Origin of the sequence: Psychrobacillus sp. BL-248-WT-3, assembly GCF_012843435.1 — a bacterium.
GTDB lineage: Bacteria > Bacillota > Bacilli > Bacillales_A > Planococcaceae > Psychrobacillus.
In genome coordinates this window covers 1-57671 of sequence record NZ_JABAFC010000016.1, presented here as the reverse complement: position 1 = coordinate 57671, position 57671 = coordinate 1, and the positions used below count along the sequence as shown (strand labels likewise).

Below are 57671 nucleotides of genomic sequence, written 5' to 3'. Positions count from 1 at the left end.
TCATACATATATTAATGATTATTTTTTTCATCACTATAATAAATGTTATCTCGTCAAAGAAAAGTATTATCGGCTGTCTGTTATTGATGCCTATAGATATGAAGTACGGTTACAAGAAATTGATGAGCATGGAGAACTATTACTTAATGAACGTGGCAAGGTGAATAAATTAAAAATGAATATAGATAAATTTGAAGAAATCGCAGAGGTAAGATAGCTTATTAAGATATATTTGGAAACTTAAAACATAATCATATTTTGGATAGTTGTAAATGGAGGGTAATTATTGGGCAATTTTAATAGTGATTTAAAGGCAGAGGAAGAGCTGGGTAAATATTTGGATAAGTATTTCTATACAAGATATAAACAATTAAAAAATGTCGTCAGAATCAATGATGGTAATGAGCAGTATTCAGGGATTGATGTAAAAGCAAGATTGAAAGAAGAAAATATATTTATTGATGAGAAAGGTTATCTAAGTATTAATATGGTTGGTTCTACTTTTGCATTAGAATTAAGTTATTTAAAAGAAAAAAAACGCAAAAACGGCTGGTTATTTGACAAATCTAAAATCACAACTCATTATTTATTTTGTTGGAACAAGCGTAATGATAATATTAAACATCAAGATGTTAAAGAAAAAGATTTTCATTATATTATTGCGATGTTAGTTGATAGAGAAAAACTGTTAAGGTACTTGCAGGATACTTATCAAATAAATAAGATAACAGCTGCTTCAAAAGTAGAAGAGATTTTAGAAAATGATAAATCAGGTTCATTAGATACGCTAAATGAAGAAACAAAATCAAAATATTTCTTTTCAACGCACCTATCAGAAGAACCCATTAATATAGTAATGAATAAAAAAGAATTAGAATCTATTTGTGAAAGCTATTTTCTAGTAAAACGAACAGAACTTAAAGCACTTTAATTTTTTTAAGGTTAAGGGGATTAGTTTTAGATTAGCGAAAGTGTTCAATGTTATTTACCAGAAACTGTACTTTTTATATTAGTGTTTACAAAAATTCTTATTCAACTAAAATATAAGTTAATGTAATGTAATATATTCAAATAAGGAGGTTTAATATGGCTTATAAGATATTTATGAAAAATAAATATGATGGAAGTCTTGAAGAGGCTGATGATGAAATATATCACAGTAAAGAGGATGCTGAATATGCTTTAGACGAAGCAATAAATAATTTTATGACTGGGGCCGAAGTTCTTGAACTGTCTGGAGAAAGCTATGATGAACCAAATAATTATGAATTTATAATAAAGAAAATTTAATTTTAGGTAAAAATGTTAAAGTCACAACCAGGAGCGTTGATCCAGTATAGGGATTAACGCTCTTTTTGTTAAATTCTAAGGGGGTTCATTGTCATTTTTAATAAAGCTTAACTTAATATTTTCAAACCTTATTAACGGGAGCAAAATAGTTATCTTATTTCCGTTTATTTTAGTTGTTGGAATTTAATTAGTGAGAAGGAAATTTAACAATTTAGAACATAATTAAATATATTGAAGCATGCAGATTAATTACTGCCTAGCTCTAGTACCAAGTGTACTAGAGCTTTTATAATTCTAAAATTATTTGATTTGATGACATTTTAATGTCTTATATAAATGGTATAATATTTATAATAATTAGTCTAAAAGGAGGTGTCGTTATGCTTAAAAAAGGTCAAACAGTTAAAATTATCTCGAGTGGGAAAATAGCTGCCGTAATTGACGTACGCTCAGTGCAGCAAGAGACTCGTTATAAAATGCTTGTTGATGGACAAGTTAAATGGATTCATGAAAATCTAGTAGAGCAATATGTTGATTTGGAAAATCAAATAATAGATAGTGGTTCTTTTTTTATAGATAGTTCGTTACGAGATTTTGAACAATTTAAAACATGGTTGAAATTACATAAGCCCTTTAATGGGCAAATATATAGTTATTTAGGATCGAAAACAATTTTTAATCCGTTTCAGTTTAAGCCGTTATTAAAATTTCTTGCACCATATTCGATGGAGCGGCTACTCATTGCTGATGAGGTAGGTGTCGGCAAAACAATCGAAAGTGGCATTATTATGACAGAGCTTATGGCACGTCAAAAACTTAGCTACAACGCGCCGATTTTAATCGTTTGTCCAAGTATTTTAATGCAAAAATGGCAATATGAAATGTCAGAACGCTTTCAATTGGAATTTACGATACATAATCGACATTCGTTTTTACAATTTATAAAAGGTGTCTATCAAAATGCGACAAAACGTAATGATATGATTGGGATTGTATCGTTTCAAACGATACGTTCAGAAGAATTTATTGAGCTATTTGAAAAGCTTGAAGTAGATTTTCTAGAGCCGATTTGGTCGCTAGTTATTATCGATGAAGCTCACCATATGCGAAATAGTGGAACCAACAGTAATCGCATTGGAGAAAAGCTATCGATTTTAACAGAACGACTAATTATGTTAACAGCAACACCACTTAATTTGAAAAATGAAGATCTCTTTCAATTAATGAAAATACTAAATCCATTAGAATTCGATGATTTTGCTTCGTTTGAAGGATTATTACCAATCGTTTCGTTAACTAATAAATTACGTAAGCAACTCACAGCTAAAGAAATAGAATTTGATGAAGCGCTCAAAACGATTACAGAGCTAAAAAATCATTTCCAAGGAACAATTGATAATCATGAGGGCATTCGAAAGCTTGAAATGGCTTTATTGAACAAACAACCCCTCTCAACAGAACAAATAGTACGCTATGAACGACTTATTGCGACACTTAACCCGCTAGACACATCATTCACACGAACGTTAAAGCGAGAGGCGATAAAGGATACGGTTATCCGTGATGTACAAAAGTTACCTGTCTATTTAAGTGATACAGAAAAAGCACTTTATGAAGAAGTACATGAGCTTGCAACAGAACTCTATTTAACACTTGGCGGAGATGCCCGTGCTATTGGTTTTATTAGCAATATGCCAAAGCGAATGGCAGCAAGCTGCTTACCAGGAGTGAAACGCTATGTAGAAAGCGTATTACAGAAGAAAATGTTCGAAATCGAGCAGCCATTAGAGGATTTAGAAGATGAATTAGAACAATTACAGGATAGTGGTCAACTGAAACAGTTACCACTGACAATTCAATTAGAGAAACGACTTCAACAGTTAAGCAATTCATTACAACACTTAACGGAAGATACGAAATTTACTTTACTATCGCAGTATATTGAAAAACTATTTTCGACAATCGATAACAAGCGCATCATTATTTTCTCCTTTTTCATTCAAACCGTTCACTATTTACAGCAGCAATTTGAGAACTTAGGCTATAAAACAGCCATTATTACTGGACAAACACCATTATATACAAGTAAACAAGCATTAGGCCGTTACGATATTATTGAACGATTTAAAAAAGGTGAGATTGAAATATTAATTGCGAGCGATGTGGGGGGAGAAGGGCTAGACTTCCAATTTTGCCAAGCGCTTATTAACTATGATTTACCATACAATCCAATGAAAATTGAACAACGCATTGGACGAATCGACCGTTTTGGACAAAAGGCAAATAAAATATATATCGCCAATATGTATTTAGCTGACACAGTAGATGAACGCATTTATGAGTTGTTATATGAACGGTTAGATATTATTCACCAACATATTGGAACATTTGAGCCAATTGTCGGTCAGCAACTGTATGACTTACAGCAACAGCTGTCATTCGGTACGCTTTCTGAGCAGGAAGCAATTGACCGACTGCATCTAATCGAACTTGCTATTGAAAAGGAAAAGGTTGAAAAGGAGCAGTTTGATCAGCAACGCCATCATTTTTTAGGAGATGAAGAGCTATCGTCGATGATTATTGGTATAAGTTCTAATGACCGACTCATTCAACCGATTAATGCGCTGAATTTTACCAAATACTTTTTACAGCTAGAACAAGTTCCATATAGGTCTAAGCCTAATAAAAGTATTGAATTTAAATTGACCGAGAAATTACGAGAACAGATGCAGCAATTTATGAAGCTACCAACGATGGTTGGCGCTACCAATGAATTTCATGCCTTATTAAAGCAAGACAAGATTCAGCTACAATTTAATATTGAAACATTATTTGAAAATGAAATTTTTGTTCCACCGACAGGCTATTGGACACGTTTTGTAAAGCAACAGCTTGATCAAGCAGATAATATGTATAAATTATTTTCAATCAAAATACAAAATACAGCACCAATTGAGCCTGGGACTTATATATGCTTTATTCATCAAATTGAATGGCTGGATTTGAATGAACATTATGAACTAAAGGCAGTATTATACAATTTGTCGACGGAAGAAATCACGCTTCAAGATGATACGATTTTATTTGAGCGACAAATAACTGGCTCGGGTGAGGAGTTTTATGAAATTGAAGATATTCATGCCATTATGATGACGTGTAACGATTTTTTAGACGATAAACTACAGCACTTGCAAAATGAACGTAACATTGAGTTGAGAAGTATTCAGTTTACGAGAGAAAATGCCTATAAAGAACGAGAGAAACAAAAAACTGCGATGCTTCAAAATCGTTTAAAACAACAATCGTTAAATCCCGTGTATAAGCGCTTAATTGAAGGACAAATAGCTTCTGAATTAAAAAGAACAGAGTTGAAAATTGCTAAGTTGTATGAGCGCATGTCAATTGCTTATACGAGTGAGCTGGTGGGTGTGTTACTAATACAAGCAGGAGAGTGACGATGTGAATATTAAAGAGCAAATTCAACAGCTACAAGTGCAATTTTTTGAAGCTGAAACAGAACAAGAGGCGCTACATCACTTATATAGGTGGCGAAAAGATTTTGATAGCCAAATTGAAGGGTACATGAATTCGTTAAAGGTACTTGGTGATACAACTTACGAAGACCGTAAGCACTTTTTGATGGAACTTATTCAAAATGCTGATGATGCGCAGTATGACGAGCAACCGGAAATTTTCTTTGAAATATATGATGATAGCTTACAAATTTCATATAATGAGCTCGGTTTCCGTAAAGAAGACGTGCTAGCGATCACCGATACGGGCGGATCTACAAAGACAGCAAGTAAGTTAAATGCAAATTCTTTCATTGGGGAAAAAGGGATTGGCTTTAAATCTGTATTTGCTTTAGCGCAATATGTAGAAATTCATAGTCGCAATTGGCATTTTCGTTTGAATCGTGGTGAGTATATTATTCCACATCTTTTGCTAGATGCGCCATATGAAAATGGGACGAAACTAAAAGTCGTATTTTCTGATCAAAATTCAATTAAGATAATTGCGAATACGTTAAAAGAATTACTAGAAACGAATATTGAGTCATTTATCTTCCTACAACAGCTACGTAAATTCCACTTTACCGACTATCGTGATGGTCAGGAAACGAAGAGTGAATTAGAAATTGTGCAGACGAGTAATCAGCATTTTGAATTACGCTCAAATGTCAAACCTCAGCCGCTTACTTATTTGAAATATGAAGAACATATGATTTTTCCTGGGCATTTAGTTGGTAAACGGTGGGAGAGGCTTGGTTCTGAACATGATTTAAAAAGAACGGTGCAAATAGTTGTTCAAACAAATGCGTCTTTAATGAATAAGCGAGGTCGCTTATATAGCTTCTTACCGACCGAAGTGTATTTTGATATGCCAGTATTTATTCAAGTGGACGGCCATTTAACTGCAGATCGTGCAAAATTACATGATCCAAATTTAAATGAGTGGAATCGCCATTTACTACAAAACTTGCCGAAAATATTACGTAATTTCATTTTGTATTTAAAAGAAGATGATCAAATGGCACAGCAATTGCCATATGTAGTACCGACAACCATTTTACCCAATCAGTTAGAGCGGGTATTAAAAAATTTAAAGCAAGAACTTTTTAATATTAATTGGATTCGTACGAATGCCGGCTGGTCTTCGCCACGTGTTGTAAAACGTACTGAGTTATATATTTTACAAACATTTCAGCGGGAGCCTGCATTTAAAAAACTTTGCGAGTCTTTTTACGTTCATTTTCAGATGCATGATGATTGGCAAATCCAAGGTGATTGGCAAAAAACATGGGCTAGTTATGAAATTGGGTTGTTAAGAACTTTAGATTTATTAAGAATGTTTGAAGAACAAAAGTTACCAATTTTTTTGTTACAAGATGATCAATTTCTAGCAAACTTTTATATGGAGTGTAAAGACATAACTTATAATCGTAATTTAACAAATTATCAACGAGTACAGCTATTTTCGAATGCTAAAATATACCCGTTTGATAATGGGCAAATTGAGAGCTTAAAGAACCCAGAACATGTGCTATGGATGAGTGGACGGACAAGTCGTGATTTCCAAGGTGTGAAAAACAATTCATTTAAATTTATAGATTTTGAGTTTACGCGAAGCATTTCATCTAGCGATCAAGTTACAACAAGTGCTGAATTAAAACGTCAACGTAACGAGGCGTTTAAAATGATTTTACAATTTTTGAATTGCCAAGAAATGACCGACGAAAAGCTAATATCTGACTTCCAAATACCTTATATATTATCAGATGAAGATGTAAACAATCGCTACAATATGTTACACATCCTATTTAAGCAGTATGTTAACAAACGTACGTATGCGGATGATTATATTCAACAACTTGCTCGATTACGTTTTGCTAAGTTTAAATCAATAGATGGCAAATTATATACGATAAATGAATTGATTCTGCCGGATGTTTGTCATTTTGAACCAGAAGATGATATTTATGCGACAGTTGGATTACAACAATTGTATATTGACCACCAACTTTTTGAACTAAAACTTGACGATGAAATTCAGCTAAAAAAATTGCGTCAATTTCTGATATATATGGGTATTGCATATAAGCCGCAATTTTTATATCCCCAAAAAACGTATCAAAGTGTATCAGTACTCAAGCAAGATAATAGAGCTTTGTATAATTACTTTATAAATGTAGTGAACAATGATTATACGTCTGGGAATAGGATTACGTTTACATATGTAGTATTAGATAAAGCTACACGTCTTATATTAATGCAGGGTGAAGTACCTACTGTTATTGCAGACTCATTGTATGAGGCATGGAAGCTACAATATGAGGGACGTATTAGAAGTTTTAATGTTGACAATTATAGAGAAAATCCGCCACCAGGTAGTGTATTAGCGAGCTATTTACGCCGCCAACAGTTGAAAAAAATTATTCCAGTGAACGAATGGGCAGGTATACCGAAATCTATAGTACCACTTCGTACAATAATAGGTAACGTAGCTAAAAGTACTGAAGTAAGATGCATAAAATCAAAAAAGCATTTCCAAAAAATGAAGCAATTTGTTCCACTTGTTTATGCAGAAAACTATCATGAGCATTTTTTACAAAGCTTAAACGTCAAAGAACTTTCTGTACAGGATGTTAATGAACGATGGCAACAAGTCGGAACATCAATTTCTAAAAATGAGCTAGTAGAGCTACTAATTGAATTGCATAAAAATGGTCTCTCTATTATTGACGCATTACTATTTGATGAACAAACAAATAGTCTACGCCCAATTACAGATTTCAGACTTGGTGATTCCATTAATGAAGATATTCCATATATTACGGCACAATATGGTGATCTTGGGATGGAGCTTGGAAAAGCAGTTAACTTAATAGAGGACTCTGCCATGCAACCACTCATTGACAAAATTGAGCAAGCATACTATGAAATGGTGGATAATGGTATTTTTTACGAGTTATTTAAGGCGTTTAACCATTTAAATGATAAAAATCAAAACTACATTCGTTCAGAGCTATATATTATAAATAATCGTGCAATTCGAAAGCCGATTGTTATTTTAAGTAATGAAGCACTTTATAATGAACTGAAATTACATGAAAAATTCGTCGTACACATTCCTAGTAAGCAAGTTGAAATGAAGTATTATACTCAGCTAGCCAGCTCATTTAATTTTATTATAGCTTCGACTTTAGGGGAAACAAAAATTGTCGGTAAGGAAAGTTATCCGAATGAGTTAGCTAATGTAGTCGTTTCAATTTTTGAACAGTTACAAATCGAATTAGAAGAAGATGAAACATATAATTTACAGCAAAAGTTACAACGTTTTGGTGGCTTAAATAACATTCGCAACAAAATTTTTACGGTCAAGGGTGTTGAAAAGCATATTTACGGTTATAGAGAAAAAGTACAAGTTCCGTATTTTGACGAAACTACATATAACTTATATGTGCAGCAGGCAACACCAGTTCAATGTGCTATTGAAATAAACCGTGCAATTCAATTTATGCCTCAAAAATTTGCAGTAAGGGAATTTAACAGTATTTTTAAAGCACTCGAAGCGGAAAAGAAAAAGGTACAAGTAGCTGTCGCGACAAAAAAAGTAGAGAGTACAGGAACAGGACAAGTACCTAATGAAGTATTCGGAAAAAACGAAATAACTGAATCGCATATTTTAGAGCAGCAAATAGGAATTGAGGAATGTCATCCAGACGATAAGGGGTTAGTCACGGAACCAATAGAAAAAGCTTCATTTAAAGAACAATGGTCTGATATGTTATTTGTAGGTCAACAGCAACAAGAAGTAGCGGCTACTCTTTGGGAAGAGGAATACGTAAACGAAAATGCACAAGGCGAGGTAGCTGCATTAAACGAAGCGATCCCTCAAGTCAGTACTTTAAAAGTTGTCGAAAAAGTACAAAAGGTGAAAAAACAAGAAGCGCTTCAAGAAACAGCAGAAGTACGAGCATTTTTAAAGCAGCAATATGACGGTCATTGCCAAATCTGTTTGACGAAGCTCCGTATCAAATCAAAAGAAGCATATTTCGAAACATATCGCATTGTTGAAAGCTCCAAAAGTGGTGTCTATCAAAATGAAAACTATAACGTTCTTTGTTTATGTCCGAACTGTCATGCTCTAGCAAAACACGGTGGTGTTCTTAACATTCAAGGTATTTTAGAACAGGCAGAGCTTTACTTAACTGGCAACGCATGGTCTTATGAGGTAGTAGAACTGTTTAAAGAAATGTATAAGGCAACAGTTATTCACAATGATGATCCAAAAACGCTATATTTAACTGGTCAACATTTGAAGTTTTTTGCGCAGTTGGTGGAGTAGTATTTGGCAACATCCGAATCTTTTTCCCTGCACAATCCATTTCAAATATCCAGATAAAAATTAAGCAGAATAAATCCCCCAAAAATATAGAAAGAGGACTGATTTAGTTCTACTTATACAAAATTTAATATGTATAAATTTATAAAAAAGCATATCGATTTAGATTCGTTACTAAGAAAGAACGAGTAAGTAGAGATTTTTTATATAAGCAATTAAAAGAATTAGCTAGTAAAGCAGAGAATTTCCCGCGATTATATCCAAGTAAACAAATTTAATAATTATGGTTCGTTTTCAAATTAATATACCTAAAAATTTAAAGACAATAATTTATAAATTAATAGCCCATTATTTAGTTAGTAAATAACGGGCTGTTATTGTTAAAATCTTTGCTCAACAGGAATCCTATAAGTCATTGCTTTATATAATGGCATAATTAGATCAAAGGTTTCTTCTACTTCTTTTAAAATATTTATATATGTTTTGATTCGTACATCATTGGTTTCATAAAAGCGCATACAAAAACTTTCGTAGCCTGCCATATCGTATTTTCGGTAAAATTTGATAAATTGCTCGGCTGAATGTAAGTCAATTTCAAATTTATTTACAGTACGATCTTCACGGTTACTATAAAATGTCCAAACGAAGTCATAGCCTTTAATACTTTCATATACATTTAATATCTCTTGTTTTACTTCATCCCAGTGCTCATCTACATAGTGACAATCCACCCCCTCATTAGCTGTGCTATGGAACATCCCGATATTAAGACCTTCCGAACCGATTGAAAGTTGTAAGCAGGCATGCTTATGAAATTGTTCAATGGGCGAAGATTTTCTTCCAAATCCAGTAGTGCCAAATGGGTTGAGTTCAGATTTGTGCTTCCCGTAGCGCATCCATATCCCCGTTACACGTTCAAAATTGTAAATAGAGGGGACTATGCCGCTTGTTAAATGTTCTTTCTTATAATGTGGATATAAGTCATTACGAGAAGTGAATGTTTCGATAGCTTCATTTAGTTCGTAAAGCTTTTGTTGAGTAGCTTTACGTCGCTCTTTCACTTCTGCTGTACCACTACGCCAATATTCCTCGTTAAATACTCGATAATCATCCACATTGAAATAAAATTCGGATAGGTCAGGATAGTGACTTTCGATACATTGTTTTTCATAGGCAACTTGCAGCTTTTTATTGAGTTTAACTTGTGCTTGATTGATTTCTTGTGAAGGTTCTACTCTAGGTAATTCACGATAGAAATTATTAATTTCATCATTTACAGAAACACAGTTTTGCCATAGGTAATCCCAAAATGATTCTAAGGGTGGTTCGCTACCTACTGATTTTGTCATTAGCTCACTATTATTAAACAAGCCGCCCTCTGTTAAGTTAGCAGAGCCAGTATACGTTGTAATTATATTCTTTGTACGTACTTCGTAAGCTTTGCTGTGTAAAAATGGCTCGTGCACAATATGGACTGTTGCAAATGTTAAAAGAAATTCTAGAATTTCAGCAGGCTCTTGCTCATTGAATTTAGAACTACAGTAGATTTGAATATGCTCTTTCTCTAATTCAAGCCTTTTAGATAAGGTTTGCAAATGCTTAGCACCGTTTAAAGAAATATAGGCACTAGCAATATTGATCAAATAGATATTTGAATCTAATAATGTTTGTTTCAACTCTTCATAAAATGCGTTCTTTTCCCACATATATTGTGTCATTAAATTTACCTCCGTTAATTATTAGTTTTATAAGTTCGTTGCAGCATTCCCATTCGTTTAGCTTTATAGGCACAGTTGTATGTACTATTTTTTAGGCTTTCCTGATAAGCCTGTCTTCTTTCCACTGCGCTTTTTCCCGTTGTTCTGTTTTTAATTGTTCTTTAAGTGCTTTTAGCTGACGTTTTAGCTCAGTTTTTTCTTGATTTTCTAAATAGAGAATTTTAGCTTGTTTTAGTTTTTCAGCAAACCTATCTTGATTTTCCATCTCTATCTAGCTCATCAAACATCATAGGAATAATTTGTGGGTGACGAGGCGCATCATTTTTTTAGTTGTTCATAATTTTTTGAGCGTGCTTCACTTTTTTGGTGGTTCACAGCCTTCTCCGTGCGATCTAGAACAGATCCACACTTTGAGTTTTGCCTGACAATAAGGGTGAATAAATATACCAGTATTGGCATTTTACTTGTGATTTTTTAGGATAAGTCTTGTGGGATGTAGTCTATCCGTTGGTTGTTTACGTTTGGCTACTCTTACTAGTAACCCCCTATAAAATGAAATTAATAAGTTATACGAATTGTTTAAGTAGAAGTTTCAAAATTTCATTGGGCACATGAAAGATGAGATGGAATATAAACATTTAAAAACCTATGATGCATTAAAACAACCAGTTGATATTACAATGATTTTTTATAACGAGTAGAAGACAAAGGAATCTAAAAAATGACTCCGGTATAATACCGAAGCCATCTGATAGCTACTTAAGTAGAGTTGCCTTTATTATACTGTACAGATTTAGGACGGAGTTCATTATTACTAAATTAACTGTTATTTATTTTGTATTTTTATCTTCGTCATTTCAATTCCGATAGATTGGAGTACAAACATTCCAGAAATATTGTTTTGAAACATTTCATATAAGAATGATACTCAAAAATAAAAAAACTATTTTAGCTTACCTCATATGACATTTCAATAAATTGTTTGGCCTTTTGATAAACATCATATAATCAATCGACAATTTTTTCATTTTAGAAGTGGCATTCTTTTCTATAAATAAATTTTGTTCATTAATTTTGAGTCAAACTCTGTAATTATTTTTGTGTTTTCATTGTATGTAAATAAGCCAAGAGAGGCTCGTGCTCGAGTCATGGCAACATATAGAAGACGGCGTTCAACGTTCCAGTCAAATTCTTCGCCCAATTTTTCTGCTTGTATAGGGTCTACTAGATCTACAACAAAAACATAATCAAATTCTAAGCCCTTTGCGGTATGGAATGATGTGATATGGATGCCTGGCTTTAAATGGGATCCATTTTCACGGTTTTTAATAAGGTCATGGCTAAAGCCAATGTCATTAAACTTTTGACGTAGCCCTTTTTTAAAAGTCGTTGATATGCGGCTTCCCCAGTATCTGTCCCAGTTACGGATTAAAACACCTACTGATGCTTGGGGATCCTCCGATTGAATTAGTTTCAGGGAACTTATTAAAGCTTCGTCATGAGCGTCCTTAGATTTTAAGATGTAAAGCTTTGGTACGTCGCCTTCGATGTCTGGAATTGAAAGTGCAGTATATTCCTCGTCCTTTCGTATCTCATCATGGGCTTGTATGCTTTCTGCTAAAAGCACGATTTGCTTTGTGGAACGGAACGAAGTACCTAACACCTTTGTGCGTCCACCTAAAATGTTTAAACCAACTTCGCTCCAAGTGAAAGAAGTTGAATAAATTTTTTGTCCTAAATCGGCACCGACAGTACTTGTCTTTTGAGCGGCATTAATTAAAACTGTTAATGCTGTTTTTGGTAAATCCTGTGCTTCATCGATAAATATATGATCCATTTTTTGAGAAGTTGGCAAGTCATTTAAATTATTGTAAACATATAAAGCATCATCATCGTAGTCATGTCTACCGTTCTTTTCTATCTCATACATTGTGTAAATATCAAATAAAACTTCCCGGTCCGTTTTTGAAACATTGACTTTGCCTCCGCGTCCCCGTCTAGATGCACCTATATATTTCTCTTTTGTTGTATTTGCAGAACCTTTAATCCAACTAATCTCTTCTAATACGAATTCTATAAAGCGCTCATCTTTAATAAAGCGATGATTTGGATAAACAACTTCTAACTGCTCAAAAGCCTTATCTAAAATAACCTTGCTAGGATTTTTATTATTCTTTGCTGTTAGGTATCTTACACTTGTCATACTGCGGCAAACTGCAGAAATCCACTTATTAAAATTTATAACTTTAATATTGTCGAAACCTGCTTCGTTTAGTTGTTCACTAATAGCCTTTGATAAAGGTTCACCATAGCAAATGAATACAATTTTATCATTTGGATACTTCCTTGCTACTTTAACTGCCTTCCCCATAAGAACGAGTGTTTTGCCACTGCCTGCGATACCCCTTAATAGCAATTGTTTGCCTTCGTAGTTAACGGCTTCTGTTTGACGTTTTGTAAATTCTACCTTGTCTAAAATAAATGGTTGTTGTTTCATTAATTTTCCACCTTAATATATATCATCTTCGTCATCATCATCTGCATATGCTAAAAAACCATCACTGCGATAATAATTATTACGTATTTCTTTGGCATTTGAAATTTGTGCATGAATTGCCTTCGCTAACAGTTCAGAATTAAATTTAGTATTAGTTGCTTGCCCCTGTAACTTAGACCAGCCGGTTGAAAGGGAGGTCCAAAAATGTTGATTAGTCATCAATATCCTCCTTCAGATCTATACCATGTGTTACTGCTGGGCAGAGGTCGTTGTGAGGGCAGAAACGGCAATGGTAGCCTGAGATAGCATCAAAGGATACTTGCTGCTCAGCCATTAATGATTCCTCGATGGCTTGTCGCTGCATAACTGCCTTTTCAAAGAGAGTATCTCGACTTTCATTTTTCAGGCCAGGGAATTGGAAGTTTTTACGGATTTCTGACACGTAAATCTCTTCATCGACCTGATTTTGTTGAAGTGTTCGCTTATAGGCATAATTTAAAGCATTCTCTAATTCTAGTCTTTTCTTTAATGAAATCCACTGAGGGAAGAAAGCATCGAGCTCGTTGTATAGTATATTGGCATCATACTTTGCAGATTTACCACTAATTTTAATTAACTCTGTAAATAAAAATATTTGTATATATTCGCTACGGAACACTGGATACTCCTGCATTAAATAGCTATAGTAAAAACGTTTTGGGCATTGAACGTACTCGGCAAAGAAATCATTATAGAGTAATGTTTGATATCCGCTTTCAAGCTCGTCTTGTGAATAGACCACATCAGTTAACTGGCGAGTTTGCACATCCATTTTCTCATGGATTGGAGGCGTATAATTTCTAGTAGGTAATTCTAATTGTCGTATATACAAAGCACTCTTTCGTTCATCTCGTCCGATAAAATAACGAATCCAAGATAAATGTAGGCGGTCCTTAGGAATAAAGCGCAGCATAATATAAAATAAATATCTTGAAATATATTTTTTCGCATCCGTACGCATATAATCATAGGAAATACGTGGTACACGATCACCTAAAGCTATCCACGTTTCCTTTTGTAATGGCCAATGGAAAGCCTCCACAGTTAATGGAAGAGAATGTTCGTCTAAGCCACTTACATATACTTTGTAATCATAATCTACGTTTCGTTGTTTAAATGCTTCCCCATCAATCTCCATAAAAGGTCGAATAAGCTTTTCATCTTTTTCATCGAATTTTCCACTTAAATAAAGGGAAACAGCTTCGTGTAAATCGCTATAAAGAAGGTCCGATTCGGATTTTATATAGGAAAGGCGAGTTCGTAAATCTTCAACAAGCTTTTGTTCCACATCGTTAAAGTTTTGTCGAACATGTCCTATACGTTTATTCATCAAGAGTTCTAACTTCTTGAAATGACGGTTAATTTTTGTTCCAGTCTGCCCACTTTCAAATAGCTCATTACAAATATCTTTAATCTCAAATAAAAACTTTATGATGTCATTTAAACGATCGGTCTCCATCGAGAAGTGGCTATTTTTTGTAAAAGGACTACGTGTGCTTTTTTGTATTCGGGATGCATCTACGGGTAGTGGGAATTGCTTCTCTATAAATAAAATCTGCTTCTTCAAATTTTTAAGTAAGGCAATCCACTGATTTAAGGTTTCTGCTCGTTCTACATATGCCTCTATATCTTTTAAATCCTGTGTATAGTTACGTGCATTTTGTCTAGTTTCACTGTTATAGAGCCATCCTGAAGTGAAAAGTTCATGTAGTTGATCATACGTTAGACGATATTGTCCATCTTGATAAATTTCATGGATGGTAGAGAAGAAACGTCCTACTGGGTATGTTAAAAAGTTTCTATTTTTTTGATCCAGTTCAGGGTAGTGATTCAATAAAAGCTCATTCATCTCACTTGCATTTGGTGAAAATATATTAATTACCTTTCGCCTAGAATCCTTCTCTACGGCTGGATAATTTGGATGAATAACATCTTGCGTAAAATCAAAAAAGTTCGCATAGCTTAAGACTTCATGGGAACCCTTTTTAAAAGTATCATTCCCATTCTCATAAACTCTCAAAAATAAGTCTGAGATATGGTTTGTCATGGCAGATGAATCCTTTGTATAAGGAATAGCCTCCCATCCATATTTGGGCTGTATAAATAGTCGCATGAAGCTAAATGTACGTTCATATTTAGGCTCATAGTATAAAAACATAACAACTTTAAATGATTTCTTGAGTTGCTCTAAGAAAAACTGCTGCTCAGGTGTAATGAAGTAAAAACCGTGTAAAAAAATTATCGGATTTTCAAGTAGAGAAACACGTTTAGGATCTGATATAGAATTAAGTGCATTATATAACTCATTAATAGTCAGTTGTCTTTTGTTTAAATGATTACGGTAGTTTGCATAGCTGTATTTACTTCCTGCAGTGCCATTATCAACTGCAGTCCAAATTTTCAGAAACATCAATTCTTTTTCAGATACATTTTGTCCACGTAAATCCATATCAGTAAAGGTATCTTTTAAATCATCTGGTTTAACTCCAGATTCAGCTAGCTTACGCATAAGCATTACAAGTCCCTTTGTGTTTAAATGAAATGAATCGAATAGCTTTTCTGAAGGAAAAAGCTGTTTATTTTCTTGCAACCAACTAGAAAGCTCTAAATATTGCTCAAGCTGTAACTCACTTGAGTTCCAAGTTGGGTATAGTTTTTTCATTAAGTCGTTAAGAGAGCACAAGTTATTGTAACGTGGATAAGCTGTACTAATACCTGCACACAAATTAGACGAGGCACATATATGTATGCCACTTTCTAAATGTTTGCTTAGAGGGTGACTATCCCAATCTTGCGGGTTAGAATATGTGTGAGTTTGTGTAGTCATCTTCTAATCCCTCCTAAAATATCAGCTTCTTTTAACAATTCCGACCAGCTATTATTTATGTTATTTGATGGAAGTGTAATAATTACCTTCTGCTCAGCTCGTGTTAACGCTACATAAAGTAGGCGAACTTCTTCTTTTCGAGCCTCATTATTTTCTGTATCTTTTAATAAATTGAAATAATTGTTCTGGAAATTTTCGATACGCCAACCAAACTGGCGTTTTATTCCTTCTTTTAGGTCAATCCCATCTTGGATAAAGTATTTTGGCTTGATTGTATTGTAAGGTTTATTTGTAATAGGCAAAAATATCGTATGATACTGTAACCCTTTTGAACGGTGGACAGTTGAAATAACAACCTGTGCTGTATCGGATTCAAAAGTAGGTTCATTTTCTGTACGGTTTGTCTTCATTTGAATTTCTAGCCAATTACTAATTATCGGAATTGTCACTGTATTTGTAGCAAATTGTTGTTCTATAATGGTTAATAAGTGTTGCATATTTAGTTTATAGCGCTGAACTTGTAGGTGTACTTCTTGTTCCGAATGTTGTTGCTGCTTATAGTAATTTTCTATACGGACGTAGAAATTTTCTTCACGCATAATCATTTGTATTAAAGTAAGTGGCGAATAATCACGAACTAACTCTGCATATTTTGAAAAATTTTGTTTAACATGCTCATTTAAAAACTGTTTCAAACGATTTTTATTTCCTTGGGTTGCAATAAAGTTTTTATTGTTCAGTTCATAGCCGAAGTATGGTGTTTGTAATGCTTCGATTACATACATAGGTTGATCTGCATACTGTAATGCTAATAATAATATATGTAAATGTTTTACTGCATCACATAAGTAAAATTGGCCGTCTAAATTTTGTATCGTTGGTATATCTAAAGTAGTACACAATATTTTCATTGTACGTGCTTGATTATTTGTACGAACCAAAATCGCAAGCTTTTCTTTTCCTTTTAGTTGTCTTACATGTTCTTGCAATAGCGAGCTATTAACAGCATCCATATTGCTATAGCTATACTCCTTTATATGCCACTCGTTCGTGTAAGAGTGGATATTACTAGTCAAGCAATCTTTTTCATTGTATGTTAAATCTTGATTTTCTGAGCGACCCCAATTGGTAAAAAGTCCATGCATGCGTTTTAGTAGTGTTTCTGATGTACGATAATTGTGATGTAACGTGTAGGGGAGGAAGGTTTTTTTTGAACGCTTAATTAGTTCCGAAAACGCACGGTAATCTGAACCTCTAAAACGATAAATAGCTTGTTTTATATCCCCAACCACAAAAATTTTATAGTCTAAAATTTCTTGAAGCTTTGCGATGAACTCAATTTGCACATCATCACTGTCTTGAAACTCGTCAACGAATAAGTACTTTCCAGGCGCTAATTGCTTTAATACCTTATCATTCTCAGTAAAGGTTTTTAATTTACGAATTAAATCACCCATCGTAATAGATTGGTGTGCTTTCTTTACTTTTTCTAATTTACACTCACATTTCCTAAAAACTTCTATTATTAAGTTCTGTAATAACGTATGGTTCGCTTGTCCAAAATCTAAATCTTTAATCTCCTCTAGTGACAAACCCTTTTTCTCCATCTCTTCCCACATATTAAGTAGGATGGTGACAAAATTGTAGTAGCGAATCTTTGTATTTAAAAAATCGGTTATGGCGATAGATGAAAAATACTCATCTAAAATCTCAAAAATAATTTTTTGTTTCTCGTATTTAAAAGAACGTATTGATATATCTGTACCGTAGCCAAGTTCATGAGCTAATGATTGTAGCACACCTTTAGCAAAGGAATGAATCGTACTAATTTCTACGCTTGAAACATCCTCTGCAAAATTTAAAAACACAGCCTGATTTGTCAATTTATAAAGAGTCAATAAGCGATTCTCTAAACGCAGTTTCATTTCACTTGTTGAGTCATTTGTGAAGGTAATCATACTTATCTCACTTAGCGGTATTTGCTCATTTAAAAGGAGGAATAAAATTCGATCAACCATTACATGTGTTTTCCCGGTCCCAGCTCCAGCAGATACCATAATGTTTCGGTCGTAGGGTGCATGAATAATGGCAAATTGACCTGTATTAAAGTTTAGGAAAATATCTTCGAGTTCTTTCAATCTGTCATCTGTAATATCACCATCTAAAATAAATTCATTTCTATCAGTGAATGTCTTAGTAGATTCTTCATATATTAAAAGTTGGAAGTTATCTATAAATTGACAAAATGTTTCTTTAAACTCCACTTTAAAGGTTTGTTGAGATAGTACATATATCTTTAAACCCTGTGAGAGCTTTGTCTGAATCACGTCAGCATAACCTTCAGGAATAGTATTTAGTAAGTGTAACTCTGAAAAACGGGCCTGTGCGTATGAGTTACTTTCATGCTTTGAAGGAATCATAAAGTAGTCTAAGACGTCCTGCCATTTTAAGTCGTCTAAAGGGCGTAGCTTTAGACGGTTAGCAAATGTTTGAATAGTCTCATAAAATACGACTTCATTTAATAGGTCGTCCTTTAAAATAGGTCGTTTAATATACTCCTTCTGCAGATCCTCACGAGCATCCCATTCTGCATAACTAATATTTGGTAATACGACAAAAGCATGTGTATTGAAAAGGTTATGTAGCATGCATCGTTGATTTAATATATTCCGTGTATGAAACATTTGATTTTCAACCTGCTTTTGCGGACTGACTGTAAAAGAACCTTGTTTTCCTTCACATAGCCAGTTTGTCCCACGAACACCTTTAATTTGGTTGATTTTGTAGGATTTTACTTCAAAAATAAACATGCCTAATTGTTGATGAAAAAATAAAATATCAGGTTCATATCTAAACGCTTCATTGAATGTATTTATAGGGAGTTGCTGAAAAGTAAAGGCATTTTCCTTTTCAAATGTGGATTTTAATAATGAAAATAAAAGCTCTTCTTCTGAGTAACCATACCCATTTGATTTAACTGGAAAAAACATAAGTAGCACCATCAATCTCAAGAAAATTTAACTAAACTATGAAAAAATTAGTTATACGATTATACTATATTATACTATAATGCAGAGAACTATGGTATTAGTTTGTTGGGAAATTCAACCTAAAATATTAATATGCATTGCATATCTAAAATAAATTTCTAATTATTTACAAAAAAATAATTGATTAGTATTGCGTAATTTGATCTGTTGTCATTCTAATATCTTCTTTTCGGTATAACTAGGAAAATAAAAATGATAGAATTAATATATACTGCACTATGTGTTTTCATTAACTACAAATACAGGAGAATATATCTATGAATGAGAGTGAAGAGTTAATCATTTTTTCTCAAATTGAGATTGATGATAAGATATCTAAATATAAAGGAATGAAGGTTTCGGATCTCAAAGAGAGTTTGGCTATGCCATTAAAGGATAATAAAGCCTCTTTTGTACAGTTAGCTCGAAAGATGATGGATATAACAAATAGTCAATTTAGTTTATGTGATAATAGAGTTGATGCTGTTTTAAAGACAGTTCGCTTAACAGGTATGGAAACACCAGCAGAAGCCATGTCATTTATGCCAGTGAACTTTAAAGAATGGTCCGAAGCATTATGTTGGGAAAGTAGTTCACTATATAGATACTTTAATAAAAAGATATTAGTATTATTTATTTTTCAACAATATCCCAATGGTCAGCGTGTTGACGATAGTGAAATGACTTTTTTAGATGCGAAGGTTTGGAAGATGTCAGAATATGATTTAAACCATGGTCTTAAAGAAGTTTGGGAAAGAGTTCGATATTTAATCAATGCTGAGAAATTAGAAATCACTCCAGTGAAACAAAAAAATGGGAAAATTATTAATAAGAATAATTTACCTTCTGGTCAATTCAACTCACTAGGACACTTGAGACCAGGTGCTATAAACGGTGATGATAAGATATTGTTGCCGAACGGGCAAAGAATTGTAAAACAGAGGTTTTGGTTTAATACTCAATACGTTAAAGAAATAATAGATTTATAGGAGATGCAAAAACATGGAGAATATCAACTTATTTGATTTGTATAAGAAGGGCTTTGTTAAAGAAGGCGGCCATAACGTTAATGTTCCAATCAAAAAGGCAAGTGGAGAGAAATATGATGGAAGAACGTATGCGATTCCACTCAAATATCTATATTATAATGAGCAGAATGGTAGAATAGGAGTCTCGCTTTCTGATTATGAAAGTACCAGCGGTAAATTAGTGCCAGGGCATGATAAAGAATATAACATGGTTATTCAAAAGATGTTAGCAGATGATACCGATGAAATGACACGGAAAGAAATGGAAAGGTTGAAGAGAGACATTGCCATTAAAGGTCAAGATGAGCCAGGCTATGTTTTAAGTGATGGACGAGTAATTGATGGGAATCGTCGATTTACTGCAAAACGATTACTAGAACAAGACCCTTCCATTACAGAGCAGCAATATTTTGAAGCAGTTATCTTAGATGATTTATCAGTACATAATCATGATGATCAAAAGAAAATTAAGTCACTTGAGTTACAAATCCAATTCGGTAAACTTGGTAAAGTTGATTATAATCCAATTGATAGAGCTATTGATGCGTATAAAACGATTGTTAAAAATAATATAATGAGTGTCGCAGAATATACTGAATTTGCCGGATTGAATTCAAACGAAGTTAACAAACGTATTCTGGAAGCTGAACTAATTATTAAATTTTTGGAGTTTGCTAACACAAATCCGGACAACTATGCTCTAGCAAAACAATTAGACTTAGATGGACCGCTACAAGATATGATTCCCCAGTATAAAAAAATTAAAAACTCGGAAAATCTAGATCAACTATTAAATAGTTTGTTTGCGAAAATAATACAAATAAGATCATCCAAAGAAGATTTTAAAGCCGAGTTTAGACAAATAGTGAAAAATGTTGTTGGTACAAAAAATGAAGAAATATTTATTGAAGAGATGGAAGATGCAACAGACACTATAGTAGAAGCATTAAATAAAGAAGAGGTCATAAAAAATAACGTTGATTTATTTACCACATTACAAAATAATCAGGAAGCTATACAGGCTTTAGCAAAAGTTCAAACAATCTCAACCAATCATTCTGAAAAAGCGAAAAACTACAAAGAACAAAATAAACCAGTCAAACTCGCTGAAAAGGCAATTAGTAGTATTGAGGCTATTGATAAGAGAATTGTTGAAGGATTACCTAAAAGTGAAAAGGTTAAATTAAAGAAAAGTTTTGAGGAGTTAAAATTAAAAATTGATAGTCTTTTGTCTGAGGAGGGCTAAATTTTGTTGAAAAATTTGCAAGGCCGTCTCAAATCTAGTTATAATTCAATGATTCAAAATGTGGCAGAGGAGTTCTATAATCCAGTATTGGCAGAATCTATCAGCTATAAAAGAGTAAGTGGATATTTTTCAAGTAAGGCACTTTCTATATACGCTGAGGGATTAGATAGGATTGCAGAAAATGATGGATATGTACAATTCATTATATCTCAAAATATTTCAAAAAATGATTTTGAAGACATTAAGTTGGGTTACCATGAGCGTTCGAAAGCAGAATCCCTATCGCAAAGTGATAAACAACGATTAGGGAACTTGGCTTATTTAATTTCGCAAGGCAAAGCAGACGTGAAGTTTGGCTTAGTAAAGAACGGATTGTTCCATACTAAATGGGGCTTGTTCGAAGATGGGCAAAGAGATGTAGTTTATTTTAATGGCTCTCTAAATGAGACAGCTAATGCTATAGAAAATAATTTTGACTCATTTGATGTTGATATCTCGTGGGATGTAAGCGGCAATGTACGTCAACGTATTGAACAAAAAAAAGAAGAGTTTTCCCGTTTATGGAATAATAATTATCCTGGTGTTGAAGTAGTTGATGCAACAGAGATTATATATCCTTTACTACAAGAATTTGATATGGGACGGATACAAAAGATACCAAATCCGAAGCATAATTCAGTCATCTTTGATATGGATGAGAAGCATTTCTTTTTTATCGATAAAAGTGATGAGGAAGTTACCTTGCTAAAGACGTATAAAAGCAAATTTACTTTTTATGTAGATGAAGATAAAGGCTACCCTTTTTTTAGAAGAGATTTAACATATAGAGAGATTGAAAAAATTATTGAGTTAGCTAATAAGCAAGCGATTAAACGGCAATTTAACTTTATAGTATCATCACGAGTCGATAATTTTATTAATGCTCAGAAGTATTCAATTGAAGAATATAGGAAATCGGGATTGACATTAAAGGAGCAAGATAGTCGCTGGCAAGAAGAATTTATAGAGTTTATGAAAGTTGTTGAAGGAGAAGTTGAACGTCCGCTTAAACCATTACAACTACGATCTGCCATGTACATGCTCACTCAAAAAAGGGCTGCTAACTTTTCTGTACCTGGTGCTGGAAAAACAGCTATGTTATTGGGGGTCTTTGCTTATCTAAACAGTAAGCAAAAAGGAGAGGTAATAAAGCGAATTTTAGTAGTGAGTCCTATTAATGCATTTTTGTCCTGGAAAGATGAGTTTCAGTCAGTGTTTCAAGGTAAAAAAGAACTTAGGTTACTTAGTATTCATGATCAGTCTATAAACGGTAATAAATATGCCTTTGAAGCACAATGGTCAGCAGCTAATTTGATATTAATAAACTATGAATCGCTACCTAAGTATAAAGAGTCAATAATTAAATGCCTATCGAGTAATTCAGATACAATGCTTGTTTATGATGAAGTACACCGTATCAAAGGAGTGCAGGCAAAGCGTGCAATTGCTGCTTTAGAGATAGCAGATAAAGTAGATTATCGTTATGTATTAACGGGTACACCTATTCCAAATGGATATATAGATATTTATAATTTCTTGAATATTTTATTTAAAAAAGAATACAGTGCTTATTTTGGGTTTGAGCAAAACATGTTAAAGAATCCAGATGGATGGCAAGTAGAAGAGATTAATGAAAAATTGAGTCCATATTTTTGGAGGACTAGCAAAGAAGATTTAGGGGTCCCACCAGCCGACTTAGACTATATTATAAAGGTTGTTCCTTCTGCAGAACAACTCCGACTAGCAGAAATAATTTATACGACAGCCCAAAATCCATTAGCAACTTTAATAAGAATGATTCAATTATCGACTAATCCAGAAATTATAAATCAAGCGATAAACTATAGCGATTTGGGGTTTAGTGAATTTGACAGTGATTATCAAAATTCTTATGACCAGATTAGTGGAAAGGTAAGAAAAGAGTTAGAAGATAGTATTCATGCCGCAGCCATTGGTGAAGTAAGCGAATGGGATCTAGCTAATGTGAACTCCCCTAAGTTTGATACAGGAATTAAACTTGTAATTGATATAGTGAAAAAACATGGAAAAGTTGTTGTCTGGGGATTATTTGTTAACACTTTAAATAAGATTACTAATACATTAAATGAAAAAGGAATTAATGCAAAAGTTATCTATGGGGCTACACCTCGTGATGAAAGAGAGGATATCATTAATACATTCAAAGAGAATACTGATGAAATACAGGTATTAGTATCTAATCCCAATACTCTAGGAGAGTCAGTATCCCTACATACAATTGCACATGATGCCATTTATTTTGAATATAATTATAATCTAACTTTTATGCTACAGTCTCGAGACAGAATTCATCGACTTGGTTTACAAGAAAGACAAGGTACCAGGTATTATTATTTAATGACGGTCAGTGACAGAGAGATTTATAATTTTATTGATAAAAAAATTTATGATAAATTAGCAGAAAAAGAGAAGAGAATGAAGGAAGCTATTGATGGTGATTACCTTGTTCCTGAGTTTGTAGATGATGAGATTGAGGAAATGAAGCGAATAATTGAATCGGAACGTACATTTTAATAGTTGAGGCTTATAAACGGAAGAAATTATACTTTCTTTGAATATTCCTAATTTCCATTTAGCGTTTATGGTTTCGTAAACAAAGAACCTTCTTAATCCATTAAGGATTAGGAAGTTTTTTTTATGACTAATACTACAAAAAGTAGTTGTAAGAGGATGAAAGTATAAATTAACTACAGAAATTGGAAAATTAAATTTTCAATGAAGAAAAGAGACAAATTACCTAAAAATAATTTCGATTTACCTATAATTTAATCTCTCCTTTACTTCGAAATGTAGCATAAAGACTCATTAGATTGAAGTCTTTTAGCCTATATTTTTTCTTTTAAATACTATATAATTAATTAGTATTACTTGATTGGTAGGATTCAAATTTTGTTGGATTTTAAAGTGCCACGGAATGCTGCAGACATAAGTACATTTAGCAATTTGAAAAGTATGCGAACAGAGCATCTACAGCTTTCAACGGCTATTCGTAATGTAGTTGCCGATTGCTGCAAGTCGTACAACGCTTGCAGCAATCGGTCAAACAGTCGTGGGTGCTGCTGGAGCAATTCTGAATTTCTATTATTTGGTGCATATGAAGGTGTTACTCAGGCAGGGAAAGTGTCGATTTAATCAAAAAACAGCTAGCAAAAAGCGAATATGTTGAGTTATGCCAAGCACTAAATGCATCACTAGAAAAGATGATAACGTACCTAAATAATAAGTGCGCTATTAAAGAACGTAAATGGGCCAATCTTTCGGGCTACTTACCTGATCAAGTAGAATTTGTCTATTCTAAATACCAGGCTCAGCGATTTACACTGATTGACAATGTAAAGAATGAGCTAGTAACAATACAGAGGGATATTACTAAAAATCCATCCATTAGATGCTTTTGAGAATATTATTTCTGTTCTTGGAAAAGCAGACATTCACCTTGATTCCTTGATGGATGAATTAAAATTGGTAGAAATAGCTCTAAAAGTTATCATCGTAAACTTTAGATGTATCAAATCTTTAATTAGATTAACGAAAAGCGGTATAAAAATAATAAAAAACAAGAATAGGAGTTATAAATATAATGGCTAATTTTATGCAGCAACAGTTGAGGAGTCAAGAACGTATCGAGAACTTATTCAACTATGAACATGAGGATTGGTTTGGTGACTTAACCAATTTAGAAATAGCTTTTTTAGCCGGTTACATAGAACTCTATGAAAAAAAGCCACAAGAGTTTTTAGAAAGGTTAGCTAATATAAAAGAGCAGCGTACCTATTTTAACTTTTTACAGAAGACCGCAAAAAAAGCTAAAAATAAACGTGAATTAGTTGAAAAGTTTTTTTCACAAGTCTCAATAAATGAGATGATACAAGATGTAAATTTAATTGCACAAACTTTTGAATATGTAGTGGATAACCAAGTAGCACAATATGTGATAGGTAATCGCAATGAAGCTGAAATTACTGCATATAGTGAAAAAATTATACAACAGGGTAAGTTCTATATACCTTGGAAAGAAGAAAAAATTACTATTACAGTTCAATCAGTTATTTATTTTATATTTGCGAATGTCATTTTGTATGAAGTGGATGATAGTCGTATTATCGGGTGTGAATGTGACTACGAAGAAGCGTTATTTGCTTATGCTTATGCAGAGGCTTTACAAAAGGAAAATCTGACGAGCTTTTTTATTTTGCCGAATAGTAACTTTGTAAAATCTACTTTATTTGCAACAATTGCTTTTTCGAAATCGCTTCGGTTTTTAGGTGATGTACTTGAAATACAAGAATTAAGGGATAATGAAGATTTTATAGCCAATACAGTAGACCAAATTGCTAGAATATCAACGAGAAGACAGAATGTATTTTATGTATGTTACACGAATTATCTGAAAAATAAAATCGGAAAGTTGGAGCGAAATGGAAAACAACAAATAATCAAGCACAATGATTTACAAATAAAATTGGAAAAGCAAAAGGAAAAGTATGAGCAACAAGTTGAAAAATTTCAAAAATTAAAGCAAGAATTGAACGAAAAGACAACTGCAACTGCTCAAAATCAGCAATTAGAAAAAAGTTTAAACGAGGAAATTATCTTTTTAAAGAAACAAATAAAAACCGCTAAAGATGAGTTAAAGGCTGAACAAAAAAAAATATTAAAAGAGCAAGGAGTCATTCAAAAAGAATACGAGAAACAATTAGTGGAAAACCAAAGTTTAATTAATAATATTAGTGCTTTACAAAAGCAGTTAACAAATGAAAAACGTCAAAAGCTTCCATTTGATGAGTTAACTTTTGAAAAGTGGTTACAAAAAGGACAGGAGCTACTGCAGGGATTGTCTGCGACAGAAGAAGTAGAGTTAAAAGGATTTATAGATCTGGCTGAAAATATTTTGCTGGAACGTAGCATGTCTCAATCGAAAAGTGAACTTGCTACAAATCGAATAGGATATTGCCGTGTAGATGAGGAAGGACACTTCATCAATTTTGGTGACGATAAGTGGATGAAAGTAAATTCTATTCCTTCTTCTATTTATATTAGTAATGGGCAATTTGCGGAAGTTACGAAAGATATAGAGCTGGTGGATACATTTGATTACTACCATTCGGAAGGACCTGCTGATACTACCATTGCTCACTTTGCTATTGTTGAAAATCGTCATAATGAGGCATTTGCAAAAGTTAATGGTACAACAAAGCAAATTAAGTATCGTGAGGGTATGTTCATTATTGATAAACAAGTAATTAGTATTAATCAGCATAATGAATTCGTAAGCTATTATCAAAATAGGAAAATTACTTTGGATGATTTACTCCCCTCTATTCAGCTAAAAAATCACGAACCGATTTATGTATTAATGGCTTTAGCGAACGGTTATGTCGTCCGTAGCCTAGACGATTCGGAACGTTTCATTCAAATAGAAGAACCATTACTTGCTCATAGCTCAATTATTCTGGATGAAAAGGAAAACGTCCAATATAAGGACGCAACCGGCCTGATTTGGAAAAGTTCTAGTATATATAAGAAAAAATTATTAGCATCAGTATCAGAAATAGATTCTGAAATATATGTACTAAAATCAAACCAAGAATATGTGCAATTACATGATGTCCCTCGAGGATTAATATTAGAACTAGGAGATATGATTTGGATTGATGAGTTTAATCGTTTTATTGAAATCGTGCAAGTAGAAGAGAATTACGTATCTATCGATACGATTGAAAAACAATTTATTGATAATGGTAGGAGAGTTACGAGAAGAATAAATCGAACGACAGAAGTGAAGGACAAAGAGTTGCTGATTATCGGAAATGTGCGTCTTTCTGAACGCTACAAAAAGTATTTTGGCGAGTTTGGCTATGGAGTTGAAGTAGTGGACGGTGCAGGGCCATTCGAAAAAATTCGACAAGCATGTTCTAAATACAATACTATTTTGTATTCTACAGCATTCACTAGCCATAAAAACTCTGGAAAGATGAAAAAAGAAGTATCTAAACCTTTCGTATTATGCCATTCCACAGCACCTAGAGTGATGCATTCGACGTTGGAAATGATTGGTTGAACAATGTTTTGAGTTACGGTAGTTATAATGTAAAGACATTTTAGTAAAAAGAGTAAAAATGATTTACGGCTTGAGTTCTAAATTTCATGGAATTCAAGTCGTTTTTAAATTTGAATATTAGTATCAATCTATATTAGAAAAAGTCTTTGGAGGTAACAGCTAAATGGATCGTAAGATAAAAAGACCAACGAAGAGAGATCTTGAAGAGCTAGAGAAGTTAAAACTACAGTTGGTCGAACTCAGAAAAGGAAATAACGGTGTGCGTGTGGAAAATAAACAAAAGGAAATTGATAAATTGAAATTCAGAGCAAATATATTTAATGATAATGAAAAGGTTGAATATATTAGAGAACTAATGGAAAACGCATTTCATGCAAAATCAGATATTGTTCAAGATAGAAATGTAGCAGGATTACAATATAAATATATTTTAGAATATGACAAAGAAAACCCTGAGGCCAATTACAGATATGCATTTATAAAGTATCAAAAGAAATGCTGGATAGAAGCAATTAACTATTTTCAAAAGGCGCGAGAAATACATAGAAGAGGAGTTTTGAACTTCCCTCTAACCGAAGATCAATATATTAAATCAAAACTTTTTATTGGTTATTGTGCAGCACAATTAGCTAAAGAAGCAATAAAAGAAGCCGCTACACTTGAAGAAGGTATCTTAAGTATGGAAGTAAAAGGAATTAGCATCGAGGATCTTTTAGACAATTTGAAAGATGCAATTAGTCGAACAAGTATTAGTATTATAACAAAAGATAGTCAGACTGGAATCTCTCAGGAAGAATATGAAGAAATCATATTTAGTTTAGAAAATCATCAATTATTACTTAGTTTTATAGGGGACACTCCTTTTATAAAAAAAGGATATAGTGAAAAAATAGAACTTGGAGGAAAACTAAGCAACACGCTAAAAAGACTTCTTTTAAATAGCAGAAATGATTTGCCTCTTACTCTACAAGAATTGAATGAATGGGTGGAAGGGGAAGAAGGCGAGGATAATTTAAAGTGGGACAACTACCGCAGTCGGGTTCGCTTACTGAATGAAGCGCTAGTAAAAATCGGTTATAACGAAAATCAAATTTATGCTATACGAGGAAAACAGAGATATGCCATAAAGCATCACGATTTTATTATTGCGCTTGGTGAAGAACATCATATATAAATAACAGTCATTTTATCAAATCATCGATAGAATGGCTTTTTTATATTCTGTGACAAGCGTATCACAGACGTTTATATATACTACTAACATAAACCAAAAGGAGAGATGCAGCATGCAAAATACACAATGGGAAATACTATTCACACGATACGGAATCCAGATTACAGCAGCAGATGGAGGATTCGACCTATCCCAACTTAGCGAAGAAAATAAAAATTTTGTTAGACTACTATTACAACAATTAGAAGTAGATTTCTATATGAATCACTTCATTCTTTTCATCGAGTCATCCCCTGTTTCTGAAACAAGTTTCGTAGGCAAATTAGAAGAAATGACTAATGGAGTAACAGAAATGCTTTATCCTGTGAATAACTTACCATTTGCAAAACTAGACACGTACATTGCCGCAATGGTAGCTCAGTTAAATCGCTTAGGATGTTTGACAACTATATCCTGCGATGGTCATGATAAACGTTCTGCAAATATAGGCTTTCAAACTGTAGAAGGACGTAAAAAAGCTCATATTTTATTTGATGCAATAGACTTGCCGTTTCGTCACCACAATCGACAAACTCAATTCCGTGTAAATCGCAAAGAGCTACCAACATTTGCAGAAAAACTTTCAGCGATTACGTTGGAACATGCAACACAGATATTTGAAGAATCTAATGCAATTATGGATGTGAAAGAATTTGAAGCCCAACTGGAAACAATATTGTCTATTCCAGGGGCTAGTGGCAATGAAGGAAAAATTCGCAAACATGTTGTCAGTGAAATCAAACCTTATGTAGATAGACTAGCAATAGATCATTATGGAAACGTGTTAGCAACAAAAAGATTCGGGAATGGACCAACCGTGCTATTAAATGCCCATCTGGACACAGTAGAAGAAATTAGAAGTAATAGAAAAATAATAAAGGAAGAGAACATTTGGAAGTCTAGTGAAGGTATTTTAGGTGGAGACGACCGTGCTGGGATAAACGTAATATTAGCGATAGCCAAAACTATAACAGAGAAGAACTTTAATGGAACAATCAAATACGTCTTTACTGTAGAAGAAGAGATTGGATTAGTAGGAGCTTCTGAAGTAACTGAAACATTCCTATGGGACGTAGATATGGCCTTCGTCATTGATCGCAGAGGAACTAATGACATCGTTACATCTAAAGCAGGCTATGTCCCATTTTGCACAGAACGATTTGGTCGAAAAATTGAACGAATTGCAAGGAATGCAGGTTTATCTTGGTGGAAAACAACAGCCGGTGGTTCCAGTGACACAGCAGTGTGGGCAAAGAACGGAATCCAAAGTGTCAATCTATCAGCAGGTTACAAATTTGAACACACTGAAATGGAGCAACTAGATGTTAAGGCTAATTATGAAGTGTATAGATTGCTTTTAGAGATATTGGAGAATAGCAATAGATTGATGGATACAGTGAGAGAGGCTCGGGTTGTTAAGCAAGAACAATTAAATGCTTAGTATATGAAGTAGTTGATGCTGGTTTAAATCAGAGTGGTATAAGAATTGGATTCCTGAAATGGATTGCTACTCAGTCGTTATTGAAGCAAATTTTTTAATAAAGTTATATTATTAAAGTATGATAACAGATAATATCATTAATGAGATGAGGAAAATAATCATGAAAGTAGAAGATTTATACGAATTGGTTGATGCAGTACCTGAGAGTAAATGGGCTGATGTTCAAAGATATCTTAAAGTTAAAGCAATAACTTCTAAAGCTCCAACTGATGAGGAGATTGAAATAATCAGAAAAGCTGGAGAAAAGTATGGAAATGGTGAATATTATAGAAATGCAACTATTGACGAGTTGCGAGCTGGATTTAAAAGAGTGAACGAAATGATTATGAATAGAGAAGAATTCAATGCGATATTTGAAGTGAATGTATCAGAAAAAAGATGGGTAGCTTTAAAAACGTATTTGAGAGACTTGAATCAACCAGATGAAATGCCGACTGCAGATGAAGTAGAACTTCTCAGATTGTTTGAATTAGAGAAGAACAGCCCAGACTTCGTAACGTACACACTTGAAGAGGTCATGGAAGGTTATATTGACGACTGTGAAGAACTTAGTGTTATAAAAGTGATGAAAGAAGACTTACTTCAGTCGATAGATAGTATGTCGGAAGAACATATAGTACTTGTCAGCAAGTATGTGGAAGGACTATACAATGATTCAAAAATGAATAAATAAAATAGATATTCCTACTATTTTTCTATTCATTTAAAATTTGATGTAAGAATATAATTTTGAAAAATACCTTAGAAGATAGTATTTAATAAGAATTCAAAATAATGACGATGCTTGATAGGCAAACAACCTATCAAGCATCGTCTCTTTTTGTATGGTGATTACTTTGATAGAAAAAATAAAAGGAGCCGATAAAACGGCTCCTTTATTATTTGTTCTTCATAGGAAGTTTTCATTTCAGCAAACCAATTTCATCGTACCTTCTGCTTCCTCATCCACTGAGTAGCAACCCACTTCTCACCAGTAATCACTGGTGCGCCCCCATGCAAAGTCAATTCATTTAAAGCTTGATCATTATAGAAGTACTCGAAATAAACGGCCATCCCTTTTTTAGGCGTTACGGTAAAGTTTAGCTTAGGGAAAAAGGTTTCTCCTCCTTCTTCTACATCATTTAAGTACATGACAAGGGTACTGATTCTATTATTGTTTGCTGCCTTGCTTGTTGATGAAAAGAAATCAAAATGAGCTTTATACTCCTGACCAGGGGTATACTGAAGGATTTGAAGGCCTTCTCCGTGTTCGATCGGTATATTCATAACAGCTGAGATTCTTTTTTCTACTCTAGCGACAATCGCATTTTCATTTTCTTCAATGAACGTACCACTGCTTGTTCTCTGCTCATTTACTTCGCGTGCTGCGCCAATTTTGGATCGTTTCATTCGGTCCATCGATAATCTGATCAGCTCATCGCATTCCTCGTGGCTTAACATATTTCCTAATACCACTACTAATGGTTCCTCTAATCTAGCGACTATATCAATCTCTCTATCTGTCATTATTTTATGTCCCATGTGATCAAAAATCGTTTGCTCTTTCTTTTCCGTTATTAACATCACAACACCTCTTCATCTATTTATTTTTGTACATATTTCATTTATATAACTAGGATAAAAATGTAATTTTATTACTTTTTATGGAATTAATTTTATTCAATTTTATCATATAATTTATATGAATCTAAACTTTCAGAATATTTTATTGGGATTATTTTTTTACATATATTAATGGTAATGGGAGAGGAAATATTTACTGTAAGGAACAATTTGTTTGTGCCAAAGGGTCTAAATAAATTTGAAAATTACATAAACCTCTGAATAGGGAAAACCCGTTTATAATAGAAAATGATATTTTAGACGGAGGTACATGTATGCAGAAGTGGATAGGAAATCGACCAACAATAGGTCAGAAAGCCTTAGTGACAATGTATGGAAAAGTTTTAGAGCAAGCACGACATACCGTTATAAATTCAACGGATACTGTCTTAAAAGTGATAGAGGCGGAATTTGATAAGAAAAGTGGCAGGGATGTAAATGGAGTATTGGTATTAACAACGACATCTATCCTGTTTCTTTCCAAAAGTGAAAATATGGTTTATACACATGACCAGGTCAGTGATGTCCGTGTTCAGAAAGAGAACAAGGATAAAAATGAGTGGCAGCTAACAATGAGTATTGGATACATACCACGTAAATTTGATGACATTAAAATTAACGATGACAGCAAAGAGTTTATTGAAATCCTTAAACATATCGTCCATCATAAATCAGCCAATGTACTCACAACGGTTACCCATGATTTCGAAAATTTCTTACACGCAGATAGATTAAATGACTTACGGTCTAATAACGTGAAAATAACAGCATTTGTTATGAAGAGAGATAATCTTGGTCATGCAAAAAATGGAGAGAGACTGCTAAGGGAAAAACATAGAGATGCGAAGCTAATTGCAGAAGGCTACTATCAAAGTGCAAAGAAAAAGGGCAACTTTGTTTTAGTGGAAGATACGGATATTTTAGTTTATGAATATGACGACAAGGAACGAACAGCAACATTAATGAACAAATGGCCATTTACGTTCTTTTCTCATGCAGTCATAGACCAGTTCGCGATGAAAACTGTAATAAGCAGAGAAGAAGGAGATCTAGTTTTAACTAGCTCGGGTAAAAAGTTTGTCGCTCTTTTAGTGGATGCTAAAATTGCATTCGTGTCAAAAGAGAGAAAATGGTATCAGAAGGTGCTTGGCTTCCGCAGTGGGAAGTGGTGGAAAAGAGCAGTTGCCTCGCTTATGTATGTATTCGGCTTTATAATCATTCTTGCGTTAATTTTTGGAGAAGACACTACTGAAACAGACGCTATTACTCCAGATACGAAGACAGCTGATGAGGAATCTAAAAAAACAGATGCTGAAGCAGACCGTTTAGCAGAGGAGCAGCAAAAACAAGAAGAGGCAGACCGACTAGCTGAGGAGCAGCGCAAGCAGGAAGAGGCTGCTCGTTTAGCAGAGGAAAAGGCTAAGCAAGAAGAAGCAGACCGCTTAGCTGAAGAGCAACGCAAACAGGAAGAGGCACGTTTAGCTGAAGAGCAACGCAAACAAGAAGAGGCTGCACGAGCGGAAAAAGAACAAACAACTAATGTATATTATAAAAACTGTACACAAGCTCGAGAAGCTGGTGCAGCGCCAGTTCATCAAGGAGAACCAGGGTATGGTAAGCATCTTGATCGTGACGGCGATGGCATTGGCTGTGATAGATAAATTTTAGGAAGTAATTTCTATAATATATTAGAAGAGAGTATTTAAACGATTGTCGTTTGAATACTCTCTTTTTATTTGCGTCCCTGTGTTAGAAACATTCACGTTAGTTCAAACAAACTTGAATGTTGTGAAATTCATGTTTGTTTCTGACACAGGGAACATACAAATGCAAAACTATTAACATTCCTCAGTATTCATATAATAAAAAAATGATTAATGTTAGAAAGTGTATGTTATTGATACAATTTGTAGAATTTTAATATATTTTGTAAAGGAGAGAAATGATGAAAAGAAAAATTGGTAAAGAAGTTATGGTTGTGATTTTATTGGTTTCCACTATTTTGTCATTTGCACCGATTGCACAAGGAAAAACGACTTCCGTTCAACAATCGATACATTCATTAGAAATAGAAATGAAGAAAGCGGCTCTGTCTTATGTACAACCTGCTTTAAAAGGAGAGCTTGCCACTAGTGCTTCTCTTGACCCAGTGCTCAATAATGTTAAGAAAAACTATCAAACAACTCGAAATGTCATTCTCACATCTAATCTTTCAGCAAAAGAAAAACAAGAGAAGCTAAAAGAAATAGAGGCATTGTATCAGGAGAAAATAGGGAAGGGCCTAATCCCTTACGTCGATGCCTATAACTACGCTACGAAGTACTTAGATCCCTTATTAAAAGAAATAAAAGAAGCAGAGGCAAAAAAGGACTTTCTTGCAGTTGAAAAAGCCTATCACAAGCTATCAGTGCAACTTAAGTCAAGAACGTCTATTTTGTATCGTGTAACAGGAAAAGCACCTCGTGACCTTTTGTTAGAAAAATATAAAAAGCCAGCAGATCAAAAACGTGACGAGCTGGTAGTTCCTGTGACAATTATTATGAAGCTAACAAGCGCCCAACAATTATATCAGGGTGGAAAAAAAGAAGAAGCAGTAAAAGTGATTAACGATGTTCCTACCCTCGTAGCCAAATTATCTAGTAAGCAAGCATTTCATCAAGCATTGATAAAAGAGCTGGAGAGGCTTCAAGCCATCTACTCCCCAGTCGTTGTAACTTCGGTATACCCAGCAGTTACGTCTGAAGGGGGCATGTTACGTTTGCCTACAAATCTAGCAATCCTGCCAGACGATTCCCTTGTTATTTCTGATCAAGGAAATCATTTAATTCGTCGACTTAGTAGTGGAAATCTTTCTACCTATGCAGGAATGATTTTGACAGTAGATAAAGATGGTTCTGCGCATGGGGGCTTGCATAACGATGTAAAGGATAAAGCCATTTTTTCTACTCCCTCTGGACTTGTAAGTGATTCCAAGGGAAATGTGTATGTAGCAGATACAGCAAATCATGTGATTCGTAAGATAACAAATGAAGGACAAGTGATTACCTTGGCAGGAAATGGCCGTCCAGGGTTAATGGATGGAAAGTCGACTGCTGCTAGTTTTTATTTCCCGCAGGATCTTGCTGTTACAACAGATGGCATAGTATATGTGGCTGATACTTTGAATCATGTGATTCGTAAAATCGATACAAACGGTAACGTTACGACGCTTAATGCACCTTCCCTGCGTCCAGTAGAAATTGCTGATGGAGTAATTGAGAGTGCGGGAGATTATCTGGATGGAACACTAAGCCAAGCAAAGTTTAATGAGCCTTCTAGTCTTGCATTAGACGAGAAAGGAAATCTATATTTGAGTGATACAGGAAACCAAGTAATAAGATATATCGATTTCTTAACAAACAAAGTGACTACTGTTGCAGGAAATGTATCCTCATCAAATGGATTATATGGAGACAGTGGATTTAAAGATGGTGATGCTTTAGCTTCTCAATTCTCCATACCAAAAGGAATAGCGGTTACTCCAGAAGGTGGTCTATTAATCGCGGATTATGGAAATCATGCTATTCGTTACTACTATAAAGGTACAGTAAGTACTATCGTTAAAGACTTGCAGTTCCCGTCAGATCTTGTAGTGACTAAAGAAGGAACAATCTTTGTTACCAATAGCCATACCAATCAAATTATTAAAATAACCAAATAACGAGAGGAGGAGAAGACTTGCTTAGAGAAATTAAGAAATTTAGTTATATGTTTTTGATGAGCTTACTTGTAATGATAGCAGTGTTACCTAATGTGACCGCAAGTGCTAAGGAGAATAGATTCTTTGTTGTTCAAGAGATAACAGGTGTTGCGTATATTCAAAAGGCAGGAAGCATGAAGTCTATTCGAGCAGCTATCGGAATGAAGCTTCACCAAGGGGATCGGATTCGGACAGAGGAAATGTCTAGCATTCTATTACAGGCAGAAGATACGAAGGATAACGTAACGATTGGGGAGAATTCGGATATTTCCCTAGTACATTTACATGAAAATGAAGGCTTTAAAATGACTAGTTTAAAAGCTTGGAAAGGTACTGTCTATGCAGATGTTACCCCTGTTAAAAATAAGAAGGACCGTTTTCAAATAATGTCGAGTGATGCAACTTTTCATGCAAAGGGTACTCATTTTGTTGTATACATCAATCCGGCAACAGGATTGCCATCCATGTTTGTAAGTGCAGGAACGGTGGGAGTAGAGCAGGGAAGCAGCCCGAATAATGGAACGGTTCCAATATTCCCTACTCAGCAAATCTCACCAGGACTGACTCCTAATTTACCAGACGGGGTACATGTAGTGGATCTGGATAGTTTCCTTCAATCCGCTGGGCCAACCATTATAGAGGAACTGATAAGAAATAAAGCACAAATAGATGAAGAGAATAGAGCATTTATTAATAACATGAACAAAGGTGAGATGAATTTAGATTCGGATATTGATTTCCAAAGGTATCAACAAAACGTAGATAATTTACTAGCCGGTCTATTGAAAAGCGCAATTACTAGTGGGCAGGTTTCTCCGGAAGAAGCTAAACGTCTAATAGAACTTTATAATAACAATAAGTCACCTGGCTCCGTTGATTTCGATCGAGCTCCAGTTTTACAAATGAGTGATGAAGAAAAAAAGAAACAACAAGCAATTAAGCAGCTAGAAGAACAGAGAAAACAACAACAAGAGGAGTTAGCACGAAAACAAAGAGAACTGGAAAATCAAAATCAAGCGCTAAAACAACGACTAGAAGAAGAGAGAAAAAGAAAAGAAGAGGCAAATCGTTTAGCGGCTGAAAAAGCAAAGAAAGAAGCAGAAGAAAGATACCTCGCAACTTTAGCTGAGCAACAAAGAAAAAAAATGGAGGACCAATTAAAGCAACGAGAACAAGAGAAAAAAGAGCAAGAGGAGCGACGTAATTCACATATACCGACGCCACCAACCCCTCCACCAGCTCCGACTCCACAGCCACCTTCGGACGGTGGTGGAGAAAACGGCAATACTCCAGTTAATCCAGACGTGGAAGCTGCTAATCGTATAATGGTTAGAATAAACAGCATTCCCACTCCATTAACACTTGCATCAAGAGATTTAGTTGACCATGCAAGAGAGGGGTATAATGCATTAACAGATGCTCAGAGAAAGCTAGTGACAAATCTTGAAAAGTTAATCGCTTATGAGCTGGAAATAGAAAGATTACTTAAGAATCAAGAAATCATGCCTCGAATTGTTTCAGAGATTGAAAGAAATATTCATCAAATTCAAGAGATAGATAATGTAACAGAAGCAAGTTATTTAATGGAAGAGACAAGGCTAATGATCAACAGCTTGTACGGAGATAGAGCACTTATCTCAGAAGAATTATTTAGCTATTTTGAAGAGACAGAGGTTAACTTGGTTGAAGCATTAATATCTAATTTGGTTGGCTTCAATGATGAATATCAATTGGCTGAAGCCAGAGAAAAATGGGACCAATTAACTTCGGAACAAAGAAACTCTGTTACGAATAAAGGTGTTTTGTTTGAAATGGAAGTCCAGCATTTAACTAGAATGGTGATAGAATTAGCTGAAATGGACGCGATTTCAATAGATCACCTTGAGCAAATAGATTATATGAGGCATCTTTTTGATCGATTGGAAGAGAGCCATAGAGGAAATATAGAAGAGCATGTTAAAGAGAAAATAGAACAACTGGTAGCGGAGAAAGTAAATGTACTTTCACAAGAAGGAAATTTAGATGAGTATATATCTCGATTGTCCCATGGACAAAACCAGCAAAATATACACTTCTTACTAAGTATTTATCAGCAAGAAAATCTAACTGAAGCACAGCTGGAAAATATATTAAGTGCATTGGATATGTATATTAGAGAAAGAAGTATTTATCATTTCCAGACGGAGTCCCTAGATTATTCAAAGAATTATCAGGTTGTATTTTTGTCTGATGGGAATCATGCCGTTTATATTCCTCTAAATACTCATTTTGATAATATTAATGAACTAAGGGAATATGTTAAGAGTTACACAGAAGGAAGAATTTCAGTAAATATTATTCTGGATGAAGAAAATTATTTGTATGCAAAGGCAAGCTTACCAAATGTTTATTTATCGAAGAAGTCTCTAGAATTATCGGTGGAATTCTAAGAGGGCTTTAACTCTTCTATGGTTATATCTAAAAGAAATGTAAATTTCAATAAAGTTAATTAACGAGTATATGAACAGAAACGTTCATATACTCGCTTTTTTATGTAGTTAATTTAATTAACAAAATAACTAAAATGGTAATACGTTATCTTTAATCTTTAATTGTGCTATTTCACCAAAATGTGTTCTGTGTTATTAATGTTGTTTTCTATATGATTAAGAAGTAAAAGCACATTTTAATGAAGATGTACTTTTTATGATTAATAAAAGGGATAGGAATAGATTTATTCCATGCCATTCCTCTATTTTAGATAAAATACAATCAGCAATATCGATTATGTTAAATCGCCCAGTCTTTTTTTCTTACAAAACCTTGACTTCTCAATCTAATGTAATGTAACATATAAATTACAAATGACATATATACATTACATTCAGTTCGGAGGCATTTATGGTTAATCGTATGAAAATTGCTAGGATGGAAAAAGGTTTAACGCAGTCCGAGTTAGCTAAAAGAATTGGCGTTACTCGTCAAACGGTAGGGTTAATCGAAAAAGGGGATTACAATCCGACCCTTCAGTTATGTATAGCGATCGCTAAAGAGCTAGATAAAACATTAAATGATTTATTTTGGGAGGAATAGATATGCATTTATTACAATGGCTTTCGACTGATGAATATAAACAAAAGGTGATTTCCAAGATATTAGTAGAGGGGGCAATCCTTCAATTTATCCTTTCCTTTGTTATGATTGCTGTCTATCTATTTACAGACATGGAGCCTCTATTTTTACTGCTGATCCCTTTTGCTGTATTTTTATTTTATTCTTTAGCTAGGTACATATTTTCAGGCATTGAATTTGCAAATGTCTTTACAGCAGATGAGGTAAGGGCTGCTAAAAAGCGGAATCTATTAAGCTCCATAGCCTTTTGTGTAGGGATGAGTCTTCTCTCTATTTTAATGGGAAGATCGATGCTCGATAGTGTGATGGTTCCCCTCATTGCTGGGATACTATGGTTCGTGATGAATTCTATCTCTCTTAGAAAGTCTGTTCAAAAGAATGCCGACTTATAAACGTAAATCACACTCCTGTTTCCATTGAGATAGGGGTTTTTTTATTTGTAAAAATTGACAAAGTTGAGCGCTGATAGAATAATAGATGGCATGATACCATCTGCTTTAGGTTGGTTTAGGGGGAAAAACTCTTTCACCGTACCAAAATTTAAAGGACTGATTTTTAATGATGCGCAAATATGCTTTCTATATCGTTCTCGTTTGCTTTGTTGCTTTTTATATTCAAAAGCCGTTATTTGGATTAATCCCAAATACAGTTGCAGGCATTATACAGGATAAAAAAGAAGAGGAGAGAATAGCTGAATTTCTAAAGGATTATAGCAAAGTGGATGTACAACATGTGACCATTCACTATATGGACTTTGATGAGGAGCTATTGCCAACGACGAAGGTCGCACTCGAACGGGGGATTGAGCTTAACAATGAAATGCTAGGCCAGTTCAATGATTCGGTCGATTTAATCATTTTTCCTAATAAAGCTGATCGGATTAATTTGTTTGGCATAGGTCATTTTATAAATAATAATGATAATCCTTATTATAATACGGTAAATATATTTCCGGCGGATCGAGAGGAAATTTTTCCAGACATGGCACCAGCTGATTTACTATACAAAAATGTGATTCATGATTATACGCAATTTGTAATTAACCAGAGATTGGATGAGCTATCGCTATCTGTAAGCTATATTCCTAGTTGGTTCATTGTAGGAGTGGGGGAGTATATTAGTAACGTTGGTAAGGAGACACCTCCTTTAGAGACTGAAGCAGTTCGTTTAAGCTCTCTTAATTCCAAAATAGCTGGACTTGGAGATGATGATGAAAATGCCAAGTATAATGGCTATGTTCAGTCTCACTTAACGATTAAATACCTAGTAGATGAGTTTGGACCTGGCATTATCAATGAAATTCTTATAGAAACGGAGGAGGAAAAGAGCTTTAATAAGGCTTTTCCGACTATTACAGGAATCGACTTATTTTCTGTACCAAATATCTATTAATTGCTAAACACCCGTTAATGGAACACTCTAGCATTAGAGTGGCTTCATACGGGTGTTTTTTTGATGCGGAAGGCTTGATACAACGGTTAAAAATGTCTTTTCTCGGTTACCCTAAACGTACTAAATGAACGTGGAGGTGTAACAGATTGGATAACATGGCAAAATCAAATCCTCCAACATTGATGGCTGAGCTATCCAAAAAGTTTGAGCCTTCTAGTGATATCATGCTGAAGCCCCTGCAGATCGGTGATAACAAGGTTTATCTCTTTTATTTGAAGACAGTGGTAGACGGCAATAAACTCCACACGATCGTGATTAAGCCATTTTTTGAAATGAAGTCTAATGAGAGCTTTCAGTCCTATATCGAATCGTTACCAGAGCAGGTTGAGATGACGTCAGGAAAAGAGCTGCAGATCAAGCTGACAAAAGGTGCTGTCCTCCTATCTATAGAGAACCGTTTATATCTGCTGGATATTAAGCTGGTCAACTCAGATGCTGTACAGCAAACTCTGATCGAGCCGACTGTTTATGGTCCACAGTTAGCGTTAAGTGAGGATTTAGATACAAACCTGAACATCATTAGACAGCGGTATCATACGCCTACTCTGATGATTGAAATGCATGATATGAAGGAAAAGTCACGTCCACAGGTTTCGATTATGTATGATGAGAAGACAGTGAAAAAGTCTGTTCTACGTAATATTAAGAAAAAATTAAACAGCTTAGAAGCTCCACTTATCCAGTCAGCGGGAGATTTGCAGCTGCAGTTGAATGGCTCTAAGGTTTCTCTTTTTCCGACGTTAATATTGACGGAGCGCCCTGATCGGATAACCTATAATCTTGCAGCAGGAAAGGTTGTACTGATGATTGATGGGAGTCCACAGGCAGTAATAGCTCCTATTGTATTTTTTGACTTTATGGTGTCTATGGAGGATAGCTATCATACCTTTTGGATTACTACCTTTACCTTGGTGCTACGATATTTGGGCTTAGTTATATGTTTGGTTTTACCTGCTATGTATGTTGCGGTTACGTCCTATACACCAGATGTCCTACGAACGGAGCTTGCCCTCACGGTAGCGGGGAGCAGGCTTGGAGTTCCTTATCCATCCTTTGTCGAGGTAATTTTCATGCTGCTATTTATGGAATTTCTAATAGAGGCAAGTATGCGTCTGCCTAAAGCAATCAGTGCAACAGCTACGACAGTTGGTGGTTTAATTCTAGGCACTGCTGCTACAGAGGCAGCCTTAACCTCTAACATTATGATTATCATCGTCTCGGCTGTTGCCATTACAAGCTTTGTTATTCCCATTAGTGAGATGAGCTTCGCTATTCGGATATGTCGTTACTTGCTGATTTTCTATACAACGCTTTTTGGCACGATAGGCCTCATACTAGGATCGCTAGGGCTTTTGATGTTCTTAACCAACAAGAGAAGCTTTGGAGAGCCTTACTTAAAAATGTATTGGAAAGGTGAGAAAAAGGAAATAGGGGTGACTACAAAAAATGAATAGGTATCTGTATTACTTCATCATTGTCACGATGGTCACCAACATCATTGCGTCTGTCCCGAGGATTTTAATGGGAGAAAGTAAAAATGGCGTAATCCTTTCCATGGTCATTGCCGTCATTGTTGGACCGATTCTGGTCAGTGTCCTTGTAAACCTTTTCCGTCACTTTCCGAATATGTCCCTTCCTGAAATTCTAAAGAAAAGTACTTCTAAATGGTTTTACTATCCGGTGTTACTCTACTTTGCAATTTCCTGGTATCTGGCTGGTTTAATAACACTTGTCACATATGTCCTGCTTTTTAATACGTTTATTTCTTCGGAGACCTCCATTGTCATCACGACTCTTGCGTTCTTATTAATAATATCATTTGGGGTGCTGATGAAGGAAAAAAGTGTCCTATATACTACCGAGTTAGTGGTAGTTATTTTCCTACCGGTTATTTTCTTTTTAATCATGAAAGTATATACCGATCCCCGTTTGGACTGGGATTATATTATGGTAGCTGCCACGCATATTCAGGAGCTTCCAAGCTATAATGCAATTTCGGCAGCGGCCTTTATTTTTATTGGTGTAGTAAACTTGTCAATCTTTAATAAATATATGAATTTTAACAAAAAGTTTGGGTTAAAACAAATGCTCATCCTAGCACTTGCTGGAGTATTTACTCTCTTTACAACGTATTTCGTTCCGATTGGCTTTAATGGCTTTGAGCAAATTGAAAACTTCACCTTCCCTTGGGTGACAACGAGTGATGCTGTACGTTTGAAATTTGGAATAATTGAGCGTCTCATCTTTATTTTTTTAATTGTCTTTTTAGGGGTGGCATTTATTAGTCTGCTAATACATTGGCACGTTTCTCTCAAGCTATTTGAAAGTATTGTTCAGATAGAACGATTGAAATGGAAGGGAAGAAACCTGACTTCCTATGTGCTTGTTATTATTTTTGGAGTGATAGGGATACTTGTCACTAGGCAAATTAGCGAATATCAGCTATTGAAGTTTACCCTCTTTTTTTATAATATCCTTCCAATATTTTATGGCTTTTTAATCGGCAGTCTGCTCATTGCTAAGAGGAGGTTAAAATCATGAGGGTAAATATCAAACTTCTTGTAACTATTCTTCTGATAGCTAGTTTTCTTACGGGCTGTGGTTTTAAAGATATCGATAATCGGATATTCGTGACAGGAATTGGGATTGATCCTTCCGAGAAAGAGGAAGGTAAATATAAAGTAACACTGAAGCTTGCTATCCCAGTTTCGACCATTCAGCAGGAAAAGGAGCCCAGCTATCAGTATTTGGTTCATGAAGGCGATAATATAGAAGAGGCTGTCCGCATATTGGAAACACATACCGACAAGACGCTTGAATTTGGACATACTAAAATAATTCTCGTCAATGAAAAGCTCTTAGAGGGTGATATAAAGGAGTTCATGGACTACCTTTTCAGAAGAGGTGATATTCAAACGATTGCCTGGGTCGGTGCAGCGAAACCAACTGCTGAGGAAATACTACGAACGGAGCCTAAAGGCGAATCCGCAGTCATTTCACCTCTCTCTAAATTTTTTGGGAATGTAGGCACCGAAAGCCCTTATATTGTCTCTACGTACTTATATGAATTTAGAAGGAGCTTTTATAGTGAAGGTATTGACGCGGTTCTACCAATCGTCGAGTCCAATGAGTCAGGTTCTCAGCTGATTGTAAATAAATCAATCATCGTAAAGGAAAAACGGGATTCATTTCATTTATCCTCTAGCCTCACTAGAGATTATAATGCTCTTGCCAATAATATTGGTGGCTATAGCGTCAAATTGGAAACAGATGAATTAAATTTAGTACTGAATCTAATTAATGTAAATATGAAATACAAGGTAAATAAAAAAAATGCTCAGCCAGTATCCATCAAAATCAATGTAAAAATGGATGGTGTAGTAAGTCAGTCAGACAAGAGACTGCATGTGGAAAATCTAGATGAGTACAGTAAGTTAGCCTCCAAGGAAATAAAGTCTGAACTAGAAAAGCTATTTACTATGTTACAAGAAGAAGAGCTAGATCCTTTTGGCTTTGGACTTAAATATAGAACCATGCAGCTCTATGAGAAGGACATGTTTGATAAATGGGAGCAGGCTTATCCTAACCTACCATTTGATTTGACTGTTGATGTCTCCTTAAAAAGCACTGGAACGATTCAATAAATACTGTGTGATAAATATCATTGTTAGTGTACATTCAAGTAGTATATATTGAACTTGAACAGTATGGATTTATATTAGTGAAGGTATTTTCTTAGCTAAAAGGCTAAGACTAATACAGTATTTTTAACATTGTAGCATCTCTTTGGTTTTGAAGAAAAGAGAACTATAATAGGGTTGTAATCGTTTACTTTATTAATAAAAAATATGATTCTTGGAGGAATTTATAATGGGTCGTTTAACGGATAAAGTTGCTATTGTTACAGGTGGAGCACGTGGAATGGGTGAATCTCACGTACGTAAATTTGTAAGTGAAGGCGCGAAGGTTGTTTTCACTGATTTAAATGAAGAAGGCGGACAAGCGTTAGCAAAAGAATTAGGAGAAAACGTTTTGTTCGTGAAGCAAGACGTAACAAAAGAAGCAGATTGGGCAACTGTAATCGAAGAAACAGAAAAAGCATTTGGTCCAGCTAACATTTTAGTTAACAATGCAGGTATTAGCATGGCGAAACCTCTAATGGATATGACAGAAGCGGATTACCGTAAAATCGTAGACATCAACCAAGTCTCAGTATTCCTTGGAACAAAGGCAGTTGTTCCTTCTATGGAAAAAGCTGGTGGTGGCTCAATCGTCAACATTTCTTCTATGAACGGATTAGTTGGTGGAGCAGTTGGATACACAGACACTAAATTCGCGGTACGTGGTATGACGAAAGCAGCAGCTCTTCAATTAGCTCACTTAGGCATCCGCGTGAACTCTGTACACCCAGGCGTAATCGAAACACCAATGGTAAGCCAAGGCGACGCAGTAGAACTGATTAAAGAATTCGCTAAGCACATTCCACTTAAACGCGTTGCACAATCAGAAGAAGTTTCTAATCTAGTCCTTTTCCTAGCATCTGACGAATCAAGCTACTCAACAGGATCTGAATTCGTCATCGATGGCGGATTGACTGCACAGTAATAAATGATAAAAAGAACTCTCCAGTAGCCTACTGGGGAGTTTTTTCTGTTTGTGTATACGCTAGGGGGCATATCATTCGGGTGACCGACCGATTATTAGGGTTGACCGACCGATTATTTGGCTCGACCGACCGATTATGAGCAAGAACCGACCGATTATTTAGGATAACCGACCGATTATCGCCTAAAACCGACCGATTAATAAAATAAGCAGACTAATGATTGATCAACAACTACCAATTTTTAATTAGCAAGCAAGCAAAATCCTCCTTCCTCGTTATTTGTTCACATTTCGGACAAAAAGTATTGACAAAAATGTGAACGAGGTGAATAATAATAGTTAAGAGGGGTGTATTTCAAATGGAATCATACGTAAAAATGTTACACGCTACAAAAGTTGTAGGTGCAGCCTTGTTAACTATAGGAATTGCTGTCTTTTTATATGGAACATTCGTAAGTGAATATAGCACGATAATGGGCGTTGGTATCGGAATCGTCATGGGAGCAGTTTTCACATTTATCATCGGCATGATATTGGTTGCTTCAGAGGAAATGATCTCCAAACAATTGAAAAAAGAGAGTGTCTAAACAAGAGATGCTCGTAAAAGGTATTTAGAGGATCCACTCTAGATGCCTTTTTTTATTGCATAAAAGGGATTAGTCTAGCAATAAAAAAAGAGCGCCTATAGTAGACGCTCTTTCTATATTACATATCCCAAACCATTACTAGTAACGTACCTAAAATCGTAAATAATGCGAGCAACAATCCATAATACACATTGACGTAAATGGATTTTTTGTCTTCCGATTCACCGGCATGCATGAATACGACAAGCTGTAAGCCAGCCTGTGTAAACGCTGTTAGTAGTAAGACGGTCATTCCAACTCCGAATGACATATCCATGAAGTACACCAACAGTGCTACTGCTGTAAGCACTAATGAAAACGCAAAGCCCATTACTTGTTTAAGAGGGAATAATTCTTTCATATTACATCATTCCTTTCAAGTAGATGAAGCTGAAGATGAAAATCCAAATCACATCTAGGAAATGCCAATATAGTGAGAAGATAAATGACTTATTAGCCGTTTCCGGAGTCAAGCCACGTTTTTTGATTTGAAGGAGAATAAATAATCCCCAGAACAAACCGAATGTTACGTGCAAGCCGTGTGTTCCTAGCGTCGTCAATAAAATCGCAGTGAAGGCACTAGTTTGAAGTCCAGCTCCAACATGCACATAGTGCATAAACTCATAAATTTCTACTCCAAGGAACGCTGCTCCTAGAAGAAGAGTGATCGCAAAGAAAGTCATCGTTGCTTTCGTACGATTCAATCGCATTGCATGAATAGCAAGTCCGATTGTAAAGCTACTCGTTAAAAGTAAAAGTGTTTCGATTAACACTGGTGTTATTTCAAAAATTTCTGCACCAGAGGGACCGCTACCTACGCGGTTCTCTAGGGTGAAGTAGGAGGCGAAAAGTGTTGCGAAAAGCATAATTTCCGCTCCGATGAAAATCCAAAAGCCTAATATTTTTAAGCTATTTTCTTCTGTGCTGTATTCTAGTGGAAGTGACTTATCTACCTTCATTTTTTAGCACCTCGCAATTTTCTTTCCGTTTCTTCGATTTCCTCTACCGAAATATATCTTCCGTGATCCTGTTCAAACGAACGGTAAGCTAGACAGCCTAAAATACCAATCAATGAAACAATGGCAAGTGGCCATATACTGAAGACCATCGCAAATCCAAAGACGAAGAAGATACAGCTCATGATAAATGGTAAACCGCTATTATTCGGCATGTGAATTTTCTCAACTTTTCCTTGGAATAACTCATAGCCGTTTTTCTTAGAATCCCAAAATGCTTGTGTTGAATCAACTTGTGGTGTAACTGCGAAATTATACTCAGGTACTGGAGTGTGAGTAGCCCATTCAAGTGAACGTGCATCCCATGGATCGTCTCCGATATCGCGAGAAGCATAACGGATGCTCCAGTAGATATTGTAAACAAGTAACGCGAATGAAATTGCCATTACACCGGCTCCGATGAACGAAACCATATTCCACATTCCAAAGCCTGTTGACTCTGAATATGTGTACATACGACGTGCTTGACCGTCTAATCCCGTAATATACATTGGGATGAAGGCAAGAACGAATCCAATAGACATTAACCAAGCAGTCCATTTTCCTAATCGCTCGTTTAACATGAAACCGAATATTTTCGGCCAATAGTAAGTAAGACCAGCTAGCATTGCGTAAACAACACCAGGAATAATTACATTATGGAAATGGGCTACTAAGAACATCGTATTATGATATTGATAGTCGGCTGCTGACATAGCAAGCATTACTCCTGTAACTCCACCTAGTGTGAACAGTGGAATGAACATGATTGAGTAAAGCATTGGTGTCGTGAACTCGATCTTCCCTTTCCAAAGGGTGAATAGCCAGTTAAAGATCTTGACCCCTGTTGGAACAGCAATTGCCATCGTTGTGATGGAGAAGATACTGTTAGACAGTGGACCTTGACCCATTGTAAAGAAGTGATGGGCCCAAACGACAAAGGATAGAAGAGAGATCACTACCATAGAAGCAACCATCGACTTATAGCCGTATAGATTGCGTCGTGCAAAGGTGGAAATAATCTCACTGAATATACCGAATGCCGGCAGGATTAGGATGTAAACCTCTGGATGTCCCCAAACCCAGAACAGGTTGGCCCAGAGCATATCCATACCACCATTGTCTGTTGTAAAGAAGTTCGTTCCAAACAGTCGGTCCATCGTTCCCATTGCAAGTAATACAGTTAATACAGGGAAAGCGAACACGATAATTACGTTAGCGATAAATGCTGACCATGTGAACATTGGCATCTTCATTAGTGTCATACCAGGTGCTCTCATTTTCAGTATCGTTGTAATAAAGTTAATACCAGTCATTAACGTACCCAGACCAGCTATTTGTATTGCGATCATATAGTAGTTCGTACCAACAGAGGCACTGAACTCGTTACCTGCTAGTGGGAAGTAGGAAGTCCATCCTGCATCAGGTGATCCACCTACGATGAAGGAAATGTTGAATAATCCCATACCCATAAAGAACAACCAGAAGCTAAGTGCATTTAAACGTGGAAACGCAACATCTCTAGCTCCGATTTGTAATGGAATAACGTAGTTAAAGAAAAAGATGATAAACGGCATTGCCATGAATAAAATCATTACTACTCCGTGCGTGGAGAAGACTTCATTGTAATGCTGTGAATCTAAAAATGTGTTTTCTGGCACCGAAAGCTGATAGCGCATCATAATTGCGTCTACGCCTCCGCGGAAAAGCATTAGTAATGCAGATAGCAAGTACATAATACCAATACGCTTATGGTCTACAGTAGTGATCCATTCGCGCCACAGGTATCCCCATTTCTTGAAGTAGGTAATACCTAAAACTATCGCAAGCATCGTAAGGCCGATACCGACCATGGATGCATATATCAAAAAGCTTGGATGTGGTACGGCAAAGCGATCAAAGAAATCCATACTTTTGTTTCTCCTTTCAGGAATCTATAGCTTGGACTATAGTAATCTGGTAAACCTTCTATTAATGATGAGAATGCTCGGATTCTTCATCGGTATTCGTTTGTTCATGATTCTCATGCTCGGATTCCTCCATGTCATGATGCTCGTGATCTGCATCCTCTTCGTCTGAATCATGGTCGTGACTAGGAGCAGGGGAGAATTCTAAATGTGTTCCTGTATACGTAGAGCGTCCAAGATGTCCTGGCTCTAATAACTCTTCAAACTTGTCTTCTGTAAGTGCTGGTGCAGTTTCATGTACTTCCTCTACCCATTCCTCAAAATCAGCATGAGACATAGAGGTAACGTCAAAGATGTTTTCTGCAAATCCGGATCCACTGAAGTTCGCATTTCTTCCCATGAATTCGCCTTCCACATCAGCTGCTAGGTGTAAGGTAGTAACCATGTCAGACATTGCATACTTTTGTCCGCCTAGCTGTGGAATCCAGAAGCTAGTTATTGGTCCATGTGAATATAATTTAAACTCAATCGCCCGATTAGCGGGGATATATAAGTAGTTAACTGTTTCGATATCTTGTTCTGGATAACTAAAATGCCATTTCCAGTTGGAGGAAGAAGCATAAATGATTAACGGCTCTTGATCCTCATAGCCTTGAGGTGTCGACTCAACGATATAGTTACTTCTTACCGATACGATGGAAAGAAAAATAACGATTAAAATAGGAACCCCGACACAAATTGCTTCCACAATTGGATTTCCTTCTATATGAGGTGGCTCATAATCCTCACTTTGCTTAGAAGCACGGTATTTTATTAACACAAATACTAAAATAGCTAAAACGACAATTACGATCCCGGACATCAGGAAAATAGATAGCATAATATCATTTGCCTGTGTTTCGGCCTGTGGACCTTTAGGATCTAAAACAAGTAATGGCTCACAGCCTGTTAACACAGTGACAATAGTGAAAACCATCGTCAAAAGAGTCCACTTCCATTTTAATTTCATTGTTGTACTCCTTTCCAATCTATTATAAAAAGCTCAAATAACTAGTATTGGTTCAAAGAATTTCTCTCTGTGCCTCTATCTTATTACCTTCCATTTAAAAAAACGAACAATAAAACCGGACTTCACAAATTCTTCAAGAAGATTTGAACGTTCTTTTACACAATTGTAAATGTGACAAATTTATTCAAAAAAGCGTTGGAAACCATAAAGGATTAGTTGATGAAAGTTGACGCTTTAGGCTTGGGTGGCAGCTAGGGAAAGGGTTTTCTTGGAAGGGGTTATTGAGTTGAGCCCATAAACTACCTGAAGGTGTCCCATAAACAAAAGAAAAGCGCCCGTAAAAGTAATAAAGCGCCCATAACCAGGCAAGAAATGTCCCATAAAGAGGGTGAAAAGTGCCCATAAATAGGTCAGAAGTGTCCCATAAAGTTATGTAAAGCGCCCATACCAGTGAGTACCGCCCATAAACTACCTGAAAGTGTCCCATAAACCAAAGAAAAGCGCCCGTAAAAGTAATAAACCGCCCATAACCAGGCTGGAAGTGTCCCATAAAGAGGGTGAAAAGTGCCCATAAATAGGTCAGAAGTGTCCCATAAAGTTATGGAAAGCCCCCATACCAGTGAGTACCGCCCATAAACAGACTAAAAGTGTCCCATAAACCAAAGAAAAGCGCCCATAAAAGTAATAAGCCGCCCATAACCAGACTGGAAGTGTCCCATAAAGAGGGTGGAAAGTGCCCATAAATAGATTAGAAGTGTCCCATAAAGTTATGGAAACCCCCCATACCAGTGAGTACCGCCCATAAACTACCTGAAGGTGTCCCATAAATCAAAGAAAAGCGCCCGTAAAAGTAATAAAGCGCCCATAACCAGGCTAGAAGTGTCCCATAAAGAGGGTGGAAAGTGCCCATAAATAGGTTAGAAGTGTCCCATAAAGCAATGAAAACCGCCCATACCCGTAAGGCCAGCCATAATTTTCGAGTAAAAAATAGTCGTATTTCTAACTAAGTATGGATCGCTGCCATTCGGAAATAAGTCACTCATATATAATCACCAAATGCAAAAAAAGGATATAATTGTTATAAGGTTTTTATTATTTTGTTAGGAGGTTTAAGGAATGGCTGAGCTACATAAAAAGAGTGCGCATGATACCCATTATTGGAAGGCATGGGTGTATCGAAAGAAATTGTATGTGGAATCTGGAATCATTGGGGTTAATAAGAATAAGGAAGAGATTCAGCTTGGACTTTTTGAAAATGGTAAGAAGCGTCTTGAAAGATTAGTAGAGGAAAAAAGAAATCAAGGGTTTGTGGATAGCATGGGGCCAGAGGAGCTTATCATTCATATCTATAATAATGGAAGTTGGTCACATGAAGATTTACAAAATGCGAGTATGGAGCTTTGTAAGCTGATAGAAAAAGAGCTAGATGAAACTGGTGTTGGATTTACCGATGGTGTGGGTATAGGTGACGATCAGATGGTGAATATATTTTGCATGGTAGATGATTTGGATATAGCAGTTGAAAAAATTCGAAGTGTAATTTCAGTGCAGAAGCTAATAGATAATAATGATATCTTCTTATATGAAAGGAACGTAGAAGATATCAATCTATTAAAAACAAGGGGATAGTTTTGGCGACTATATACAAAGGGGATGGAGACAAATGAAAATTTTAATGATTAAGAAGTCCGGAAACAAAACGCTATTTTGGAATATATCCGAATATCTATTTAGAGGTCCAATTACTATTGTGAGTGGCACACTTGGAATCCAAGGTAAGGGAGAAGAGCAGAAGTTAAGATTTTGGGAGAATCGTAAAAAGTTCATGAAAAGCCTAGCAGATGAGAAGGCTAATCAAGGCTATCAACTGGTGGAAGAAAAGGATTTAAAGAAAGTTTATATTCAATATCGATACAATGAGGAGAACGAGGAAGAGTTTGAGATGACAGAGGACAAAAGCCATATGGTAGAAGAAATAGTGGAAGAAGAACTAATGTACACTGGCAACGGGTATGCCTATGGATCGGAAATCGGAGCGGGAGCAGGAACAAGCACATTTCAAGTTTTAGATATAGAGATTGCGTTTAATTCCATATGGAAGCTATTATCAGAAAAAAAGCTAACAGAAGGCGTGGAAATAGCTTTTGAAACTGATGAAGGAAGCTATGTATCCTTATATCCAAAAGGGGCAGTATTTGAGCTAGTATAAGTAGTGAAGAAAGCACGTTCTATGCTATAATAGGAGCCTTAGGTAGATTAGGAGCAGATGATCCCGGTTGAAAGGAAGTTTCCGAAGCTTCTTCCTTTATGTTTATTCGGAAGCTATGTCGGAGGTGTCATGATGAATAAAAGATGGACGATTGAAGAAATCCGTGAGTATGTGAAAAAGAATTCAACCAGTGAATTACTGTCGACAGAATATAAAGGTTTCTCTCAAAAATTACAGTTTAAATGTTCCTGTGGAAATGTCTTTGAAAAGACTTTAACAAAGTTTAAAGGGAGTAACCAGAAAAGCTGTACAGACTGTGCCCCAATAAAACCATCACGTTAATTAGGAAGAGAGCTGCTTTATTGGCAGTTCTTTTTTTATGGATAAAAAGTCCATACATTAAAAAATTTGCGGGTAGGATGAAAGCCCATTTTAACATTTAATGTTAAATAAATACAAAAATATTTTCTAAATACATTTTATTACCTATTCATCCAATAATGAATACTATTTTACAGTAATTATGTTAGAGTAGAGAGGAAAGGGAGAGATTAAAAATGATTAAAAAAATGATTAAATTAGTATTAGTAGGTGTGTTGGCATTGGGAATTACGGCGACCGTTAACATATCTGCTGAAGCAGCTACACATAAGGTTATGTGGGGCAAAACAGAATTAAAGGCAGGACAAATTGGTAAGGTAACCATTTTAGCAGACACGGATTTAGTTAAAATCGGTTCAAATGGATCACTTAGCAAGGTTCGCACTCTTAAAAAGGGCGATGAATATAGAGTTTACACGTATAAGGGGTCAAACGGCGGCTTATATGGATTAGGTGCAAGTAGCTTCGTGCAAAAAAGTACAAAGTTAAAATACGAAACACCATCTAAAAGCAAGCTTGCCTTGTTGAACAAGGAAGTACACGGTGGAATCACCCCAAAAGCTGGTATGAAGCTTACGTATTCACCAAGCTTTACGGAGCCTACAAAGAGAGAGTTTATTACAAAAGTTGAAAATGAATTTGGTGCAAATCGTACTCTTCTGACGATACCGGGCCAGGAAATTGGTGGATATGTGTATAACGAATTTACTTCTGACGAGGGAGATTCTACTATAACATTTGGTGTAAATTATACAGATTGGGGTCTATTTAATGTACAATATCCTTTAATTGAAGGAAAGCAAACAAAAGAGATAGACTATGATGGAAATGATAGAATAATTTATAATATCAATGTAATAAGTACAACTAGCACTGTCACAGTAAAGGCAGGTACCTTCCAAAATGTTGTGATATTCAAAACTAACGCGGGTTACACTTATTACTTAGCTCCTGGTGTTGGAATTATTAAAATGATAGGCAGCGATGGAATCTTAGACGCTGAATTAATTTCGTTCAAATAATATAAAAGCCAGACCAAGCGAATTCAGATGGTCTGGCTTTTCTTATTGTTTAGGAAATTATAAAATTCTGAACCTGTGGATAAATTGATGTCTAGCTCCGGCACCTTGCCCCTCGGGGTCAAATGGGAAAATACTGCTCCTGGACAAGCTCGTCGCAAACAAGAGCGTTTGCGGTGGCTCGCTTTTCTTATTGTTTCTAGAAAAATGGATTAATTGAAATGTGTATAGTCACAGTAAGAGATACTTTTCTCGTAGCCTCACTCCCTAGAAAGGATTTCAATCAGTTCTGTTGACTTACTCTTGTCTAGTTGAGAATACTTATGTTCTCCGTAAATAATAATTTCCACTGTAGAGTTTGGGCTGATCCACAGGCTATAAACTAATCCTTTTGCTTTTGGAGTTAGAAAAGAAAATCGGTAATCGGGAGGACGTACCATTTCTACTTTTGCATTTTCCCAATCCATCATATCTATAATCTCTTTAACTTTCTCAACATCCTCGTCATTCGTGATATCTTTGAAAACCTCGTATTTATTTTCATCCCCAATACGCTTTTGAACTTCTATTTTTTGACCTTCTATATTTTGAACTTCGTCTTTTGTAGCATTCGAACAACCCATTATAAATAGTGAAATGAATCCTATGAAAATAATGAAAGATTTAGTGATTCTCAAGAGTTATTTCCCCCCTTTACAAAATTAGACGTTATCGCTTAAAAAGAGTCTCAAATGATTTACTAAACAGGCAATTTAATAGATTTACAATAAATAAAAGGCCATAGACAACTCGTCTACAGCCTAAGTGAGCGGTTTATTTAGATGCATCCTATCTTAATTTATGGACAGCTGGATATGCTCAATCCACAGTATTAGCCAGTCTTTGCTTTTTAGATTTTCTAAAGTAGAGAAGCTCATAAATACATGGAATTACGATTAAGGTTAGTAGGGTAGCCATTGCCAATCCTCCAATTACAACGATTGCAAGACTTTGTGATACAAGGATACCTGACTCGGCTTGCTTAAGTAACAGTGGGAGCATGGCACAGATGGTCGCGATGGCTGTCATAAAAATTGGTCGCATTCTAGTTGTGGCAGCTTCAACCAATGATTCGCGTATCGTCATTTTCTGTTCATTTTGCTTCACTCTGTCTAGCAAGACAATGGCATTCGTTACAACAACTCCAATTAGCATAAGTGCACCAAGTAGAGCAGTTATATCAATGGAAATACCACTTATTACGATTCCAAGCACAGCTCCAATTGCTGCTAATGGTAGCGAGAAGAGAATTGCAATTGGTGTGCGAATGGATTTGAATGTTATCACCATGATTAAAAATACTAATCCAATGGAGACGAGCATCACTAAAAAGAGATCCTCAAATTCATCTGCCTGCTGACTACTAGAGCCACCTACAAATACTTCTATATCCTTTGATATTTCTATTCCTTTTTCGCCCTCACCATTTCCGAATATCGCCACGTTTATTTCACTAGCAATTTCAGAAAGTCTAGCTGGATCGACATCTGCAGTAATTCTTAGATAGGTTTCCCCATCCTTGTGCAGTAGGGTAGTGGCAAGCTTTTCAGACTGTAGGGTTGCCACAGAAGCTACCGGAACAGCTCCCTCGTTAGTCCTGATCTGGATAGATTCTAAATCATTTGGTTTTTCTATATTTAACAGTGGCTCGAGCATAACTGCTTTTTCCTTGCCATCTATATTAATGGTTCCGATCGGTGTTTTATTTAACATTACACCTAATTGTTGAGCAATTTGCTCTGTATTACCTTTGGAAGGGTCAACAATAAGTGAGTAGACCGTTTTCTTTTCATCTTGATTTGTAGTGACTTTATTTACGCCAGTAATAGGTTGAATTTTTTCTTGAATAGTCGGCGCAAGCTTTTCTAAGCTTTCGATATTCTCTCCGACTAAATCAATATTAATATTAGTACTGGAGCCACCCATCATAAATGAGGCTTCTGTCATTTCAAATGCGGCACTTGAAAACATTTCTCTTTTTCCTTCAATCGACTCCATCACTATTGGGATATCATTCTTATCATGTAATAAGATACTGAAGTAAGCTTCCGTTGAAGAGCCCACCGCTCCATATTGTGCTGCCTCCGAAGGAGTACCTACTTGCGCAAAAACATGTTCTACCTCATCCATTTCGAGAATATAAGATTCCATATCCATCATTTTTGACTGCACTTCCTCGGCAGCTGTGCTCGTTGGATAGGTTAACGTGACGGTTATATAATCGGAAGAGGAACTATTGACTGCTCCTTTTGGTATTAAAAAGTATGTGGCGATGGAACCGAAAAATAATGCTGCGGAAATCAAAAAGATGACCCACTTATGATTCAACGACCAGGTGACAAGCTTTGGAAAACGAGTAGCGGCCTTATGCTCTGGTAACTTCGTGTTCTTCAATAAGCTAGCACTCATGATAGGGACCACTGTTAAAGCAACTAATAGAGAGGATAACAGCGAATAGGTAACCGTTAGAGCAAAGGGTAGTAAAAAATCCTGTAAGGAACCATTTAACAAGCTCATGGGAAGAAAAACAGCTACAGTCGTTAATGTCGAGGCGGTAATGGCAACTCCAACCTGCTTCGTGGCATCCACAACCATTTGAACACTAAACTTCTCGGACTGCATCTTCCGAAAAATATTCTCTATGACTACTATGCTGTCATCCACTAATCTCCCAACTGCAACAGCGACACCACCAAGCGTCAAGATGTTCAATGTAACACCAGATAGCGATAGTAAAAATAAGGTCAGACATAGCGATAGAGGAATCGAAATAATCGTAATAAAGGTAGACCGAATGTTACGAAGGAATATCATGATCACAATAGTCGCAAACAAAGCTCCAAGTAAAACTTCCTTCATCATCGTGTGGACAGAATTTTGAACCAAGTCCGAGGAAGAAACATAAATGACGGATTCTTGCTGCGTATACTTTTCGTTTAATTCCTTTGTTACTTTTTCAACTTCCTTACTGATCGTCACTGCATTGGATGTACTATCCTTTGTAATACTAATATCCAGTGTATCCTTGCCATTAAAATGACTCATAAAAGCTGAATCGGTTGCTTCCTGAATATTAGCAATGTCCTCCAGTGTTACTTCAGGTACAATGGTCATTTGCTTTAACTTATCTAAGCTAGTTACATCACCGATGACCTTAATATTACTGACTTGACCGTTTACCGTCTTCTCTCCAACAGACACCGCAACATTTTGTCCTTGAAGTATAGTTAAAACTGATTCAATGGGAATTTGATTCTCCTGCATTTTTTCCATATCCAATTGTACCGAAATGGTTGTATCATGTGCCCCGTATAAATCTACGTTGGATATCCCTTTGATTTGCTCATAGCGTGAGATGAGTGTGTTCCTTGCAAACTCCACATTTTCAGAGGAAAGTCCATCCTCAAACGTAACAGCGATATTCACAATAGGGATCATAGACGTATGCAGCTGGGAAACTACTGGCTCCGATATACCGGAAGGGAAGGAAATGTGTGCTAAAGCTTCTTGTACCTCCTGTTTTGCCAGCTTCATATCATATCCAGATTCATAGACAATATCTACATGTGAATATCCATCCCCTGTTCTGGAATAGATGGAAGACTTCCCATTTAGACCGTTTATTGCGCTTTCAATCGGACTTGTTACTTCAGTTTCCATTGTCTTTGCATCTGTTCCTGAACCCATCGTTATAATGGTGACCTGTGGATTATCCGCTGAAGGTAAGAACTCCATTGGCAAACGAAAGTAACTAATCACCCCAATTACTAAAACTAATACGGTCAATACAGCTATTGCTGCTTTGTTGCTAAATGCCCACCTGGTTAACAATGACACACTTGACTCCTCCTTTTAAATGAAAACAATGTGTATGAGTGCTCTTGATGTAATTTCTTTATAATTGTATAAAAATGGCAAGAATATCACATTGTTCGTGAGGATGAATTGTTACTAAGACCAGGGGCTGAAACGGATGTAATACTTAAGGTGAGTGAGCCGAAAGATTCCTGCCTTTAGTATGATTAGTCGGTGAGATGCAAAAAGCTCCAAGCATGGATCGCTTGGAGCTTTAGGTGAATTAGTTTAACAGTACGTCATAATTTAACTTCCATTATACAATTAACCTCTTGGAATCCAACCTTCTTATAAATCTCTTTGGCAAAGTTGGAGGCAAACACATTTAATCGGACCGCTTCATAGCCTTGTTCTTTAAAATAGGAGTTTCCTTCATTAATGAGGATTTTAGAAAGTCCCTTTCCTCTATGGGCGGGCATTACATAGATTTCATATATAAACCCATACTTGTTGTCAGTAAAATAGTCTGTATTTTCACCTAACATGATCCAGCCTTGAATAGCTTCCTCTTCTTTAATCACTAAGTAGAAGCCACCTTTATCTATAACGCCTTGAAACATGGCTATTGCCTTCTCCTCAGAAATTTTCAGTTGCGTTGCATCATATGCAGAGCTTACTGCATGAGAAAGAATAAATGAGACATCCTCTTTCGTTGCTTTTGTAATCATATAAATCCCCCTCGTATATTAGTAATAAGAGCTCTTTCCGATAGAATTTCCAGTTGATCCGGACAGCTGGAGGATCTGTTGG

General features: G+C 35.5%; 41 protein-coding genes (1 of these 41 running past the window's edge). 27 read left to right on the top strand and 14 right to left on the bottom strand.

The genetic code is table 11. The features are described 5' to 3' along the window. From HF876_RS10115 to HF876_RS10095, 5 genes are all read left to right on the top strand, one after another. Positions 1-217: the 3' portion of a hypothetical protein gene (locus tag HF876_RS10115; protein ID WP_169359949.1), read on the top strand. Its footprint begins 74 nt before the window's first position; 217 of the gene's 291 nt are visible here — the last part of the coding sequence; its start codon lies beyond the left edge, outside the window; it ends in the stop codon at positions 215-217. 69 nt (positions 218-286) lie between these two features. Beyond that, positions 287-931 carry a hypothetical protein gene (locus HF876_RS10110; protein ID WP_169359948.1) on the top strand — a complete coding sequence of 215 codons (645 nt, stop codon included), beginning with the start codon at positions 287-289 and terminating at the stop codon, positions 929-931. A gap of 155 nt (positions 932-1086) precedes the next feature. Then, positions 1087-1290 (top strand): hypothetical protein, encoded by a 204-nt coding sequence (locus HF876_RS10105; protein ID WP_169359947.1) that lies wholly within the window; start codon positions 1087-1089, stop codon positions 1288-1290. A gap of 380 nt (positions 1291-1670) precedes the next feature. After that, a complete protein-coding gene (locus tag HF876_RS10100) occupies positions 1671-4745 on the top strand; it encodes a DEAD/DEAH box helicase (protein ID WP_169359946.1) in 3075 nt (1024 codons plus the stop codon). A 4-nt stretch (positions 4746-4749) separates the two neighbouring features. Then, positions 4750-9138: a sacsin N-terminal ATP-binding-like domain-containing protein gene (locus HF876_RS10095; protein ID WP_169359945.1), complete on the top strand. Its 4389-nt coding sequence runs from the start codon at positions 4750-4752 to the stop codon at positions 9136-9138. Between the two features lie 377 nt (positions 9139-9515). Here HF876_RS10095 and HF876_RS10090 read toward each other — a convergent pair whose 3' ends face one another. From HF876_RS10090 to HF876_RS10065, 6 genes are all read right to left on the bottom strand, one after another. Further along, positions 9516-10853 (bottom strand): phospholipase D family protein, encoded by a 1338-nt coding sequence (locus HF876_RS10090; RefSeq protein ID WP_169359944.1) that lies wholly within the window; start codon positions 10851-10853, stop codon positions 9516-9518. A gap of 91 nt (positions 10854-10944) precedes the next feature. Further along, positions 10945-11118, bottom strand: a complete 174-nt coding sequence (locus HF876_RS10085; protein ID WP_169359943.1) for a hypothetical protein — start codon at positions 11116-11118, stop codon at positions 10945-10947. A 783-nt stretch (positions 11119-11901) separates the two neighbouring features. Beyond that, on the bottom strand, positions 11902-13350 hold the full coding sequence (locus HF876_RS10080; RefSeq protein ID WP_169359942.1) for a 3'-5' exonuclease: 1449 nt from the start codon (positions 13348-13350) through the stop codon (positions 11902-11904). Between the two features lie 12 nt (positions 13351-13362). Beyond that, the gene (locus tag HF876_RS10075) at positions 13363-13569 is read right to left on the bottom strand and encodes a hypothetical protein (protein ID WP_169359941.1); all 207 of its coding nucleotides are present in this window, start codon (positions 13567-13569) and stop codon (positions 13363-13365) included. Then, a complete protein-coding gene (locus tag HF876_RS10070; RefSeq protein WP_169359940.1) occupies positions 13562-16216 on the bottom strand; it encodes a PD-(D/E)XK nuclease family protein in 2655 nt (884 codons plus the stop codon). Before HF876_RS10070 ends, HF876_RS10075 begins: the two co-directional genes overlap by 8 nt. Next, positions 16213-19206 (bottom strand): UvrD-helicase domain-containing protein, encoded by a 2994-nt coding sequence (locus HF876_RS10065; protein ID WP_169359939.1) that lies wholly within the window; start codon positions 19204-19206, stop codon positions 16213-16215. Before HF876_RS10065 ends, HF876_RS10070 begins: the two co-directional genes overlap by 4 nt. A 317-nt stretch (positions 19207-19523) precedes the next feature. Here HF876_RS10065 and HF876_RS10060 point away from each other — a divergent pair, with 317 nt between their 5' ends. From HF876_RS10060 to HF876_RS10030, 7 genes are all read left to right on the top strand, one after another. Further along, positions 19524-20234, top strand: coding sequence for a PDDEXK family nuclease (locus HF876_RS10060; protein ID WP_169359938.1), 711 nt, complete (start codon positions 19524-19526; stop codon positions 20232-20234). 13 nt (positions 20235-20247) lie between these two features. Beyond that, positions 20248-21519 carry a ParB N-terminal domain-containing protein gene (locus HF876_RS10055; protein ID WP_169359937.1) on the top strand — a complete coding sequence of 424 codons (1272 nt, stop codon included), beginning with the start codon at positions 20248-20250 and terminating at the stop codon, positions 21517-21519. A gap of 3 nt (positions 21520-21522) precedes the next feature. Continuing rightward, positions 21523-24111: an SNF2-related protein gene (locus HF876_RS10050; protein WP_169359936.1), complete on the top strand. Its 2589-nt coding sequence runs from the start codon at positions 21523-21525 to the stop codon at positions 24109-24111. Between the two features lie 1066 nt (positions 24112-25177). Beyond that, complete coding sequence (locus tag HF876_RS10045) at positions 25178-27658, top strand: hypothetical protein (protein ID WP_169359935.1); 2481 nt, start codon at positions 25178-25180, stop codon at positions 27656-27658. A 163-nt stretch (positions 27659-27821) separates the two neighbouring features. After that, complete coding sequence (locus HF876_RS10040) at positions 27822-28832, top strand: hypothetical protein (RefSeq protein WP_169359934.1); 1011 nt, start codon at positions 27822-27824, stop codon at positions 28830-28832. 112 nt (positions 28833-28944) lie between these two features. Beyond that, positions 28945-30312: a M20/M25/M40 family metallo-hydrolase gene (locus HF876_RS10035; RefSeq protein WP_169359933.1), complete on the top strand. Its 1368-nt coding sequence runs from the start codon at positions 28945-28947 to the stop codon at positions 30310-30312. A gap of 160 nt (positions 30313-30472) precedes the next feature. Then, positions 30473-31045: a hypothetical protein gene (locus HF876_RS10030; RefSeq protein ID WP_169359932.1), complete on the top strand. Its 573-nt coding sequence runs from the start codon at positions 30473-30475 to the stop codon at positions 31043-31045. Positions 31046-31293: 248 nt separating this feature from the next. On the opposite strand, the gene HF876_RS10025 is transcribed toward HF876_RS10030, so the two are convergent. Beyond that, a complete protein-coding gene (locus tag HF876_RS10025) occupies positions 31294-31935 on the bottom strand; it encodes a 2OG-Fe(II) oxygenase (RefSeq protein ID WP_169359931.1) in 642 nt (213 codons plus the stop codon). A 314-nt stretch (positions 31936-32249) separates the two neighbouring features. Between HF876_RS10025 and HF876_RS10020 the strand changes: the two genes are divergently transcribed. From HF876_RS10020 to HF876_RS09970, 11 genes are all read left to right on the top strand, one after another. After that, entirely contained in the window at positions 32250-33635 is a 1386-nt protein-coding gene (locus HF876_RS10020; RefSeq protein WP_169359930.1) for an excalibur calcium-binding domain-containing protein, read from the top strand. 284 nt (positions 33636-33919) lie between these two features. Then, on the top strand, positions 33920-35674 hold the full coding sequence (locus HF876_RS10015; protein WP_169359929.1) for an NHL domain-containing protein: 1755 nt from the start codon (positions 33920-33922) through the stop codon (positions 35672-35674). Positions 35675-35691: 17 nt separating this feature from the next. Beyond that, positions 35692-38142, top strand: coding sequence for a FecR family protein (locus tag HF876_RS10010; RefSeq protein ID WP_169359928.1), 2451 nt, complete (start codon positions 35692-35694; stop codon positions 38140-38142). A 451-nt stretch (positions 38143-38593) separates the two neighbouring features. After that, on the top strand, positions 38594-38785 hold the full coding sequence (locus HF876_RS10005; protein WP_169359927.1) for a helix-turn-helix transcriptional regulator: 192 nt from the start codon (positions 38594-38596) through the stop codon (positions 38783-38785). A 2-nt stretch (positions 38786-38787) separates the two neighbouring features. Next, positions 38788-39216 carry a hypothetical protein gene (locus HF876_RS10000; RefSeq protein ID WP_169359926.1) on the top strand — a complete coding sequence of 143 codons (429 nt, stop codon included), beginning with the start codon at positions 38788-38790 and terminating at the stop codon, positions 39214-39216. A gap of 166 nt (positions 39217-39382) precedes the next feature. Then, positions 39383-40216: a hypothetical protein gene (locus HF876_RS09995; protein WP_169359925.1), complete on the top strand. Its 834-nt coding sequence runs from the start codon at positions 39383-39385 to the stop codon at positions 40214-40216. A gap of 155 nt (positions 40217-40371) precedes the next feature. After that, positions 40372-41730, top strand: a complete 1359-nt coding sequence (locus HF876_RS09990; RefSeq protein ID WP_205964077.1) for a spore germination protein — start codon at positions 40372-40374, stop codon at positions 41728-41730. Then, a complete protein-coding gene (locus HF876_RS09985; protein WP_169359924.1) occupies positions 41723-42817 on the top strand; it encodes a GerAB/ArcD/ProY family transporter in 1095 nt (364 codons plus the stop codon). The genes HF876_RS09990 and HF876_RS09985 overlap by 8 nt, the downstream gene beginning before the upstream one ends. Continuing rightward, on the top strand, positions 42814-43920 hold the full coding sequence (locus tag HF876_RS09980; RefSeq protein ID WP_169359923.1) for a Ger(x)C family spore germination protein: 1107 nt from the start codon (positions 42814-42816) through the stop codon (positions 43918-43920). Before HF876_RS09985 ends, HF876_RS09980 begins: the two co-directional genes overlap by 4 nt. A 226-nt stretch (positions 43921-44146) precedes the next feature. Then, positions 44147-44881 carry a glucose 1-dehydrogenase gene (locus tag HF876_RS09975; RefSeq protein WP_169359922.1) on the top strand — a complete coding sequence of 245 codons (735 nt, stop codon included), beginning with the start codon at positions 44147-44149 and terminating at the stop codon, positions 44879-44881. Between the two features lie 359 nt (positions 44882-45240). Beyond that, positions 45241-45468: a hypothetical protein gene (locus HF876_RS09970; protein WP_169359921.1), complete on the top strand. Its 228-nt coding sequence runs from the start codon at positions 45241-45243 to the stop codon at positions 45466-45468. Between the two features lie 118 nt (positions 45469-45586). On the opposite strand, the gene qoxD is transcribed toward HF876_RS09970, so the two are convergent. From qoxD to qoxA, 4 genes are all read right to left on the bottom strand, one after another. Further along, positions 45587-45868: a cytochrome aa3 quinol oxidase subunit IV gene (gene qoxD / locus HF876_RS09965; RefSeq protein ID WP_169359920.1), complete on the bottom strand. Its 282-nt coding sequence runs from the start codon at positions 45866-45868 to the stop codon at positions 45587-45589. Between the two features lies 1 nt (position 45869). Continuing rightward, entirely contained in the window at positions 45870-46466 is a 597-nt protein-coding gene (gene qoxC / locus HF876_RS09960) for a cytochrome aa3 quinol oxidase subunit III (protein ID WP_169359919.1), read from the bottom strand. Next, positions 46463-48412, bottom strand: a complete 1950-nt coding sequence (gene qoxB, locus HF876_RS09955) for a cytochrome aa3 quinol oxidase subunit I (protein WP_169359918.1) — start codon at positions 48410-48412, stop codon at positions 46463-46465. Before qoxB ends, qoxC begins: the two co-directional genes overlap by 4 nt. Before the next feature lie 61 nt (positions 48413-48473). Then, a complete protein-coding gene (gene qoxA / locus HF876_RS09950; protein WP_169359917.1) occupies positions 48474-49418 on the bottom strand; it encodes a cytochrome aa3 quinol oxidase subunit II in 945 nt (314 codons plus the stop codon). A 1116-nt stretch (positions 49419-50534) separates the two neighbouring features. Between qoxA and HF876_RS09945 the strand changes: the two genes are divergently transcribed. From HF876_RS09945 to HF876_RS09930, 4 genes are all read left to right on the top strand, one after another. Further along, the gene (locus HF876_RS09945) at positions 50535-51047 is read left to right on the top strand and encodes a hypothetical protein (RefSeq protein ID WP_169359916.1); all 513 of its coding nucleotides are present in this window, start codon (positions 50535-50537) and stop codon (positions 51045-51047) included. Positions 51048-51081: 34 nt separating this feature from the next. Then, entirely contained in the window at positions 51082-51627 is a 546-nt protein-coding gene (locus tag HF876_RS09940; RefSeq protein WP_169359915.1) for a hypothetical protein, read from the top strand. A gap of 132 nt (positions 51628-51759) precedes the next feature. After that, complete coding sequence (locus HF876_RS09935; RefSeq protein WP_169359914.1) at positions 51760-51969, top strand: hypothetical protein; 210 nt, start codon at positions 51760-51762, stop codon at positions 51967-51969. Positions 51970-52184: 215 nt separating this feature from the next. Continuing rightward, positions 52185-53030: a hypothetical protein gene (locus tag HF876_RS09930; RefSeq protein WP_169359913.1), complete on the top strand. Its 846-nt coding sequence runs from the start codon at positions 52185-52187 to the stop codon at positions 53028-53030. Positions 53031-53287: 257 nt separating this feature from the next. Here the strand turns inward: HF876_RS09930 and HF876_RS09925 are convergent, their stop codons facing one another. The 3 genes from HF876_RS09925 to HF876_RS09915 all read right to left on the bottom strand — a co-directional run bounded on the left by HF876_RS09925 (position 53288) and on the right by HF876_RS09915 (position 57589). Next, the gene (locus HF876_RS09925; RefSeq protein ID WP_240949724.1) at positions 53288-53704 is read right to left on the bottom strand and encodes a YhfM domain-containing protein; all 417 of its coding nucleotides are present in this window, start codon (positions 53702-53704) and stop codon (positions 53288-53290) included. A gap of 181 nt (positions 53705-53885) precedes the next feature. Beyond that, positions 53886-56903: an efflux RND transporter permease subunit gene (locus tag HF876_RS09920; RefSeq protein ID WP_169359912.1), complete on the bottom strand. Its 3018-nt coding sequence runs from the start codon at positions 56901-56903 to the stop codon at positions 53886-53888. 257 nt (positions 56904-57160) lie between these two features. Continuing rightward, a complete protein-coding gene (locus tag HF876_RS09915) occupies positions 57161-57589 on the bottom strand; it encodes a GNAT family N-acetyltransferase (RefSeq protein WP_169359911.1) in 429 nt (142 codons plus the stop codon). Positions 57590-57671 lie beyond the last annotated feature (82 nt).

Coding starts and splice junctions, on each gene's coding strand:
- HF876_RS10105 (WP_169359947.1), top strand. CDS start 1,087: ATGGCTTATAAGATATTTATGAAAAATAAATATGATGGAAGTCTTGAA.
- HF876_RS10100 (WP_169359946.1), top strand. CDS start 1,671: ATGCTTAAAAAAGGTCAAACAGTTAAAATTATCTCGAGTGGGAAAATA.
- HF876_RS10090 (WP_169359944.1), bottom strand. CDS start 10,853: ATGACACAATATATGTGGGAAAAGAACGCATTTTATGAAGAGTTGAAA.
- HF876_RS10085 (WP_169359943.1), bottom strand. CDS start 11,118: ATGGAAAATCAAGATAGGTTTGCTGAAAAACTAAAACAAGCTAAAATT.
- HF876_RS10080 (WP_169359942.1), bottom strand. CDS start 13,350: ATGAAACAACAACCATTTATTTTAGACAAGGTAGAATTTACAAAACGT.
- HF876_RS10075 (WP_169359941.1), bottom strand. CDS start 13,569: ATGACTAATCAACATTTTTGGACCTCCCTTTCAACCGGCTGGTCTAAG.
- HF876_RS10070 (WP_169359940.1), bottom strand. CDS start 16,216: ATGACTACACAAACTCACACATATTCTAACCCGCAAGATTGGGATAGT.
- HF876_RS10065 (WP_169359939.1), bottom strand. CDS start 19,206: ATGTTTTTTCCAGTTAAATCAAATGGGTATGGTTACTCAGAAGAAGAG.
- HF876_RS10060 (WP_169359938.1), top strand. CDS start 19,524: ATGAATGAGAGTGAAGAGTTAATCATTTTTTCTCAAATTGAGATTGAT.
- HF876_RS10055 (WP_169359937.1), top strand. CDS start 20,248: ATGGAGAATATCAACTTATTTGATTTGTATAAGAAGGGCTTTGTTAAA.
- HF876_RS10045 (WP_169359935.1), top strand. CDS start 25,178: ATGGCTAATTTTATGCAGCAACAGTTGAGGAGTCAAGAACGTATCGAG.
- HF876_RS10040 (WP_169359934.1), top strand. CDS start 27,822: ATGGATCGTAAGATAAAAAGACCAACGAAGAGAGATCTTGAAGAGCTA.
- HF876_RS10035 (WP_169359933.1), top strand. CDS start 28,945: ATGCAAAATACACAATGGGAAATACTATTCACACGATACGGAATCCAG.
- HF876_RS10030 (WP_169359932.1), top strand. CDS start 30,473: ATGAAAGTAGAAGATTTATACGAATTGGTTGATGCAGTACCTGAGAGT.
- HF876_RS10025 (WP_169359931.1), bottom strand. CDS start 31,935: ATGTTAATAACGGAAAAGAAAGAGCAAACGATTTTTGATCACATGGGA.
- HF876_RS10020 (WP_169359930.1), top strand. CDS start 32,250: ATGCAGAAGTGGATAGGAAATCGACCAACAATAGGTCAGAAAGCCTTA.
- HF876_RS10015 (WP_169359929.1), top strand. CDS start 33,920: ATGAAAAGAAAAATTGGTAAAGAAGTTATGGTTGTGATTTTATTGGTT.
- HF876_RS10005 (WP_169359927.1), top strand. CDS start 38,594: ATGGTTAATCGTATGAAAATTGCTAGGATGGAAAAAGGTTTAACGCAG.
- HF876_RS10000 (WP_169359926.1), top strand. CDS start 38,788: ATGCATTTATTACAATGGCTTTCGACTGATGAATATAAACAAAAGGTG.
- HF876_RS09995 (WP_169359925.1), top strand. CDS start 39,383: ATGATGCGCAAATATGCTTTCTATATCGTTCTCGTTTGCTTTGTTGCT.
- HF876_RS09990 (WP_205964077.1), top strand. CDS start 40,372: ATGGCAAAATCAAATCCTCCAACATTGATGGCTGAGCTATCCAAAAAG.
- HF876_RS09985 (WP_169359924.1), top strand. CDS start 41,723: ATGAATAGGTATCTGTATTACTTCATCATTGTCACGATGGTCACCAAC.
- HF876_RS09980 (WP_169359923.1), top strand. CDS start 42,814: ATGAGGGTAAATATCAAACTTCTTGTAACTATTCTTCTGATAGCTAGT.
- HF876_RS09975 (WP_169359922.1), top strand. CDS start 44,147: ATGGGTCGTTTAACGGATAAAGTTGCTATTGTTACAGGTGGAGCACGT.
- HF876_RS09970 (WP_169359921.1), top strand. CDS start 45,241: ATGGAATCATACGTAAAAATGTTACACGCTACAAAAGTTGTAGGTGCA.
- qoxD (WP_169359920.1), bottom strand. CDS start 45,868: ATGAAAGAATTATTCCCTCTTAAACAAGTAATGGGCTTTGCGTTTTCA.
- qoxC (WP_169359919.1), bottom strand. CDS start 46,466: ATGAAGGTAGATAAGTCACTTCCACTAGAATACAGCACAGAAGAAAAT.
- qoxB (WP_169359918.1), bottom strand. CDS start 48,412: ATGGATTTCTTTGATCGCTTTGCCGTACCACATCCAAGCTTTTTGATA.
- qoxA (WP_169359917.1), bottom strand. CDS start 49,418: ATGAAATTAAAATGGAAGTGGACTCTTTTGACGATGGTTTTCACTATT.
- HF876_RS09945 (WP_169359916.1), top strand. CDS start 50,535: ATGGCTGAGCTACATAAAAAGAGTGCGCATGATACCCATTATTGGAAG.
- HF876_RS09940 (WP_169359915.1), top strand. CDS start 51,082: ATGAAAATTTTAATGATTAAGAAGTCCGGAAACAAAACGCTATTTTGG.
- HF876_RS09935 (WP_169359914.1), top strand. CDS start 51,760: ATGAATAAAAGATGGACGATTGAAGAAATCCGTGAGTATGTGAAAAAG.
- HF876_RS09930 (WP_169359913.1), top strand. CDS start 52,185: ATGATTAAAAAAATGATTAAATTAGTATTAGTAGGTGTGTTGGCATTG.
- HF876_RS09915 (WP_169359911.1), bottom strand. CDS start 57,589: ATGATTACAAAAGCAACGAAAGAGGATGTCTCATTTATTCTTTCTCAT.